Origin of the sequence: Deinococcus murrayi DSM 11303 (assembly GCF_000482805.1) — a bacterium.
Classification (GTDB): domain Bacteria; phylum Deinococcota; class Deinococci; order Deinococcales; family Deinococcaceae; genus Deinococcus; species Deinococcus murrayi.
Map to the genome: position 1 here is coordinate 181,111 of NZ_KI519501.1, position 41,150 is coordinate 222,260.

Sequence of the window (41,150 nt, forward strand, 5' to 3'; positions counted from 1 at the left end):
ATGCGCCGCGACCCCTTGCGCTCGGCGACCCGCCGCCACAGCAGGTTGGAGAGGGGCGCGGCCCCGGTCAGGGCCATCACGAAGGTGCCCAGGGTGGCCGCCGGGTAGTGCAGGTCGCGCAGGGCGTACACTGCGTAAAATGGCTCAGCCATGCTCGCCGCCGCCAGCAGCAACCGCACCTGCAAAAAGGCCCGGAAGTGCCCGTCACGCAAGGTCTGTGGAATCGCCCGCAGCTCGTCCCGCAGGTTGCCGGGCGGGAGCGGCTCGTCGGGCGGCTCCTGCACCTGCCCGAAGACGCCGTAGCCCACCGTAAAGGCGACCGTCCCCAGCAAGAAGAGCAGCGCGTAGTTATAGGGGAAGGCGAGGTCCGACCCCAGAATCCCTCGCACGGCCAGCCCTGCCCCGAACGCGAGCAGCCCGCCCCACAGGTTGCGGGCCGCGAAAAAGCGGGGGCGGCGCTCGGAAGGCACCGTCTTGCTGACGACCTCCAGGAAGGGCAAGCCCGCCACCCCCGACGCAAGCGCATTCACCAGCATCGCGCCGATGAAGAGGGTGAGGCACAGGGCCGGGCGGTCCGCGAGGGTGGCCGCCACAACCACCATCGCCAGGTAGGTCAGCAGCCGCACGAGCGCCGCTGAGCGGTACACCGGCAGCTTGTAGGGCAGCGAGCGCACCCGCGCCGCGACAAGCAGTTGCGGGAGCATCCACCCGCCCCCCGCGATGGCGGGCAGCAGGCCAATCACGAAGTTGGGTGCTCCCAGCCGCGCTGCAAACCCCGCCACGACCACCGACACGCTCAAAAAGCCGTCCCCTACCGACACCAGCCAGCCGTTCAGAAGGCCGAGGCGTTCGTTGGGAGTCCAGGGCGTGCGGGCGGGGGGCGGGGCAGGCGTCACCGGGGCATTATGGGGGAGGAAAGAAGCCGTCAGCCGTCAGCTATCAGCCGTCAGCCGCTCCGCCCGGTCCCTCCTTCTGCTGACTGCTGGTCGCTAGTCGCTGGCAGCTTGTTGCTGAAAGCTGACCGCTGAAAGCTCCCCTCACACCCCCGGCAGCCGCAGCACCCCCTCCAGAGCGGCGTAGGCGTCGGGGCGGGCCAGGAAGACCAGCTCGTCTTCGGCAGTCAGGCGCATCTGCGGGCGCGGAACCCGCACCGTGCCGCCGCGCACCACCCCCACGACCTCCACGCCGGGGGGCAGCGAGAGGACCGAAAGGCGAGCACCCGCCCAACTGCGCGGCACCGGGCGGCGGTAGAGTTCTTGCTCGGATTCCAGCGGGGGCAGGCCCCCCCCCACCGCTGCTTCCTCCGGGGCGGCGTGCAGAGGCCGCAGGGGAGCCGGAGGCGCGGGAGCGCGGCGAATGGTGACCGCCCCTGCCCCCGGCAGCAGCACGGGCAGCGGCGCGGAACTCTGTGCCCGCGAGCGCACCTGCGCGGGCAGCAGGCCCGTTTCGCCGCTGAGGGCGTGCGCGAGGCCAGCGGTGAGGAGGGCAGCGGGCAGCAGGGCGTCGCCGCCCCAAGCCACCGCCAGTAGCGCAGCAGCGAGGGGCGCGTTCAGCGTGACGGTCACGAAGGCGACGATGCCCACGAGCGCGGCCAGGGTGGGGTCCGCCCCCAGCAGCGACCCCAGCCCCACCCCCAGCAGCCCGCCCACCCCTACCGAGGGCAGCACCCCTCCGCCAAAGGCCAGCCGCGCCCCCAGCGCGAGCAGCAGCCAGCGCCACGCGCCCTCGCCCAGCGCCCCCTGCCCCAGAAAGCCCGACAGCCCGACCTGCACCCAGCCGGAGCCGTCCCCCAGCACGCCGGGGGTGCCCCACCACGCGATGGCCGCCGTGAGCCACCCGAAGGCCCCGCCCAGCGCCAGCCGCGCCCAGCCCCGCGTCCAGTCGTCGGGGACGGTACGGCAGACCAAGAGGGCCGCCCACCCCGCGAGGGTGACCCCCAGCGCCACCCCCGCCAGGGGTCCCACGCCCGCCAGGGTGGGCACGCCAACTTCCGGCACACTCAGCAGGGGCAGAAACCCAAAGGCCAGCCCGTACACCGCATAGGCCGCAACCGAGGCGAGCACGCAGGGCATCAGCACCTCGAACTCGAACTCGAAGCGGCGGTAGAGCACCTCAGCCACGAGGACCGCCGCCGCGAGGGGCGCGTGCAGCACGGCCCCCAGGCCCGCCGCCGCCCCCGCCAGGGTGAGGCTGCGCGTCTCCACCGCGTCGAGCCGGGTGGCCCGGCCCAGCAGCCGCGCTCCCAGCCCGCCCAGCACGGTGTAGGGGGCGTCCCGCCCCACCAGCAGCCCCGCCCCGTGGCCCAGCAGGGTGGCAACCAGCGTCCGCAGTTGGGTGGGCAGGCTGGGCGTATCGCCCCGCGTGTGGGCACCCCGCACGAGCTGGTTGAGGGGGTCGCCGTCCTCACGCCCCACCAGCCAGACGTAGGCGACCCCCACGAGCGGCAGCGCGAGCAGGCCCCAGGGCAGCGCCTCCCCAAAGGCCATCAGCAGCCCGCCCTCGCCGGGGGTGCCGGGGGGCGAAAAGCCCGTGAGCCACGCCCCAGCCTCCAACACCTGCTCGAGCACAAGCCGCAGCCCCACGCACAGCGCCCCCACCAGCCCGCCCAGCAGCGCGCTGAGGACCACCAGCCGCCCGGTTTCCAGCCGAGTCAGGACAGCGCGGGGCAGAGGAGAGCGCATCGCGCTGCATGGTAGTGCAAGGGAGCGGTCAGTCGTCAGCAGTCAGCTATCAGCCGCTCCGCCCAGTCCCTCCTTCTGCTGGCTGCTGGTCGCTGGCAGCTTGTTGCCGAAAGCTGACGGCTGACCGCTCACGGCTCACAGCTCACCTCAGCGTAAAGGCCGCCGCGTCTCTCCCCGGCAGGCTGAGGTGCAGCCAGCCCCCGCTCACGCTGAGTTTGGCGTCTTGTCCGGCGTAAAGGCTGCGGGTCAGGGTCTGGGTGCCGTTCCCCAGCCCCAGGGTGCTCAGGCGAATGGAGTACGTCCTGCGCTCGCGGCCCCCGTGCCAGGCGGCGAGCACACGCTCTGGGCCGCTCTGCCGCACGAGGAGGAGCAGGTCGTCTTCCAGGCGGGCGGGCACGGGCAGCAGCCTTTGCGTGCCCACGCTCAGCGCCCGGCTGGCCTTGCGGGCCGCGATGGCCCCCTGCGCGGCCCGGAAGACCTCGCGCTCGGCGGGGGTCCACTCGTTTTCAAAGCGCATCGAGCGGCGATTGTCGGGGTCGCCGCCCCCACGCATGGCGATTTCGGTGCCCTGCCAAATCACCGGGACCCCCTTCAAGGTCATCAGCGCCCGCAGGCCGTAGCGGGTGCGGGCCTGCCCCTCGTCCTCGAAGAGGGACCCCTGGGCAAAGCGCGGCACGTCGTGGTTGTCGAGGAAGAGGGCCACCTCGCCGGGGCGCGGCAGCTCGTCTTGGCGGGCGAGTACACTGGCCACGTTCGTCAGGCTGCCGCCCCCCATCACGCTCTGGCGCATCGCGCCCTGCAAGCTGAAGAGAAAGAGGCTGTCAAAGCCCGCCTTCTGCCACTCGGCCACCGTGCCCGTATCCGCGTCGTACCACTCGCCCAGCGTCCAGGTCCCGGCGGCGCGGTCACGCCTCAGCAGCTCGCGCAGGAATGGCCCTTCCACGTGCTTGATGGCGTCGTAGCGGAAGCCGTCCACCCCCTGCCGCCGCCAGAAGTCGGCGTTCTCCAGCAGGAACTGCCGCACCTCCGGGTTGCTCTGGCGCAGGTCGGGCAGCCCGGCCAGCGGGCAATCCACGTCGCGGTTCTGGGTCGCCGCGCATTGGGCCTCGCCGTTAAACCAAGCGGGGTTTTGCCGCACCGCCGGGGCCGCGTACCCGTAGTGGTTGATGACCTGGTCGAGGACCACGCGCATCCCCGCCGCCTTGGCCGCCGCCGTGAACCGCCCGAAGTCGGCGAGGGTGCCGAAGTGGGGGTCCACGTCGCGGAAGTCGGCGGGCCAGTAGCCGTGGTAGGGGGCGGTGTCAAAGGAGTTCACCGCCTGCTGGCGGTAAATCGGCGTGAGCCAAATCGCCGTCGCGCCGAGTTGCTGAATGTAAGGCAGCTTGGCGGTCAGACCGGGCAGGTCGCCCCCGTGCCAGGCCCGCAGATTGCTGCGGTCCACCCCCGCGTTGTTGGTCTTGTCGCCGTCAAAGAAGCGGTCGGGCATGACCTGGTAGATGATTTGCCCTTCCCACGTTGGCAGGGGGGGCGCGGTCTGGGCGGGGGCGGCGGAGGCCAGCAGCAGAGCGGTGAGGGGCAAGAGGGGGCGCATGGGGAGAGGGTAGCGCGTGGGGCTTGGTTGGGTTGCTGTGGCGGTGTCTGGCCGGGCATCTTGATTGCGGCCCTGCCCCCACCCCCAGCCCCTCCCCCCAGACTCGTAGAGCGGCGAAGCAGAGGCGGCAGGGGAGCGGCGCTGCGCTAGGCAAAGGTCGTCCCTCCATCTCCCAGCCTCGCTCAGCCCGTCCCTGTTTTCCCCTCCACGCCATCCTCCCGCCCAACGCAATGCCTCGGCGCTCCCCAAGCCGAACGGCCCGTCTGTCTGGAACGTGGGCTTGCAAAGTAGGAACGTTGAGGACGGCTGACACAGGAGAGAGACGGCTCTAGCAAGAGCAGGGCAGTGTCTCCCCCGCCGCTCCTCACCCTGTATTCCGCACCCCCGCCGCGATGCCCTGGAGGCTGAGCAGCAGCGGGCGCTCGAAGGCTTCCTCGCCCCCCGGCTCGGCGCGGGCGCGGCGCAGCAGCTCGGCCTGGATGCGGTGGATGGGGTCGATGTAGGGGTTGCGCAAGCGGATGCTCTCGCGCAGCCGCGGCTCGCCCGCCAGCAGCTCGGCCCCGACTGCCTCCTCGACGAGGCGCACGGTGTCCGCATAGGCGTCTTTCAGGCGCGCGGCGAGCGGGCTGGCGGGGGTCAGGCGCAGGTATTCCTCAAAAATCAGGAGGTCGGTCTTGGCGAGGCTCATCTGCGCGTTGTCGAGGACCGAGCGGAAAAAGGGCCACTCGCGGTACATCGTTCCGGCCAGCTCCGGGCCAATCTCGCGCAGGCCCTCGGCCAACCCGTACCAGCCGGGAAGGTTGGCGCGGTTTTGCGTCCAGCTCATCACCCAGGGGATGGCGCGGAGGTTCGACAAGGTGGGTGCTCCGGGCCGCCGCACCGGGCGCGAGGCGATGTTCAGGCGCGAAATCTCGTGGATGGGGGTGACGGCCTCAAAAAAGGGCAGGAAATCGGGGTCGTCGACGAGCGCCCGGTAGGCAGCGGCGCTTGCCTCGGCCGCCCGGCCCAGGGCCTGGGTCCACTCGGCGGGCGGGGCGGCGGCGGGACGGGCGGCAGCCAGGAGCATTCCGTAGAGGGCCTGTTCGAGGTTGCGCCGGGCGAGGACCGGATGGCTGTACTTGTCCGCCAGCGCTTCGCCCTGCTCGGTGAGGCGCAACCCCGCGTCAATCGTCCCGGCGGGCTGGCCCAGGATGGCCCGCGCCGCTGGGCCGCCCCCCCGCCCGATGGAGGTGCCGCGCCCGTGGAAAAAGCGCCAGCGCACCCCCGCCCGGCGGCAGACCTCGCTCAGCTGGCGCTGCGCCTCGTGCAAGGCCCAGTTGGCGGCCAGGAAGCCCGCGTCCTTGTTGGAGTCGGAGTAGCCCAGCATGATTTCCTGCACATCGCTGCCCAACACCGCCCGGTATTCCGGCAGGGCGAGCAACTCCCAGACGACGCCCGGAGCGCGGCGCAGGTCGGCGAGCGTCTCGAAGAGGGGCACCGGCAGCACCCGCACGCCCACCTCACGCGCGAGCAGCAGCGGTTCGAGCACGTCGCTCACGCTTTCGGCCATGCTGATGACGTAGCGGCCAAAGGCGCGGGGACCGCTCGCCCGCATCGCCGCTTGCACCTCACGCAGGGGGCCAATCGCCGTTTCCAGTTCGGGCGGAAGCGGCTCTCCGGCGGGCCACAGCGGGCGGCGAGAGCGCAGCTCGCGGGTGAGCACCTCCTGCCGGGCGTGTTCGGGCAAGGCGAGGTAGTCGCCTTCCACCCCCGCCGCCGCGAGCAGCCGGGCCACCGCCACTTCGGTCTGGCCGCTGTGCTCGCGGATGTCCAGGCTGACGAGGTGGGTGCCGAAGACGCGGGCCACCGTCAGGAGCGGCGCGAGCAGCCGCTCAGCGCTGCGGCGCTGGCCCTCCGCGAGCAGCCGTTCATGCAGGGCCTCCAAGCGGGGCACCAGGTCGGGGGCGTTCCCCGACCGCACCGCCTCGTAGAGGGCCTGAAGCTCGGCCCGGAAGGTCTCGCCTCCGCCTTCTAGCTCCTCCTGGCTGAGGTCAGCGTAGGCGCGGCGCAGCAGGGGCAGCAGCAGCTCGCGTGCCCGCTCGCGGTGCAGGGCCAGCGCCTCGCGGGTGGCTTCCGGCGTCACGAAGGGGTTGCCGTCGCGGTCGCCGCCCATCCACGAGGAAAAGGAGAGCGGGAGGGTCGCTGTCGTCTCTCGCCCGTACACCCGCCGAAAGGCCCCCGCGAGGTCGCGCTGCAACAGAGGCAGCGCCCGCGCGATGGACGACAGGTAGGTCAGCCCTCCCTTAACCTCGTCCTGCACGGTGGGCCGCAGCCGCCGCAGTTCGGGGGTGCCCCACAGCGCCTCGACGTGGGCGGCAATCTCTTCCGGCGCGTCCTCGCCCTCCAGGTCCGGCAGGGCGCGGGCGATTTCGACGAGGTGATGCCGGACCGTGCGCCGCCGCATCTCGGTGGGGTGGGCGGTAAAGGTCAGGCCGAGACTCAGCCGCGCCAGCAGCGCTTCGGCCTCGTCCGCCGTGACCCCCTGCGCCCGCAGCTCGGTGAGGGCCTCTTCCAGGCTCTGGGGCCGCACCCCCCGCTTGCCCGACAGCACCCGCACCCGCTCGTATTCCTCGGCGAGGTTGACCAGCTGAAAGTACCAGCCAAAAGCCCGCACGAGGTTGGCCGCCGTGCTTGCGTCGAGGCTCCCCAGCAGCGCATGCAACTCCGCGTCGTCGCCCCCGGCCCGCACCTCCCGCACCAGCGCCCGCACCCGCTCGACGAGGTCAAAAAAGGCCTCGCCCTCCTGCTCCTTTAAGACCTGCCCCAGGGTCCGGCCCAGCAGGTTCACGTCGTGATTCAGCGCCATCTCAGTCCTCCTCCACGTAACGGTAGCGCTCGGCGGCATGGGCGCGGTTCTCTGCCAGCGTCAGCCGCACCGCGTTGAACTCTGCCGGACCACTTGCCACGGTAAAGCGCCAGGGCCGCTCGGTCAGGAACTTCTGCACCGGGCCTTCGGGGTCAGCCCCGATGACGCTGCGGTGCGGCCCAGTAAAGCCCACATCGGTCTGAAAGGCGGTGCCCCCCGGCAGGATGCGCGTGTCGGCGGTGGGCACGTGGGTGTGCGTGCCGATGACCGCCGCGACCCGCCCGTCGAGGTGCCACGCGAGGGCCGCTTTCTCGCTCGTCGCCTCAGCGTGCAAGTCCACGAAGACGGTGCCGAGGTCGTCCCGCGTGAGCAGCTCGTCCATCGCCCGAAAGGGGTTGGCGACCGCCTCCATAAAGACGCGTCCCAGCAGGTTCACGACCGTCAGCCGCTCGGTGCCCCCCGCCGCCGTCTTCACGTCAAAGGAACGCCAGCCCACCCCCGGCGTGCCGGGGTCGGCATAGTTGAGGGGCCGCACGATGGGGAACTTTTCCTCGTCAAGCATCAGGGCAAAGACGTCCTTGTGATGCCAGGCATGGTTGCCCAGGGTGATGCAGTCTGCTCCTGCCGCCCGCATCGCCGCCGCTGCCTCGCGGTGCAGGCCAAAGCCTCCAGCGGCGTTTTCCCCGTTCACAATGATGAAATCGAACTCTGGCCGCAGCCCCGGCAAATGCTGCCCCAGCAGCCTTCGCCCCGGCTGACCGTACACGTCCCCCACAAAGAGCACACGCAACATGGCCCAACCTTAGTGGACGGAACCCGCAGGGGCGGGGCGGACCTCCCCCAGCGCCGCGACTCATCACCCCTTCCTCACACCCCGGCGTTTACCTTACCTTCATGTTCATGCTTGCCCGGCGCTGGCCTCTCTCTCCAGTGGTCTGGCCTGGCTATCCCCGCAAGAACCAGGCCAGGGCGATACAGCGGGGTATGGGGGAGGTGCTGTTGCGCCTCGCCGAGTGGGGAGTGGGCACCGGGCAGAGGGGGGCCATGCTCCGCCTCCCCGACGAGCCAGACCTCGCGCTCGACGCGGCGGTTTCGCTGCTGGCTTCCGTGCAAGCCGGGGGGGGCCAGGGCCACGAGGAACGGGTGGTCACCCTCGCCATCGCTCTGGCCCAGGCCGCTGGCCTCTCGGCCCCGCAGGTCCGGGCGGTGCGCTGGGGGGCCGCCCTGCACGACCTCGGCAAACTGCGGGTGCCCGGCGAGCTGCTGGAAAAGGCCGGGCCACTCAGCGCCGGGGAACGGGCGCTCTTGCAGCAGCACCCGGCATGGGGGGCCGAGCTGCTCTCTCCCCTGCCGTTGCCCGCCGCTGCGGTTGCCGCCGTGCGCCACCACCACGAACGGTGGGACGGCGGCGGCTATCCCGCAGGCTTGCGCCGGGGCCGCATTCCCCTCGCGGCCCGCATCGTCGCGGTCGCGGACGTGTTTGACGCGCTGGTCAGCTCGCGGCCCTACAAGCCCGCCTGGTGCGAACGCGAGGCCGCCCGCGTGATTCTGCGGGGCGCGGGCAGCCAGTTTGACCCGCACCTCGCCCGGCTCTTTGTGAGCGAGGTGCTGGGCTTTCGCGACTTGCAGCCCTGAGGCCCCTGGAGGCAGGGGCTTACTTCAGGTAGGGCGCGAAGCGCTTCAGGGTGCCCGCGTCGGGTTGGGCGGTGGCCCGCAGCAGGCGCTGGGCGCTGAAGGTCAGCAGCAGGTGGCCGCCCGTTCCCGCGCTGAGGGTCCGGCCATTGACGCTGAGCTGGGCCGGACCCGCAAGCACGGTCTGCGCGGTGCGGCCATCGAAGGCGAGGGCGGCGGCGCTGAGGGGGGGCGTCTGCGCCCGCACCCCGCCGGACGCGCTTACGAAGCCCGTCTTCACGTTCAGGACCATCCGCTCGGCGCTCAGGCCCTTCATGCGGGCGTCGCTGTAGGTGGGGGTACCCGTCGCGGTGACCACACCGCCGCGGAGGTCATAGGTCAGGCTCGCGGCCCGCAGGGTGCCGCCCTGCTGGGTGGTCAGGGTGACTCCCTGGGCGCTGAGGCGCTCGCCGGGAAAGAGTTGCAGCCGCTCGGCGCTCAGGCGCACGCCGCCCTTGCTGTCGGTGACGGTGCCGCCCGACGGAAACTCGGTTGCGCCGGTGTCGAGGTTGAGGTGCTGCGCCCCGCGGGGGGTTACGTTCAGACCGCCAAAGGTGACGGCCCCCCCCGTGCCCAGCGTCAGGGCGGCGAGAAAAGGCAAGAGGATACGCTTCATGGCCCCACCCTAGCGGCCCCCCCCTGAGCACGGTGAGCGCCCGCGTCAGACGCCCTTCAGCCTGCCGGATTCTTCATCTTTCCTCCCGGAACTGGGGGGTACACTCGGCGGCAGTGAAGCCCCTCTTTCCCCTCGTGCCGCTGCTGCTGCTCGCGCCCGCTGCCTCGGCGGCGCCCCGCGTGTGGGCGCACGACGGCTACACCCGCGCTGTCTTCGACCTGCCCCGCGTGACGACCGCAACCACCTCTGTCAAGGGCCAGACGGTCACCGTCAAACTCGGCCTCAGCCTGCCCGCCGCCGCAGGCAAACTCACGGTGAGAGGCCTGAGCGCCTACAGCGTCAGCGGCGATACGGTCACCCTGACCCTCACCGCGGGCTTCGCGGGGGCGCGGGTGGAGGTGCTCCCCGCCGGAGGAGGGCAACCCGCGCGGCTCGTCATCGACGCGCTGCGGGCCGGAACTCCGCCCGCGCCCGCGGCGGCCCCCAAGCCCGCCGCCGCCGTGACCCGCCCCGCGAGCACGGCCAAGGTCATGCGGCCCCGCGTGGTCCTGGACCCCGGCCACGGGGGCAACGACCCCGGCATGCAAAGCCGCTGGGTGCAGGAAGCGGCGGTCAATCTGGATGTGGCCCTGCGGGTGCGCCGCGAGCTGCAAGCGCACGGGGTGGACGTGGTCATGACCCGCGAAACGGACCGTCACCTCCACCCCAACAAGGCCCTCGACCTTGACGCCCGGTCGCGGCTCGCCAAGACCGATGAGGCCGCCGCCTTCATCAGCATCCATGTCAACGCCTCGACCAATCCGGCGGCGCACGGGGTCGAGACGTACTACTTCGGCCAGCCCATGCCGGGCCGCAGCCGCAGCCTCGCCATCCAGGAAAACGGCGGCGGCTCGATTGGTCAGCAGCTCACCCGCCAGGCCACCAACAGCGCCCAGAACCTCTTGGGTGACCTCCTCGCCCAGGCCAAGCTCTCCTTTTCGCGCCAGCTCGCCGAAAAAGTCCAGGCCAACCTCGTGCAGGCGACCGGTGCTCTCAACCGCGGCGTTCTCACCGATGCCTTTTATGTCATCCGCAACCCCACCACCCCCGCCATCCTGATTGAGATTGGCTTCGGCTCCAACCCGGTCGAGGGAGCCAAGCTCTCGCAGGAGGCCTACCGCGAGCGCATCGCGGTGGCGATTGCGCGGGCGATTCTGGACTTCCTCAACACGAGGTAGGGGGGGTCAGGCGCCCGCAAGCGGTGCGTAGGCGACCGCGCCCTCGCTGAGGGGGCTGGGGGGCCGCCCCGCCCGCAAGGCCGCCGCCCCCGCGAGCGCAATCATCGCGCCGTTGTCGGTGTTCAGGCCCTGGCCGGGAAACACCGCCCGCACCGGGCTGGCCGCGAACGCCTCCCGCAGGGCGCGGTTGGCCGCCACCCCACCCGACACGACGACCGTGTCCCGGCCATAGGCCTGCGCCGCTCGCAGCGTCGTTTTCAGCAGGAAGTTCACTGCCGCCCGCTCGAAACCCGCCGCGAGGTCTTCGGGCTTGGCCCCGGCGCGGTGGGCGAGGAGGGCCGCCGTCTTCAGACCGCTGAAGGAGAAGTCAAAGCCTTTTTGCCCTGCCAGCGGTTCCTTGAAGGGGACGGCCTCCGGGTCGCCCCGGCGGGCCGCCTCGCTGATGGCGGGACCGCCGGGGTAGCCCAGCCCCGCAAGCCGGGCAATCTTGTCAAAGGCCTCGCCCGCCGCGTCGTCGCGGGTGGCTCCCACGAGGACGTATTCGCCCTCACGGGGCACGTCAAAGAGGTGGGTGTGCCCGCCCGACACCACGAGCGCGAGGTAGGGGGGGGCGAGTTCCGCCTCCGACGCCGCCGCAAAGATGTGGCCCTCCAGGTGATGGGCGGCGTAAAAGGGCACGCCGAGCGCTTGCGCGAGGCCCTTGCCATACATCAGCCCGACGAGGAGCGCCCCCACCAGGCCGGGGCCAGAGGTCGCCGCGACCACGTCCACCTCCGCTCCTGTCAGCCCGGCCTCGGCGAGCGCGTCCCCGGTGACCGCATCGATGCGCTCGACGTGCTCGCGGCTGGCGAGTTCGGGCAGGACGCCGCCGTACCGCGCATGGACCGTCTGTGACCAGACCCGGTTGGCCAGCACCCGCACGCGGCCATCGGGCGTGAGTTCGGCGACGCCCACGCCCGTGTCGTCGCAGGAAGTGTCAATACCGAGGATGCGGGTGGGGCGGGCGTTCATCGGGAGGGAGGATAGCAGGGCGGGGTCACCAGGCGCGGGGGTCCGACGTCGGTTCCTCCGCGAGCAGCCACAGCGAGCGCCCCTGCCGGGCGGCCTCGGCCTGCGCGTCGAGCAGCACCGCTTCGAGTGGCGCTCCCAGCTGGCGCTGCCGAGCACGGAAATGGGCATAGTCGGTGAGCAGCAGAGCCAAGCGCTCTGGCCACACCTGCGGGTCCGTGAGCACGTCGTAAAGGGCGTCCCAGTTGCGGCCAAAGGTCTCGGAGAGGGCCAGCCCACGCAAGAAGGCCAGCATCAAGCTCTCCTTGTCGCGCACGTCACTGAAGTCGATTTCGCGCAGGGTCACCTGATGCCCGGCGGCGAGGATGCGCGGGTCGTGGGGGGCGGTCTGGATGCCCTGGGGCGGAGCCTGAAAGACGTTCACCACGGGGCAATCCGCCGGAAGGACGAGTAATGGTCGGCAGTGTAGTAACACTCGGCGGTCGGCGGCTGACGGTCCGCGCACACGATGCGCCGCGCCCCCCGGTCAGACTCACCGGGGGTGGGCACGGTGTACTCGCGGTAGGTGCCCGGTGGCTGGCGCGGCAGCAAGCGCTCGCGGTTGCCGAACACGCTGCCGTCCTTGCGGTATGGAAAGGGACCGCCGGAGGCGATGCGCCGCAGGGTCTGGCGGCCCTCCGGGGGCAGCTCGCGGACCTCTATCCAGGACAGGCCGCTCAGGGGGTCGCGGGCAGACCGGGCGGGGGCGGGGGCGCGGGTCTGGGTGAGGCCCGGCTCTGCCGCCCCCACCTGCGGCGCGGCGGCGGGCACGTCGCACCCCCCCAGCAGGGCGGCGGCCCACAGGACTCCCCAAGGCAGCAAACGGGATAGGCTCACGCCCCGGAGTGTAGGGCAGGGCTGACCTCCGACTCCTTGAGGCTTTGCTGGGCGTTCAGCCATTCCAGCAGGCCAGGGAGGAGGTGAGCCAGGCCCTTGTAGGCGACCTGGGAGGGCGTCATCGAGCGCAGGGCGGCGGCCAGCGCCCCCGCCTGCCCCGGCGTGGCGACCGCCTCCCGCAGCGGATACAGATAGGGCCGGATGGTAAACAGCGCTCCGCGCGCTGCCGGAAAGCCGGTCAGCGTCTGCCGCTCGACCCGCACAAAGGTCCGCTCTGGGTCAAAGCGGGCCGTGGCTGCCCGGTCCTCGTCGGGGGGCGCGGCGGGATGCTGGTCGAGGCGGTCACTCACGGCGACCCCCCAGGCGAAGCGCACGAAGGGACCACGCGAGATGACGGCCTCCAGCAGCCGCGGCGCGGTCGCGTTCATCGGCCCGCTGCCCGCGACCGGGGCATGGACCGCCACAAAGTCTCGACCCAGCTTGTCCCGCGGGTCCCAGTGCCCCGGCGAGAGGACGTGCGCGGCGGCGAGCCAGTCGCGCCCGCCTCGCGGGTCGCGGGCCAGAACCGCGAGGTCTTCCGGGGTGTTCAGGGCGAGGAAATCCAGGGCCTGAAGGGGTGTCACCCCGGCGACGAGAGGAGCGAGCGGTGCGTCAAAACGGGTCAGCGCCTCCACACTGCCCCAGCGCAGGCCGAGGTCCGCCGACCAGCCCAGCGCCCGGTTGGTGAAGCGCTGGCCGTCCCAGGTCATCGCGCCCCCGCTCTCGGCAGCGAGGGTGCGGGCGACGAACGTGAGGGCCGCCTCCCGCAGCTCTGGCGTCAGGCCCGCCTCGCCCGCGTACGCGTGCAGGGCGCGGCGGTGCACGGTCACCTTGCTCGCGATGAAACGGGCGTACTCACGGTCGAGGGCGAAGGTGTGCTCCTCTGCTCGCCCGTCCTCCCGCCAGGGAATGGGCTGCGTCCCCAGGCGAAACAGCCCTGCCGACACGCGGTAGACGCCCTCTAAAAAGGGGCGATACGTGACCTGCGGGCCGGGGAACACGCTCTCCATTGTGCTACAGCCGCCCGGCCCCCACGAGCAGCAGGATGACCACGCCCACCACCACCCGGTACACCGCAAAGCCCTTGAAGTTGTTCGTCGAGACGAACTTCAGCAGCCAGCCGATGGCGAGGTAAGCCACGACAAAGGAGGTCGCCGCGCCCAGCAAGACGTTCAGGAGGCCGATTTCGCCGAAAATCACCTCGCGGTCTTGAACCAGGTTGAGCAGGGCCGCCCCGCCCAGGGTGGGCACGCCGAGGTAGAAGCTGAACTTGGTCGCGGTGGGGCGGTCGAGGCCCAGCACCATCCCGCCCAGAATCGAGCTGGCCGAGCGCGAGAAGCCCGGCCACAGCAGCGCGAGGCATTGCAGCACGCCGATAAAAAAGGAGCGCCGCACGCCGATGTGCTCAGTGCTCGACACCTGGGGCGGGGTGTGGCGGCTCTCGATAAGCCACATCAGCACGCCGCCCACAATCAGTGCCCACGCCACCACGGTCGGGTTGAAGAGGTTTGCCTGAATCAGGTCTCCGAAGAGCAGCCCCAGCACCACCGCCGGGATGGTCGCGACGAGCACGCCCGTCCAGAGCGTTTGCTGTTCGCGGTCGCGCCCGATGTGGCGAATCTTGAGGAAATCGCGCCAGTAGTACATCAGCACGCTCAGAATCGCGCCGCCCTGAATGACGACCTCGAAGGCATCCTTGACCTCCTTGCTCCAGGGGACCCCCATCAGGTTCCCGGTGAGGATGAGGTGCCCGGTCGAGCTGACCGGCAGGAACTCGGTGATGCCCTCGACGATGCCGTAGATGATGGCGTAAAACCAGTCCATGTCGGGGCGGAGCCTAACACCTGCGGCGGGGGCGGGCGCGTCCGCCGAAAGTCGCCCGCCCCCGCTCAGCACTCTCAGCACTTGAGCGAACCGAGCGGCCCCACGCGCTTTCCACTTCTGCTACACTTCCCGTTTGGGTGCCCCCGTGACCCTTGCCCGCACGCGCTGGAACGTCGCGTCCGGGTCTGGCCGCAAGACCGTCACTCAGGAAGGCTGGCACGAGGAAGGCAAACTGTTCCCACCAACGTTCAGGAGTCCCCATGTCGTACATCTCCATGAAGCAGTTGCTCGAAGCGGGCGTGCACTTCGGGCACGAAACCAAGCGCTGGAACCCCAAGTTCAAGCGCTTCATCTTCGCCGAGCGCAACGGCATCTTCATCATCGACCTGCAAAAGACCCTCAAGCAGATTGACCGCTCCTTTGACTACATCAAGGACCTCTCCGAGCGCGGCGGCGTCATCCTGTTTGTGGGCACCAAGAAGCAGGCGCAGGAAATCGTGGAGCTGGAAGCCCGCCGCACCGGGATGCCTTATGTCACCAGCCGCTGGCTGGGCGGGATGCTGACCAACTTCAAGACGATTCGCACCCGCATTGACCGCCTGAATGAACTTGATGACCTCTTCGAGTCTGAGCGCATCAATGACCGCCCCAAGGCTGAGCGCATCGCCCTGGCGAGCGAGCGCGAGCGCCTGCTGCGCTTTGTGGGCGGCATTCGCAAGATGACCCGCCTGCCCGACGCGATTTTTGTGGTAGACCCCACCAAGGAAGTTATCGCCGTGCAGGAAGCCAACAAGCTCGGCATTCCGGTGATTGCGCTGGCCGACACGGACTCCGACCCCGATGTCATCGACTACATCGTGCCCGGCAACGACGACGCGATTCGCAGCATCCAGCTCATCACCCACCGCATCGGCGACCTGATTGTGGAGGCGCGGGGCGGCGGTGAGGACGTCAGCGGCGAGCGTGTCGAAGAAGGCAACGCCGACCTGGACGCGGCGGAGCAGGGTGACGAGGGCGACACCGCCCAACTCACCTCCACCCAGGGCCGCGCGGGCTGAGCCAGCAGGGCCACTCGGCACATTCGGGGGCGTCCGGCACAGGTTCGGTGCGCCCCCACTGTTCAGCAATCATCCACTCTCAGGAGGGACCCACCATGATGGAATCGATCAAGAAGCTGCGCGAACTCACCGGCGCGGGCATGATGGACGTGAAAAAGGCTCTGGCCGATGCGGGCAATGACGAAGAAAAGGCGATTGCCCTGCTGCGCGAGCGCGGCATCGTCAAGGCCGCCAAGAAGGCCGACCGCGAAGCCAAGGAAGGGCTGGTGCGCTTTGTGGTGGATGGCCACCGCGCCGCCATGGTCGAGGTGAACAGCGAGACGGACTTCGTGGCGCGCAACTCTGACTTCCAGGCGCTGGTTGAGCAGGTCGCGCGTGCGGCGCTGGACGCGAAGACCAACGACGTGGAGGAGTTCAAGAACTTCCCCCTGAATTACGGCGAAACGGTGGGAACGGCTGTTGCTGCCGCCGCGGGCAAGATCGGCGAGAACCTGGTGCTGAACCGCGTAGCCTACATCGAGGCGGGCGAGGGCGAGCAGGTGGCTGGATACGTTCACTCCAACGGCAAGATCGGCGTGCTGGTTCAGCTTGCGGGCGGCACCGAGGCGCAGGCCAAGGACGTGGCCCTGCACGTGGCTGCCGAGCGGCCCCAGTACCTCACCCGTGACGAGGTGAACGCCGAGGACATCGAAAAGGAGCGCGAGATTCTCACCAACAAGGCCCTCAACGAGGGTAAGCCCCAGCAAATCGTGGAGAAAATCGTCGCCGGGCAGATTGGCAAGTTTTACGAGGAGAAGGTGCTGCCGGAGCAGAAGTTCGTCAAGGACCAGAGCCTCACGGTGGCGAAGTACCTGGACGGTGCCCAAATCAAGCGCTTCGTGCGCTTCGAAATCGGCGCATAAAGGAAAAGGGGGGCGGCGAACACAGCCGCCCTTCTTCTGCACCCTCCCCTCCCCCCTTTCTGGCCGCCCCTGCTTGTTTTTTCTCCCGACGCCCAGCGGCCCTCCCCCGGCCCGGCTGGGCGTTTTGCTGGATTCCCCTTCTGAGGTTCATCTATGTTCAAACGCGTTTTGCTCAAGCTTTCCGGTGAGTTTTTGGCCGGAGAGTCCGGCTTCGGCATCCACCCTGAGGCGGCCTCGGCGCTGGCCGAACGCATCGCGGAGGCCCGCGCCGGAACCGACGTGGAACTCGCCATCGTGATTGGGGGCGGCAACCTGTGGCGCGGCGCTCGCAACGGGAAGGGCATGGACGCTGCGACCGCCGACTACATCGGGATGCTGGGCACCGTGATGAATGCGATGGCCCTGCAAGACGCGATGGAGCGGGCCGGGCAGCCCACCCGCGTGATGTCCGCCATCCAGATGCAGGCGGTGGCCGAGCCGTACATCCGCCGCCGGGCGATGCGCCACCTCGAAAAGGGCCGGGTGGTGATTTTCGGGGGCGGCAACGGAGCGCCCTTTTTCACGACCGACACGACCTCCACCCTGCGGGCGCTGGAAATCGGGGCCGAGGTCGTCCTGATGGCGAAAAACCAGGTGGACGGCGTCTACGACAAAGACCCCCGCAAGCACGCGGACGCCCGGCGCTTCGACCAACTCACCCATCAGGAGGTCGTCGAGCAGCGACTGGAAGTCATGGACGCCACCGCCATCACCCTGTGCATGGATAAGGGGCTGCCCATCGTGGTGTTCGACCTGTTCGGAGAGGGCAACCTCGCCCGGCTGTTCCGGGGCGAGCGGGTCGGCACGCTGATTCGGAGTTAGTGACGTGTGGCCTGTGGCATGGAGAAGGCCAGGGGCATTGGCTCAGGCTTTTGGCAAGCCACACGCCACACGCCGCGCACCCGCCCGGTACAATCCCCCGCAAAGGAGACTTCCTCATGGCAGATATGAAAGCTATCCAGGCCGACGCCCGCGAGCGCATGGGCAAGGCCATCGAGGCGCTGGAAAACAACCTCTCGGTGCTGCGCACGGGCCGCGCCAATCCTGGCATCCTCAAAAAGGTCATGGTGGACTACTACGGCTCGACCATGCCCATCGACCAGGTGGCGAGCATCACCGCCCCCGACGCCCGCACGCTGGTGATTACCCCCTGGGACCGGGGGGCCTTGAACCCCATCGAAAAGGCGATTCGCGATAGTGACCTGGGTCTGAACCCCAACAACAAAGGAGACGCCATCTTTATCAGTCTGCCCATGCTGACCGAAGAGCGGCGCAAGGAACTGGTCAAGAACGCCCGCAGCTACGCCGAAGAAGCCCGCGTCGCGGTGCGCAATGTTCGCAAACACGCGCTCGACGAAGTCAAGAAGCTGGAGGGTATCGGTGACGACGACATCAAGCGCGGCGAGGCCGAGATTCAAAAGATTACCGACGAGTTCATCGCGCGGGTGGACAGCACCTTCCAGAAGAAGGAGCAGGAAATCCTAGGGTGAGCGGCGTGTGGCATGTGGCGTGTGGCGCGTGGAAGCGCACTGAAGACCTTCCGCAAGCCACAAGCCACGGGCAGCGGGCCAGTCAGGGATACCCGTGGAATCGCTGAGCACCCGCGTCCTCACGTCGGTGGTGGGGTTTGCGGTGGTCAGCGTGGTCGTGTGGATAGGGTGGGTCGCGCTGCTGCCCGCGCTCGTCTTCGTGGCGGTGATGGGCCTGTTCGAGTACATCCGGATGCTCGACCGCAACGACATCGACGTGCGGCGCGTGTCCCTGGGGGTGTTCGGGGCGGCCCTCATCGTGGCGAGCCTGCCGATGATTCCGGCCCCCCCGTGGGAGGGCGGGTCGTGGCGTGAGGTCGTGCTGACGGTCGCGCTGGGGTATCTCCTCGTCGTGGAGGTCATGCGCCCCGGCGAGCGACCGCTGGAGCGGGTGGTGTACTCCATGTTCGGGCTGCTGTATATCCCCTGGCTGCTGGGGTATTTCCTGCTGCTGCGCTACACGCCGGACGCCGAGACGGGCCTGCTGTACTTCGCCCTGCCGCTGCTGGCGACCTTTGCGGCGGACATCGGGGGGTACTTTGGCGGCCACTTTTTCGGGCGGCGCAAGCTGGCCCCGGAGGTCAGCCCCGGCAAGACGGTGGAGGGGGCCATCGGCGGTCTGGCCTTTAGCTTCGTGGTCGTGCTGGCCATGACCCAGCTCACCCAGCTCGGCTCGCCCCTCGACGCCCTGCTGCTCTCCATCCTGGTCGCGAGCGCCTCGCAGCTCGGCGACCTGTCCGAGAGCCTGCTCAAGCGGGCACTCCGGACCAAGGATTCGGGCAGCAGCCTGCCGGGCCACGGGGGCTTTCTGGACCGCCTCGACTCGCTCTTGTTTGCGGTTCCGGCGACCTATTTGTTTTTGACCATCAGTCTGTTTCCTCGGTAAGTGGGGAGTGGGAAGGAGGGAGTGGGAGCTGGGGCAGAGGCCCACGCTCCCACTTCCTCTTCCTGCCACGGGCCACTTCCCACTATCCACCTCCCGGCGTTGCGCCATCCTGTTCGGGTGAAGCTCACGGTTCTGGGCAGTACGGGAAGTATCGGCACGCAGACGCTGGACGTGGCGCGGGAGCGCGGCTGGCGGGTGGGAGCGCTGGCAGCAGGACGCAATCTGGACGCGCTCGAAGCGCAGGTGCGCGAGTTTCGCCCGGAGGTGGTGGGCGTGGCCCCCGAAGCGTATGCCGACGCCCGCGCCCGTTTCGGAACGGTGCGGGTGGTCGCGGACCCGGCGGAGGTAGCGGCCCTGCCCGCCGACGTGGTCGTCAATGCCATCGGGGGGCTGCCCGGCCTCGCGCCCACCCGCGCGGCGCTGGAGGCGGGGCGGGCGTTGGCGCTGGCGACCAAGGAAGCGATGGTCACGGCCCCAGGGCTGATTTGGGCGGCGGCGCGGCGCGGGGGCGGGCGGCTGGTGCCGGTCGATTCCGAGCATACGGGGGTCTTTCAGTGCCTGACCGGCGAGCACTTGGAGGACGTGGCCGAGCTGATTCTCACGGCGTCGGGCGGCCCCTTCCGCGACGGCCCGGCGGACCTGAGCGCGGTGACGCCGGGGCAGGCGCTGAAGCATCCCTCCTGGAACATGGGCCAGAAAATCACGATTGACTCGGCCACCCTAATGAACAAGGGGCTGGAGGTGATGGAATGCGCCGCCCTGTACGGGCTGCCGCTCTCGCAGGTGGGCGTGGTCGTTCATCCGCAGAGCGTGCTGCACGCGGCGGTGCGCTTCCGGGACGGCAGCCTCAAGGGGCAGTTCGGGCCGACCGACATGCGGCTTGCCATCGCCTACGCCATCGACGCCGCCCCCACCGGCATGACCCGCCCCGGCGACGTGCAGGGGGCGCGGCGGGGGCCGGAGGTGGCGGGGCACCGGGGGTGGCCGCTGACCGGGCAGTGGGACTTCCGCGAGCCGGACCACGCCCGCTTTCCCTGCCTGGGCCTGGCGTACCGGGCCGGGGAAGCTGGGGGGCTGCTCCCTGCCGCCCTGAACGCTGCCGACGAGGTGGCCGTGCCCGCGTTCCTGGCCGGGGACATCGGCTTTACCGATATTCCCCGGCTGATCGAGCGGGTGCTGGACGAGACACCCCAGGGCGAGCTGAGCTGGGACGCGCTGGAGGAGACGACCCGCTGGGCGACGGCGCGGGCGCGGGAGCTGGCCGCGGGCCTGGGCCGGGGAGTGCGGGCGTGAACGTCCTTCAGAGCATCGCGGCGGCCCTCACGCCGTTGGGGCTGCTGTGGACGCTGCTCCTCATCGGGGTGGCGACCTTTCTGCACGAGCTGGCGCACTACGCGCTGGCGCGGTGGCAGGGGGTGGCGGTCAAGTCCTTTAGCGTGGGGATGGGGCCGGTCCTCATTCAGCGAGCCTGGCGCGGCACCGAGTGGCGGCTGAGCCTGCTGCCCATCGGGGGCTACGTGGAGATTGACGGCATGGCCCCGGAGGAAGACGGGCGGGGCGGCTACCGAGCGGCCACGCGGGGTTTTGCGGCGCTGCCTGCCTGGGGCAAGGTCGCGGTGCTGCTCGCGGGGCCGCTGACCAATCTGGTGCTGGCGCTGGGGCTGATGACGGCCACCTTCGCCGCGCAGGGGGTGCCCGCCCCCGACCGCGCCCGCATCGAGTCGGTGCGGCCCGGCTCGCCCGCCGAGGCGCTGGGCCTGCGGCCCGGAGACGTCATCGTGGCGCTAGGCGGGCAGGACATCCCCGACACGCGCACGGTAGGCGGCCAGACCCGCCCCGGCTGGGAGAGCCTGCGCGACTTTCTGGCGACGAGCGGCCCCAAGACGCTGACCGTGCAGCGGGGGGAGGAGGTGCGCGAGGTCGCCTTTGACTGGCAGGCCCGCGTGAGGGGCGAGCGGCAACTGCTGGGCATCAGCTACGGCCCCGACGTGCGGCCCGCGTCCGTGCCCGTCGCCTTTGCCACTGCCGTCACGACCACCGCCGAGGCCGTGCCGCAGATTCTGCGGGCCTTTGGGGGCCTGTTCGCTCGCTTCTTCACGCTGGACCTCTCGCGCGACGAGAACGTCAGCGGCCCCATCGGCACCGCCGAGATTGTGAGCCGAGCGGCCACCCTGGGGTTCTGGGCGCTCGTGCAAATCGCCACACTGCTCAACCTGTCGCTCGCCTTTTTTAACCTGCTGCCCATTCCGGGGCTGGACGGCGGGCGCATCCTGCTGGTGCTCGTGGGGTCGCTGCGGGGCCGCCCCCTGACCTTCTCGCAAGAGCAGGCCATCAACCTCGCGGGCTTCGCGCTGGTGATGCTCTTGATGGTGTTCGTGGTGGTGCGGGACGTGAGCCGCTTTTTCTGAGGGGCGGAAGGGGCCGCCTCTTGTTTGCGCGGCCCGATGGCGAGCGCCGGAGCGTTTGGTCGGGTCGCCCTCTGCCATACTCCCCGGCGTGAACGGTGAGGGGGAGACGCGGACAGACGTGCTCGTGGTGGGGGGCGGTCCGGCGGGGCTGTACGCCGCCTTTTACGTAGGCTGGCGCGGATTGACCGTGCGGCTGCTGGAAGCGCGGGGCGAGCTGGGCGGGCAACTGTCGGCCCTCTACCCCGACAAGGTGGTCTATGACGCGCCGGGAAATCCCCGGACGCGGGCGGGCGACCTGGTGCGGAAACTGGAGGCGCAGCTCGCCCCGCTGGGGGTGGCCGTGCATCCCGGCGAGGTGGCCCGGACGCTGACACCGGACCTGGCGGGGGGCTGGCGGGTCGGCACCGACCGGGCCACCTACCCAGCGGGCGCGGTCATCCTGGCGGCGGGGCTGGGGGCGCTGTTGCCGCGTGAGGTGCGCCTCGCCGGGGCCGACACCCATCCCGACGTGCGGGCCGACCTCCCCGACCCGGCCAGCCTCGCGGGGCGGCAGGTGCTCGTGGTGGGCGGCGTGCCGCAGGCGACCCGTGCGGCGACCGAACTCGCGGCGGCGGGGGCGCGGGTGACGCTGACCCACCGCCGGGCCGGATTCCGGGGCGAGCCGGAGACACTCGCGGCGTTGGAGGAGGCGCGGGCGGCGGGCACGCTGGAGGTCCTCGCCCCCGCCGTGCTGGAGCGCCTGACCCCTGCGGGCGCGGTGCTGACCCTGGGGGGCGAGGCGCGGGAGGTGCCCGCCGACACCGTGCTCGTCCTGAACGGCTACCTCCCCGACCTCTCGCCTCTTGCGGGCTGGCCGCTGGACTGGCAGGGCGAGTATGTCCCCGACGGTCCCGGCGGCGAGACCGTACTGCCCGGCGTGTACGTGGTGGGCGACCTCGCGCGGTCGGGGGGCGACTTCAAGTTGCTGGCGGTGGCCTTTGCGCAGGCGGCCGTCGCCGCGAACCACGCCGCGCACCACGTCCGCCCAGAGCTGAAGGTGCGGCCAGGGCACAGCAGCGAGAAGGGCGGGTATCCGGCCCGGCCTGTTCTCCCCCACCAACCCGGCTAGAATGCCCCGCATGGCGTTTTTGTCGGCCCTGCTCCTCGTGCTCGCGTTTCTGGTGGGGAGCCTGCCGCTGGGCCACTGGCTGCTGCGGCGAATGGGAATAGACCCCCGCGTGAACAGCGCCTACAACCTCGGCGTGGAGAACGTGCTGCGGCGGGTCGGCCCCGGCCCGGCGGCGGCGAGTGCGGGGCTGGACGCGGCCAAGGGCTTTCTCGCGGTGCTGATGGCCTCGGCGCTGGGGTCGCCGGAGGTGTGCGTGCTCGCGGGGCTGGCGGCGTACCTGGGGCACCTCAACCCCCCCCGCTTCCTGTACGGCGAGACGCCGCCGCGGGGGCGGGGCAACCTCGTGCTGCTGGGGGTGCTCGCGGGGCTGGCGGTGTCGGGCCTGAGCCTGTGGCTGACGGTGCTGCCCGTGGTCGTGTACGCCGCCGCGCTGGGCTACTGGGGCTACGCGAGCGGGGCTACGCTGCTGGGGCTGCTCGCCTTTGCCGTGCTGGTGGCCGTGTCGCCGCTGGGCATTCCGGCCAAGCTGGGGGCGCTGGGGCTGCTGGTGGCGGCGGGATGGCGCTTCAAGGAGAACCTGGGACGCATCCTCGACGGCACTGAGCCGAGGGCCTTTGCGGACGTGCCCGTCGCAGGCAAGCGGGCCGACCAGGTCGTCACGGCCTTCATGATTCACCCCATGACGCTGGAGAACTTCTGGCAGTCGCGCCGCTTTGCCTGGATGAAACCCCTCGTCGACCGGGGGGTCATCAGCGAGGCCAGCGTGCGCCGGATGGCCGAAAACCTGCGGCCCATGAAGGTGGGCGAGCTGCACGGCATCAAGACGCTGGAGGGCAAGGAAATCCGCTGCTACCTCCTGAGCAGCCCCCTCCTCCCCGACGTGTTCCGCGACCAACCCGACCTCGCGACCCGGCGGGCCATCGAGGGGGCACGGCTGGCGCAGGAGCTGGGGGCGGAGGTCTTCGGGCTGGGGGCCTTTTGGAGCGTGGTGGGCAACAAGGGGGTGGACGTGCAGGCGGCGGTGCCGGGCATCACCGTCACGAACGGCGGCGCGTACACCAGCGGCACCATCAAAGCGGCGATTCCGGGCATCCTGCGGCATTTCGAGGAGACGGGCCGCGACCTGGGGCAGGCCACGGCGGGCATCGTGGGGGCTAACGGCGTGGTCGCCTTTGGCATCGCGCGGACCATCGCCCCGCAGGTCGGCAAGGTCATCATGGTGGGCCGCGACCCGGAGCGGCTGGAGCGCAGCGCGAACACCCTGCGCCGAGCGGCAAAGGACACCGAAATCGTCACGACGACGAGCTACGACACGTTGAAGGAAGCCGACCTCATCTTCAGCGCGACCTCGGACCCCAACCCGGTGATTTTCCCCGAACACGTCAAGCCTGGGGCCTGGATTTTCGACGAGGGCCGCCCCGCCGACGTGCACGAGAGCGTGCTGAACGTGCCCGGCGTGCGGGTGATTCCCGGCGGCGTGGTGCGGCCCCCCGGCGGCATGACGAGCAACATCGACCTCCAGTTTGGCGAGGGCGCGGTGCCCGCCTGCCTCGCCGAGACCCTCATCATCGCCGCGACGGGCGAGCACCACCGCCAGAGCCTGGGGCCGCAGACCCTGACCGAGAACATCAACTTCTTCGTGGAGCAGGCCGAGCGGCTGGGGTTCGAGGTGGTGGATTGAAGTGCTCAGCCGTCAGCCATCAGCAGGGGGCAAGCTGAGGGTGGACGGCCCATTTGCCCTCCCCTTTGCCCCCTACACTGGACCCATGACCGGGAGGCTGCCCCAATGATTGAACGCATTCACCTCGCCAAGCCGCGCGGCTTTTGCGCGGGGGTCGTCATGGCGATTGGGGCGGTGGAAAAGGCCGCCCGGCAGGAGGCGGGGCCGGTCACGGTCTACCACTCCATCGTTCACAACCACACCGTCGTGGAGCGGCTGGAGCGGCAGGGCGGCGTGCAGTTCGTGGAAAGCCTCGACGACATCTCGGCCCTCCCGCAGGGCAGCGAGACGGTGGTCTTCAGCGCCCACGGGGTCAGTCCGGCGGTGCGCGAGCGGGCGCGGGCGCTGGGGTTGGCCACCATCGACGCGACCTGTCCCCTCGTCACCAAGGTCCACACCGAGGCCAAGAAGTACGCCCGCGAGGGCTACACCATCCTCCTCATCGGCGATAGCGCCCGGCATCAGGAGGTCATCGGCACGCGGGGCGAGGCACCCGAACAGACCATCGTGGTGGGGGTTCTCGGCAAGACGGGCGAAGGGCTGCACGACCCCCACACGGTGGAAGTCCCCGACCCGGACCGGGTGGTCGTGCTCACCCAGACCACCCTCAGCGTGGACGACACCCGGCGGACGGTGGACATCCTCAAGGGGCGCTTCCCAGCACTGGTGGTGCCGCCCAGCGAGGACCTCTGCTACGCCACCAAAAACCGCCAGGACGCGGTGAAGGCCATCGCGCCGGGGGTGGACGCCTTCCTGGTGCTCACCAGCCCGCACTCCAGCAACGGCATGCGCCTGCTGGAACTCGCCCGCGACCTGTGTGGCCGCGCCGAGCGGCTGGAGACGGCGGCGGACCTCGCGGGGGTAGACCTCACGGGCGTGCGGGCGCTGGGCATCACCAGCGCGGCGAGCACCCCCGACGACCTCGTGCAGGAGGTGGTCGCGCACTTCCGGACGCTGAACCCGGCCCTCACGGTGATCGAGGAAGGCGAGTGGGAGAACATCGAGTTCCGCGAGCCGAAAAAGATTCTGCCGACCCAGGAGCTGCCCCGCACGATGCGCTAGGCGAGGGAAAGTCCCAAACAGACGGCTGAGAGCGGACCGCCCCCCTACCCCCCACCCGGCAAGGCGGGCAACCACCACGGCGTGCGAATCGCCGTGCCCCGCGCCCACTCAAAGTCGAACAGTCCCTGCGCTTCTCTCAGCGCCCCCGCGTCGCTCGTCGCCAGCGAGTACTCGACCAGGCCCGCCCGCCCGAACGAGGAAAAGTGCAGGTTCTGGCTGCCGACGACCAGCATCGCGCCGTCGACCACGATCATCTTGGTGTGGGTGCCGCCCGCGGTGCCGTACCAGCGGGTCTGGAGGTGGTCATCCAGCCCCAACCCGCGCAGTTCGAGGCGCAGCGCCCGCAGCAGGCCCAGCGTCTCAGCTTGCAAGGCAGTGTCGTAATCGAGCAGCAGCCGCACGTAGACGCCGTGGTCGCGGATGGCCGAGACGACCGCCCGCCACACCGGAAGCTGACGCAACGGGGAGCAGCCCGCCACCTCGGACAGCTCGCCCAGACAGCCCGCAGTCCCGCCGATTTGCGACTGCACGATGTCCAGCCGGGTGCGGGCCGCCCCCACCAGCTCGGTGAGGGCTTCGTCCGCACCCGTAAACCCGGCCCGGCGGTAGAGGGGGTAGACGTGGGCGGTGCCTGCCGGTGTCGCCGGGGCAGGCCAGACCAGCGGCCAGGGGGACGGCCCCGCCGCCAACGAGCAGTCGCGCCGCAGCAGGCCGGGGCGCGGAGGCCGGGAGCAGGTGAGCAGGCGGCTGTGTTCCCAGGTGTCGCGCACGGCGGCGAGCGCATTCCGCGCGACCGGGCCGCGCACCCACATCCCCACGTCCGCAAGGTCGAGGCCCCGGCCCCCCGGCGCGTCCCCTGGGAGGTGGTTGATGCTGATGTTGAAACCCCCCGCCAGCACCCGCTCGCCGTCTTGCACGATGACTTTCATGTGGCTGTGGGGGTAGGTGTAGGCGTAGCTGGCAATCTCCAGCCGCCAGCCGGGCACCGTGTCTCCGGTCAGCGGCACGCCCGCCGCGAGCAGATGTTCAGCCGCCGCGTAGATGTTGGCGCGGGGGTCAAAGGGGGCGCTGGCCCGCACCGTGTTGCCGAAGAGCAGCCGCACCGTCAGCCCCGCCGGATACCGCTGTGGGTGCGCGGCGAGGTCCTCGCGCAGCCGAGCGATGGCAAGGGCCACCGACGCTCCCGGCGCGTCCGGCCCCTCGTCCCAAATCATGTTGGCAATGACCAGTTCGCGCTGGGTCCGCCCCAGCTCGGCCACCAGTTCGTCGTACCCCCCCTGCGGGGTGCGCGGCTGGGCGCTGTAGGCGGGGTCCGCCTGCGGAAGGTGCAGCAGCCCCTCCACCCGGTTGCCGCAGCTCAGGGCCGCGCCCTCGCCCCAGGTGCGCTCGTAGAGCAGGCGATCGAGGCGGGCGGTCGGCGGGGGGCAGGCGTTCAGGCCCAGACCGTCGAGGGCCGCGCGGTCGGGGGGCGGCAGATTCAGCCCTAGCGGGCCGGGGGCGCGGGGGGCCGCAGGTGCCGTGGTCTGCGTCTGCGCTGCTGCCGCACCGGGAAGCGTCATCAGGAGGGCAATCAGGCCACCCAGCAGGGGCCGGGGCAGACGGGGGCGCATAGGACCGCAGCCTAGCGCGGGGGCGGGAGCAGGCATCGGGGGGCGGCGCACCATGCCCCCACGGCCCCCCGCTGGGGCGCTAGCCTGCCTTGCATGAAGCTTCGGAGCGTTCACGTGGGCCAGCCCACCGCCCTCCAGGTCGGCTCGCGGCAGACCGTCAGCGGCATCCGCAAGCACGCGGTTCCCGGTCGGGTGCGGGTCACGGCGGCGGGGCTGGACGGCGACCACATCCTCAACCGCAAGCACCACGGCGGCCCCGACCAAGCCGTCTACGTCTACACCCGCGAGGATTACGCCTGGTGGGAGGAGGCGCTGGGCCAGCCACTGGAGCCGGGCACCTTCGGGGAAAACCTGCTGCTGGAAGGGCTGGAATCCGCCGGGGTCGCGGTCGGAGAGCGCTTCCGGGTGGGCGAGGTACGGTTGGAGGTGACCGCCCCCCGCATTCCCTGCGCGACGCTGGGGGCGCGAATGGGAGACGCGAGCTTTGTCAAGCGCTTCGCCACAGCGCGGCGGCCCGGCTTCTATGCCCGCGTGCTGTCGGGCGGCGACGTGGGCGCGGGCGACCCGGTGACTCGCGAGGGCAGCCCCGCCGGAGCGCCCACCATCGCCCAGACCTTCGACCTGCACTTTGCGCCCCCGCCCCCCCGCGAGGAGCTGGAGCGCTGGCTCGCCTACCCGCTGGCGCGGCGGCTGCGGCGCGACATCGAGAGGCGGCTGGGGCGGTAGAGCAGCTCCGCCCCAAGCCCGCCCACCGTCAGACCCGCAGCCGCTCGCCGTACTCCTGGCGCAGCTTGGCCACCTTGGGCGCAATCACCGCCCGGCAGTAGGGCTGATTGGGGTTGTTGGCGTAGTAGTCCTGGTGGTAGTCCTCGGCGACATAGAAGGTGGTCGCGGGTTCAATCGTGGTCACGATGGGGCGGTCAAAGACCCCCTGCGCGGTGAGTTCGGCGATGACCTCGCGGGTCACCCGCTCCTGCTCGCCGCTGAGCGGAAAGACCGCCGAGCGGTACTGGGTGCCCACGTCGGCCCCCTGGCGGTTGAGGGAGGTGGGGTCGTGGGTGGCAAAAAAGAGCGTCAGCAGGTCGCGGAAGCTCACCTGCGTGGGGTCAAAGGTCACCCGCACCGCCTCGGCGTGCCCAGTCGTGCCGCTGCACACGCTGCGGTAGTCGGGGTTGGGGGTGTGGCCGCCGATGTAGCCGCTTTCCACCTCCTGCACCCCGCGCACGTCCTTGAGGACGGCCTCGGTGCACCAGAAGCACCCGCCCGCCAAAATCGCCTGTTCGGTCTGCCCGCCAGTCGGTGAAGTCATGCCCGGATTCTGCCGCGTGCGGGCCGGGGGGAGGGGGCGCGGGGGCACGGTTGGGGGGCGTGTGGCTCGTGGCTTGTAGCTGGTGGAAGGTCCAAGCTTGGGCTGAAGCTTCTGCCATCTACAAGCCACCAACCACACGCCACACGCCCTACCCGAACAGCAGTCGCCCCGCCACGAGCACCACGATAAGCCCGTACATCACCTTCACAAAGCCGCTGCCGCGCAGCATCGCCATTCGCGCGCCCAGGGTGGCTCCCAGCGCGTTCGCCACGCCCATCGGCAGCCCAATCCACCACACCATCTGCCCGCCCAGCAGAAAAAACAGGAACGCGCCGAGGTTGGTTGCGAAGTTGATCGTGCGGGCGTTGCCGCTGGCCCGGACCAGATTGAAACCCGCCAGCGCAAACAGGAACATCAGGAACGTACCCGTCCCCGGCCCCAGGAAGCCGTCATACATCCCGACCACAAAGGCCCCCGGCAGCGTCAGCGCCAGCGTGCGGGCGGTCAGGCCGGGGTAGCGGTCTTCCAGGCCAAAGCGCTTGTTCGCGAGCACCAGCGCCCCCACCCCCAGAATCACGACGCCGACGAGGGTACGAAAGGCGGCGGGGTCCACGAACTGCACCAGAAAGGCCCCCAGTGCACTCCCCACGAGCGCGAGCGGAATCAGCCGCCCCACCAGCCCGCGCTCCACATGGCCCTTGCGCCAGTACTGCACGGTCGCGCTGCCCGACCCGAAGATGGCGAGCAGCTTGTTGGTAGCGACCGTCTGCGCGGGCGTCAGGCCCATGAAAAAGAGCGTGGGCAGCGTAATCGTGCCGCCGCCCCCCGCCACCGCGTCGATAAAACCCGCCAGAAACGCGAGCGGGAGGCCGTAGAGCAGAACTTCGGGGCCGGGCACGGGGGGCAGTATAGGGGTGGGGGGGAGCACTTAGCGGTCAGCCGTCAGCTCTCAGCGGTCAGGGGGAGGCTCCCCTACTCCAGCCGCCGCAGCGCGGGCACCAGCAGCCCCAACCCGGCAACGGTCATCAGGAGGAATCCGGCCCCCAGTAGGGCAGGCGGTGGTCCCAGCGTGCCTGCCGCCGCCCCCGCCACGGCAAAGCCCACGGGGACCAGGCTGTACCCCACCAGCGAGGTCAGCCCGAAGACCCGTCCCCGGTACCCGTCGGGAACGTGGGTGCCCACCCAGGCCGGATACAGCACGTTGGACACCATCGCCAGACCGTCAATGAGCAGCACGGCGACGAGGCCCACCCCCACCTCCCGCGAGAGCGCGAGGGGCAAGTAGCCCAGCAGCCCTGCCGCGAAGAGGCTGCCCAGAATCGCCAACCCGCGCCGCCGGACCCGGACCGCGCCCATCAGCGCTCCACCCCCCAGAATGCCCACATTCATCGCCGTCAGGTAGAGGCCGTAGGTGGCGGCGGGCTGGCCCAGCGTCTCCGTGACGAGCAGCGGCAGCGCCACCGCCAAGGTCGCGCCGCTCAGATTGATGACCGCGAAGAGGGTGAGCAGGGAAAGCAGGGCAGGCTGGGTGCGGGCGTAGCGCAGGCCGGAGCCGATATCGGCCCACACGGACGGTCGGGGGCCTGGGGGAACCGGAGTTGCCCCCACCCTGAGGCTCAGCAGCCCGGCGACGAGCACGCCGAACGACAGCGCGTTCACCGCCGCCGCGCCCCCGGCCCCCGCGAGGGCCAGCAGCAGCCCGCCCAGGGCCGGGCCGAGGATGGCCGCCACGTTGTCCCCCAGCAGGAAGAGGGCCTGCGCCTCCTGCAAACGCTCGCGGGGCACCAGCGCGGGCAGCAGGGCGTCGAAAGCCGGATTCGCCAGCGCACTCACCCCGCCGTAGAGCAGCGCCAGTGCGTAGAGGTGCCAGAGCTGCACGGCGTCCGCCAGGGCCAGCCCCGCGAAGGCGGCCATCAGCAGCCCCCGAACCGTATTCGCCCCGACCAGCAGGCGGCGGCGGTCCACCCGGTCGGCCAGCGCACCCCCCAGCAGCGCCAGGGCGATGCCCGGCAGCACCGCGGTCAGCAGCAGCCCGCTCAGCGCCGCCGCTGACCCGGTCAGCCTCAGTAGCAGGGCGACCTGCGCCACCCGGAAGATGCCGTCTCCCAGCCCCGAAAAGGTCTGTGCGCCCCACAGCACGGCAAAGGGGCGGTGCCGCAGGACGGCGAGCGCGTGGGGCAGCGGCTTCAGGGCCTACCCTCCCCTACTCCTGGTCCTTGCCCAGGTCTGCCCCGCGGCGCGTTGCTGCCACGACCGCCCGCATCATGGCCCCGCGCACGCCCGCCGCCTCCAGCACCTCCAACCCGGCGATGGTGGTGCCGCCGGGACTGGCGACCTCGTCCTTGAGCAGGCCGGGGTGCGCCCGCTCGCGCAGCAGCTCGCCGCTGGCGACAAGCACCTTGGCCGCGAGTTCGTGGGCGAGCGCACGGGGCAGACCCATGCGGACCCCGCCGTCGGCGAGCGCCTCGGCCACCAGCGCAGCGTAGGCAGGGCCAGAAGCGCTCATGCCCGTAAAGGCGTTGAAGAGGTGCTCTGGGAGGTCGTACACGTCGCCCACCGCGCCGAAGAGCGAGCGGGCAAACTCCAGGTCGCCCGACGCGGCGGCTTCTGGCGGGGCCGTCATCGCCGTCTGGCTGCGGCCAATCGTGGCGGCGAGGTTGGGCATCACCCGCACCACCCGCTTGGTGCCCAAGCGGCGGGAGAGGGTGGTCGTACTGACCCCGGCCATCGTGCTGATGTACCCGACATTTTCCTGAGCGAGCTGCTCGCTGATTTCGGGAAAGACCCGCGGCTGCACGCTGACCAGCACCCGCTCGGCAAAGCGCAGGTCGGACGCCCCGATGAGCACCGCGCCCGTGCGCGAGGCGAGGTCCGAAGCCCGGCCCGCGTTCGCGTCCAGCAGGCCGATGTCTCCAGGCCTCAGCACCCCACGCGACAAGACCCCTTCCAGCAGGGCCAGGCCCAGCTTCCCGACGCCGACGATGGCGAGTTTCATGGGGGAGAGTGTAGAGGCTCATGGCCTGTGGCGTGTGGCTTGTAGAGCGCTGGCTCCGGCCCTGGCCCTCCACAAGCCACAAGCTACAAGCTACAAGCCCCCCCGCCCGCTACACTCTGCCCCATGCTCGTGTACCACCTCCCCGGCACCTTCCAGACCCGCGAACCCGACCTCGACCTTCTGTGGGAGGCGGGCGCGACCGGGCTGGAGGAGCGGGCCGGAGCCATCCGCGTCTATTTCAGCGAGCGGGTGCTGCTCCCCCCCGCCGTCGCGGACGGCGAGTGGCACGAGGAACCCGACCAGGACTGGCAAGCCGAGTTTCGCCGCACCCTGCGCCCGGTGCGGGCGGGCCGGGTCACCATCGTGGCCCCCTGGCAGCGGGAGGAGGTGGAGGCGGGCCAACTCCCCCTCGTCATCGAACCCGGCATGGCCTTTGGCACCGGGCACCACGTGACCACCCGGCTGGCGGTGGAGGCCCTGGACGACCTGGGGCTGGAGACGCGGGGGCCAGGCGCGGCGGGGGCACGGGTCCTCGACGTGGGCACCGGGAGCGGCGTCCTCGCGCTCGCGGCGGCGCGGCTGGGGGCACGCTTTGCCTACGGGGTGGACATTGACCCCCTGACCGTGCCCATCGCGCGGGAGAACGCCGAGGTCAACGGCCTCCTCCCCTCGCAGGTGCGCTTTGAGGAGGGCACGCTGGGCCTCAGCCCCCTGACCTTTCCGGAAGAGGGCGTAGACGCCTACGACGTGGTGGTCGCCAACCTCTACGCTGAGCTGCATGACCTGCTCGCCGCCGAGTACGCGGAGCACCTCGCGCCGGGGGGCGTGGCCGTGCTCACGGGCATCCTGGCGGACAAGCTGGGGCTGGTGCGGGCGGCGCTGGCACGGGAGGGCTTCGCGGAGCTGCGCGAAACCGTGGAGGGGGACTGGGCGCTCCTGACCGCCCGGCGGCGGGGCTGAAGGTGGCTCGGCACCGCGTCCGCGTTCCGGCGCTCGCCCCCCAGATGACCCTGGGGCCGCGGGAAGCCCGGCACCTGCACGTGCTGCGGCTGCGGCCCGGCGACCGGGTGCGCGTCTTCGACGGTCAGGGGGCCGAGGCGGAGGCCACCGTGGAGGCGCTGGAAGAGGGCCGCGCGGTCCTCGCCCTGGGGGAGCGGGTGGAGGGCGCTGCCGAAACCCCGCAACCCGTCACGCTGGCCGTGGCGCTGCTCAAGGGAGACAAGCTCGCGGACGTGGTGCGGGCCGCGACCGAACTGGGGGTGGCCCGCGTCCAGCTCCTGGTCACCCGCCACGCCGACGCCCGCGAGATGGGCGGGCAAAAGCTCGCGCGGTTGCGCCGGGTCGCCGAGGAAGCCAGCAAGCAATCGCGCCGGGCGGTGACGCCCGAAGTGCTCGCCCCCACCGAGCTGGCGGGCCTGAGCTGGGAGGGCCAACTCTTCGTCGCCCAACCCGGCAGCCAGGAGCGCCTGACCGACCACCTCCGTTGGGAGGCTCCGGTCACCGTGCTGACCGGGCCGGAGGGCGGCCTGTCGGAAGCGGAGGTCGCGGCCCTGACGGCTCGGGGGGCGGTCGCGGTGACCCTCGGCCCGCGCATCCTGCGGGCGGAGACGGCCCCGGTCGCGCTGCTGGGGGCCATCGTGGCGACCGGGGTGTAGGGCGGGGCCTGCCCTCACGGCCCCTCCCTACAATGTCCCCATGTCCCCCCGCCTCCTGCTGACCGTGCTGCTGCTCGCCCCCGCCCTGGCGAGCTGCCGCTACAACTTTGTGCCGCTGATTCCGCCCGTGGCCGAGGTCACGCTACCTGCCCGCATCACCGGGGCCAGCCTGCGCCGCGCCGGGCAGGAGCTGGAGCTGCGGGCGCGGCTGGAGGGCCGCTTCGAGCCGGGCTATCTGGAGGTCGTGTGGTTTGACGGCGGGCGCGAGCTGGGCCGCGACAGCGTGTACCTCGACGCCGCGCAGCGGGAGGCCCGCTTTACCCTGAGTGCTCCCACACCGGGGGCCTACCGCGCCGCGCTGAGTTTCGGCGGCACCGTGCTGCGGCAGGTCGAGCTGTACGAGGTGCGGCCATGAGCGCCCCCCGCGAGTGGGCGGGGGTGGTGGAGTGGACGCGGGGCACCGTCGACCGCTGGGTCTGGCGCGGCGGCGAGGTCGTGCCCTACCGCCGGGAACCCTGGGCTGCCCCGGTGAACTACGGCTGCTTGCCCGGCCTCCCCAACCCCGCCGACGGCAGCGACGTGGACGCCGTGTGGCTGGGCGAGGCCCTGCCCGTGGGCACCCGCCTCACCCTCCCCGCCGCCGGGCTGCTGCACCTCGCGGACGGCGACCACAAGGTCATCTTCGGGAGCTTGGAGGAACACCACGGCGGCGACCTCCTCGCGCTGCTGGCGTGGTTCGGCCCGGAGCGGGGGGCGCGGCTGCTGGGGCCGGGGGAGGCCGGGGCGTGGCTGGCCGGGCTGGAGGGGCAGCAAACAGCCCCAGGCGCATGACCTGGGGCTGCCGGAGGAAGGGGCTTACTGTCCCTTCGCCTCAGCGTAGCGGCGGGCAACCTCGTCCCAGTTGACGACGTTCCAGAAGGCCGCGAGGTAGTCGGGGCGGCGGTTTTGGTAGTTGAGATAATAGGCGTGCTCCCAGACATCGACGCCCAGGATGGGAGTGCCGCTCACGCCCGCGACACCCTCGCCCATCAGCGGGTTGTCCTGGTTGGCCGTCGAGACGACCGCCAGCTTGCCATCCTGCACGACGAGCCACGCCCAGCCAGAGCCAAAGCGGGCCTTGGCCGAGTCCTCGAACTTCTGCTTGAAGGCTTCAAAGGACCCAAAGGCTTCGTCGATGGCCCGCGCCAGCTCGCCCGTGGGCTGGCCCTGGCCCTGCGGGGTCATGACCTGCCAAAAGAGGCTGTGGTTGGCGTGGCCGCCCGCATTGTTGCGCAGCACGGTCTTCTTGTCCTGGGGCACCTGGTCGAGCTTCTGGATGAGTTCCTCGACGGGCATGTCGGCAAACTCCGTACCTTCCAGCGCCTTGTTCGCGTTGTCAATGTAGGCCTGGTGGTGCTTGGTGCGGTGAATGTTCATCGTCCGCGCGTCGATGTGCGGCTCCAGGGCATCTTCAGGGTAGGGCAGGTCAGGAAGTTGGTAGGGCATGCTGAACTCCTTTCGGGCCGCGCCCCCCGGCCACGGCGACCGGAAAGCGCGGCAAGCGGTCCTCATCTTAGCCGCGCTCCCGCCCTCGCTGGGCTTAAGGGAAAGTTCAGACGAGCTGTGGCCCCCTGTTCACGGGAAGACAGGGGGCCACAGCCGGGGCGGCAGTTAGCGGAGGCGGGCCAGGCCCTCGCGAGCCAGAGCGTAGTCGGGACTGAGTTTGAGCGCCCGTTCGTAGTTTTCGCGGGCCTTGATGCGGTCGGGGGCGATGGCCCCAGCCCCCCGCTCGTAGCTCAGGCCCAGGTAATAAATCCACTCGGCGGTCGTGCTGCCAAGGGCTACGGCGCGGGTGAGGTTCTCGCGGGCCGACTTGAGGTCCCCGGCGTCGAGGTCAAGGCGTCCGAGGTAGTAATAGAACTCCGGGTAGCGCAGCGGGTCGAGCTTGACGGCCTGCGTGAGCTGCGCCCGCGCCGTCACGGGGTCGCGGCTGAGGTAGCTCACAACCCCGTACTGCCCGACCGCGTAGGGGTTGTTCGGCGCGAGGCGCGCGGCCTGGGCCGCTTCGGGCTTGGCCGCCGTGAGATTGCCGCTCAGGGCGAGCAGCTTGGCGTAGTAGGCGCGGTTGTAGGCGTCGGCGGGGTCGGTGATGACCGCCCGCTGAAGGCTGTCGAGCGCCGCCACGAGGTTCCCGGTGGCGTAGTACATGTCGCCGAGGTTAAAAAGAATCAAGCCGTTGTCAGGGTTCAGGGCACTCGCCTGCTTAAAGGCTTCGATGGCCTGCGTCGCCGCCCCCTGGAGCCGCAGCACATTGCCGCGCTCGTTCCAGACCTTGCTGAGGTTGAGGTTGCGTTCGGCTTCGGGGCTGGCCTGCGCGAGGGCCTCCGCCTGAGCCAGGACCGCAAGGGCCTGGGCGAGGTTGCCCGACACGCTGGCGCGGTCCCCTGCCCCAATAAACTGCTGCTGGTAAGCCTGCGCGAGCGCAAGGTGCCCGCTGAGGTTGCGCGGGTCCTGCGTAGTCAGGCGGCGCAGCGTCTCGATGGCGGGCGCGTACAGCCGCAGCTTGACCTGCGAGCGCCCCAGGCCCAAGAGGGCGTCACTGCTGCGCGGATCGATCTCGGCGGCAGCCCGAAACGCCACGTACGCCTGGTCAAAGTTGCCCCGGCCATAGTAGAAGTTCCCCAACGCCACGTAGTTCGCGGCGGGGAGAGGGGTCGTGCGGGGCGCGGCGGGCTGCGCAGTCGCCGGAGCTGCCGGAGGCGTCTGCACCGGAGAACTGGGCGGCGTCTGGGTCTGGGCCAGCGCCGCAGACAGAGTGGCCGCCGCGAGCAGCGGGCCGAGGGTACGTCGTTTCACTCAGAAACCTCCAGGGGTGAGGCTAACACCGGCGTCATGGGGGTGCAAGCTGCCGTCAGCAGTCAAGGCGGGCGGGCGGCGCTCAGCATAGGGTGGCTCGCCCGACACGGGGTGAAGCGCGTGTGAGAGGGCAAAAGGGGGGACAGTGAGAAAGAGCAGCATTGTGCTTCCGGCAGCCTAGGAGGGCGGGGTGACGGGTACCTGACGGCCCTACACTGCCCGCATGTCTGTGTCGTCCCCTCTCCACCACCCCCACCCGCGCCGCCTGGGGCTGACGGGCAGCATCGGTGCGGGCAAAAGCACGGTGGCCCGGCTGCTGCAAGAACGCGGCCTGACGGTGCTCGACGCCGACGAGGTGGCCCGCGAGGTGACCCGCGACCCGGCGGTCCTCGCCGAGCTGGAGGCCGCGTTTCCCGGCGTGGTGCGGGGGGGCGACCTCGACCGGGGAGCGCTCGCGGCGCGAGTCTTCGGCGACCCCGCGCAGCTCGCGGCGCTCAATGGCCTCCTTCATCCCCGCGTGCGGGCGCGGATGCTCGCGCTGGAACAGGAAGCCGCCGCCCGTGGGGAAGCGTGGGTCGTGCAGGACGTCCCCCTGCTGTTCGAGGGGGGCCTGGAGGGGCAGATGGACGCCGTCCTCGTGGTGGACGCCCCGCTGGAGGTGCGCGTCGCCCGCGTCATGGCCCGCTCTGGCCTGAGCCGCGAGGAAGTCCTGGCCCGCGACGCCCGCCAGATGCCCGCCGAGGAAAAGCGCCGGCGGGCCACCTTCGTGCTGGACAACAGTGGGGAGCTGGAGGCGCTGGCGGGACAGGTGGCGGCAGCGCTGGACGCGCTGGGCCTCCAGCCTCCAGCGGCCAGCGGCCAGCAAGAAAAAAGCCCCAGCATTCGCTGAGGCTTCTTCCTCTCTGTCTCTCTGTTCTGTCTCTCTGTCAGCTTAGGCTTCCGCCTTTTCCGGCTGGCTGCTGGCGGCTGGTCGCTGGTCGCCTCCCAACGCTGCCGCCACAAAGCCCACAAAGGGCGGGCTGGGCCGCATCGGGCGGCTCTTGAACTCCGGGTGAGCTTGCAGCGCCACGAAAAAGGGATGGTCCGCAATCTCGATGCTCTCGACAAGTCCGGCTCCGCGCCCCGCTACGCCAGGGGTTACGCCGCTAATCGTCAGCCCAGCAGCCTGAAGCGGCTCGACGTAGGCGGGGTTGACCTCATAGCGGTGGCGGTGGCGTTCCTTGACAGTGCCGCCCCCCGGCACCCCGTACAACTCGGCAATCTTCGTCCCGGCGCGGAGGTCCATCGGCCAGTCGCCCAAGCGCATGGTGCCGCCCATTCCCTCCACCTCCAGTTGTTCGGGCATCAGGTCCACGACCTTGTGGGGGGCGTAGGGGTCGAACTCGGCGGAGTTAGCCCCCGCGAGGCCCGCGACGTGCCGGGCGTACTCGATGACTGCGACCTGCATCCCCAGGCAGATGCCCAAGTAGGGTACCCCCCGCGTGCGGGCGTACTCGGCGGCCCGAATCTTGCCCTCGATGCCGCGAATGCCAAAGCCGCCGGGCACCAGGATGCCGTCCGCGTCGCCGAGCTGCGTTTCCAGGTCGCCCCCGGTCAGTTCCTCGGCGTTGACCCACTTCACCCGCACGCGGGCGTCGTTGGCAATGCCCGCGTGGGTGAGGGACTCCAGCAGGCTGAGGTAGGCGTCGGGCATCTCGGTGTACTTGCCCGCAATGGCGACCGTGACCTCGCGGGAGGGGTGCTTGATCGTCCGCACCGCGTTTTGCCACACGCCGAGGTTGGGATGGGTGCGCTCTAGGCCCAGCAGGTCCTCGACCGCCTTGCCCAGGCCCTGTTCTTCCAGCGCGAGCGGCACCTCGTAGACATGCGAGACGTCGTAGGACGAAAAGACCCGGTTTTCGCGCACCGAGGTAAAGAGTGCGATTTTGCGGGTGATGTCCGGCGGGAGCTTCTCCTTGGAGCGCACCATCACGATGTCGGGGCTGATGCCCACCGAGCGCAGGGTCGCCACCGAGTGCTGGGTGGGCTTAGTCTTGAACTCGTTCGACGTGCCCAGGTACGGCACCAGTGTCAGGTGCAGGTACAGGACATTCTCGTCACCCTCGTCAAAGCGGAACTGCCGAATGGCTTCCAGGAAGGGGAGCGATTCGATGTCGCCCACCGTGCCGCCCACCTCGATGAGGACAATCTCGGCCCCCGCCGTCTCGCCCGCCGCCCGGATGCGGCGCTTAATCTCGTCGGTGACGTGCGGGATAACCTGTACCGTCTGCGAGAGGTAGTCCCCGGCCCGCTCGCGGCGAATGACTTCGAGGTACACCTGCCCGGTCGTGATGTTGCTGCCCGGCGGAATGTCGAGGTCGAGGAAGCGCTCGTAGTTGCCGATATCGAGGTCGGTTTCGGCTCCAGAAGCCGTCACAAAAACCTCGCCGTGCTCGTAGGGCCGCATCGTGCCCGCGTCGATGTTGATGTAGGGGTCAATCTTGACCGCCGTGACCTTGTAACCCCGCGCGCGCAGGAGTGCCCCCAGAGACGCACTCGCCACGCCCTTGCCAAGGCTGCTGACCACGCCGCCCGTCACGAAGATGTATTTCATGCCTGACCACGAGCGCCCGCCCCCACCGAGGAGCCAAAACAAAAAACCGGGGCGCTCGGCCTCCGGGATTACAGGGTAGCACGGGAGGGGGGACCGCAGGGCAGCTTCAGGCCAGAAGCAGCAGCGCCCCCAGCTTCCCGCCCACCTCCTCTAACACGGCTTCCGGCGCTAATGCGGCGAACTCGGCCTGCCTCGCCCGCCAGTCCAGGCTGCGGGCATGGTCGCTGAGGATGACCCCACGCACCGCTCCATCTTCCGGCAAAGACACCTCAAACGGATAACCCTTGACTCGGCTCGTGACAGGCGCGGCGATCATCAGCCCGGTCAGGCCGTTGTAGCTCGCAGGCGTCAGGACCAGGGCCGGGCGACGCCCCCCCTGCTCGTGTCCGGCGTGGGGGGTGAAGTTCAGCCAGACGAGATGCCCACGCTCAGGAACGTACGGGGCCTCGTTCACCACTCTTCCTGGCCCTGCGGTTTGCCCCAGTCGGTCTCCCCGTGAAGCTGCCCCGGCCCGATGCCTGCCAGCAACTCGTCAAGCTGATAACGGGCGGGGCGCAAAGGGGTGATGACGATTTGGCCTCCCTCTACCCTCAGCTCCACGGCCATACTCTGCCCCAGTCCGGCTTCCTGGGCCAGCCGTTTGGGAATCCGCAGCGCCAGGCTGTTTCCCCACTTCTGAATCTGTCCCCTCATGACGCCTCCTTGTAGATACAAAGAGTATACGCCCTTCCCTACTGCCCCCGCACCCGCTCCAGCAGGGCCGTATGGCGTTCCTCGCGCTGCCTGCCCGCGGCCTTTTCCCAGGCCGAGGCCGACCCCACCGCGCAGAAGCGCTCGCGGGCGCGGGTGAGGGCCGTGTACGCCAGGTTGCGCGAAAGCATGGGCATGTGGGCCTCATGCAGCACGCCGAGGACGGTGGGCCACTCGCTGCCCTGCGCCCGGTGCACCGTGAGGGCGTAGCCGAGTTGCAGGTTAAACAGCTCGGCCCCGCCGAGGTCCACGATGTTGCCGTCAAAATCCACGGTGAGGCGACTCCCCTCGGCCTTGAGGACGGTGCCCAGGGTGCCATTAAAAACTTCGTTTTGATAGTCGTTTTTGGTTTGGACCACCACGTCGCCGGGCCGCGCTTCGCCCTCCGCGATGCGGACGCCGCCCCCGCCGGGGTTAAAAAGGCTCTGAAGCTGCGCATTGAGCATATCCACCCCCAGCGGCCCCTTGCGCATGGGGGTGAGCACCTGCACCTGCGCTGGGCCGCCGAGGTCACGGACCATCAGGCCCACCCGGCGAGCACCCGCGTCGGGTTCGGTTTCGGTGAGGGCCAATCTGGGGTCGCCCCACGCCGGGGCCTCGCCGTGCAGCAGGCCGTGCGCCGCCCGGATGATGGGGTTTTCGGCGGCCTGGCGGTAGACCGTGCTGAGGCGCACGGTGGGAGCTACCTGTGCGAGCGCCAGGAGAGGTATCCCGGCATCCACGGGCGGAAGCTGGTCGGTATCCCCGACGAGCAGCACCCGCGCCCCCGGCGGTACGGCGGCGAGCAGCGAGAGCATGAGCGCGTCGCCGCACATGCTGACCTCGTCCACGATAAAGAGGTCGTAGGGGGCGGGTTCGAGGTGGTTGTGCCGGAACCCCGCCGGGCCGTACCCCAGCAGGCGGTGGATGGTAGAGGCGGGCCGCCCGGTCACCTCGCCCAGACGCCGGGCCGCCTTGCCCGTGGGGGCACAGAGGGCCACTTCGAGCCCCAGCCGCTCGGCGAGGTCGGCCACCGCCCGCGTGGTCGTGCTTTTGCCCGTGCCGGGGCCGCCCGTCAGCACGACCAGGCGATGCTCGGCGAGCAGGTCCAGCACCTCCGCCTGCTGTGCCGAAAGGCCCCTCGCGGCCCCCGGCGGCACCGTCCACTCTTCCCCAGCGGGCGGGGTGGCCAGCAGGGTCCGAATGAGCCGGGCGAGCTTTTTCTCGGCCCGCAGGACCTGGGGCAAGTAGATGCGGCTGTCGCCCTCCCCCGTGGGGTCATCGCACAGGCGGCCCAGCTCGGTCGCCGTGTCCACCGCAAGCCGCGCCTGCTCTGCGGACACGCGGGTGTAGTGCATCACGCCGCGCTCGGCCCGCGCACGGGGCAGGAAGGAATGCCCGCCCTGCTGCCCGGCCTGCTGGAGGGCGTACACGGCGGCGGCGGTCAGGCGGCGGGGGTCGTCGCTTGCCCCGCCCCCCGCTTGCCACAGCTTGTCGGCGGTCAAAAACCCGATGCCCTCCACCTCGGTCAGCGCAAAGAGGTCAGCCTGGAGGCGTTCGAGCGCCGCTTCGCCAAAGTGCTTGACTGCCCGCTGCGCCTGGGAGATGGAGAGGCCCAGGCCCTGGAGTCCGGCGAGGAGGCGGCGCTCCAGCCCCTGCTGGCTCCAACTGGAGACCATCTTATGCAGGGTGGACTGGGTGACGCCGGGCACTTGAAGGAGCTTTTCCGGCTCCTGTTCGAGCACGTCGAAGGTGGCTGGCCCAAACGCCCTGGCGATGCGCCCCGCGAGCACCTTGCCCACCCCGCCCACCCGCGCTTCGAGGTAGGCCGCCACCCCCGCTTCGGTGAGGTCGGCGGGCTGGGCTTCGAGCACCATGTTCAGCACCCGGTATTGGTGGCCGTACTCGCGGTGTTCTTCCATCAGCACCTCGGCGCTGAAGGCGTCCCCGGCATCTAGGGGAGGCATCACCCCAATCACGGTCGCGTCGGGGTCCTCGCCCTCCGCGTTGCGCAGGACCGCCGTCAGCACCGTAAAGCCCGTTTCCGCACGAAAGCGCACCCGCCCCACACGGCCTGTCACGCGAAAAGATTGGGTTGGCAGGCCAGCGCTCACGCCCGCCAGAATAGCGCCCCCATCCGGACACCTCCCCTAACACCCCGTCAGCGCGAACCCCCCGTGACCATAAAAACCTGGGGGGGTTCGCGCAAAGCTGGAAGTGCCTCCCCATCGCTGTTTTTCGGAACACCCCCACCGAGCACGGGTCCAAAACTGGACAGCGCGGGGGAGGTTCGCGCAAACTGGTTCCGGGAAGCCGTCCTGGACGCATCCGGGAGGTGACCCGT

General features: G+C 70.2%; 40 protein-coding genes (1 of these 40 running past the window's edge). 18 read left to right on the plus strand and 22 right to left on the minus strand.

What is annotated here, in order from left to right; genetic code table 11:
* The 5 genes from H565_RS0109995 to H565_RS0110015 all read right to left on the minus strand — a co-directional run.
* Window positions 1-896, minus strand: the 5' portion of a protein-coding gene (locus H565_RS0109995) for an MFS transporter (protein ID WP_027460900.1). The gene continues 346 nt to the left of window position 1, outside the view; only the first 896 of its 1,242 coding nucleotides appear in the window; the start codon lies at window positions 894-896; its stop codon lies beyond the left edge, outside the window.
* A gap of 141 nt (window positions 897-1,037) precedes the next feature.
* Complete coding sequence (locus H565_RS0110000) at window positions 1,038-2,681, minus strand: chloride channel protein (RefSeq protein WP_027460901.1); 1,644 nt, start codon at window positions 2,679-2,681, stop codon at window positions 1,038-1,040.
* Window positions 2,682-2,823: 142 nt separating this feature from the next.
* Window positions 2,824-4,272: an alpha-amylase family glycosyl hydrolase gene (locus H565_RS0110005; protein ID WP_027460902.1), complete on the minus strand. Its 1,449-nt coding sequence runs from the start codon at window positions 4,270-4,272 to the stop codon at window positions 2,824-2,826.
* 364 nt (window positions 4,273-4,636) lie between these two features.
* On the minus strand, window positions 4,637-7,117 hold the full coding sequence (locus H565_RS0110010; RefSeq protein WP_027460903.1) for a phosphoenolpyruvate carboxylase: 2,481 nt from the start codon (window positions 7,115-7,117) through the stop codon (window positions 4,637-4,639).
* A 1-nt stretch (window position 7,118) separates the two neighbouring features.
* Complete coding sequence (locus tag H565_RS0110015) at window positions 7,119-7,910, minus strand: TIGR00282 family metallophosphoesterase (RefSeq protein ID WP_027460904.1); 792 nt, start codon at window positions 7,908-7,910, stop codon at window positions 7,119-7,121.
* 101 nt (window positions 7,911-8,011) lie between these two features.
* Between H565_RS0110015 and H565_RS15075 the strand changes: the two genes are divergently transcribed.
* The gene (locus H565_RS15075; protein ID WP_157468984.1) at window positions 8,012-8,752 is read left to right on the plus strand and encodes an HD-GYP domain-containing protein; all 741 of its coding nucleotides are present in this window, start codon (window positions 8,012-8,014) and stop codon (window positions 8,750-8,752) included.
* Window positions 8,753-8,771: 19 nt separating this feature from the next.
* Here the strand turns inward: H565_RS15075 and H565_RS0110025 are convergent, their stop codons facing one another.
* Window positions 8,772-9,404 carry a hypothetical protein gene (locus H565_RS0110025; RefSeq protein ID WP_027460905.1) on the minus strand — a complete coding sequence of 211 codons (633 nt, stop codon included), beginning with the start codon at window positions 9,402-9,404 and terminating at the stop codon, window positions 8,772-8,774.
* Window positions 9,405-9,517: 113 nt separating this feature from the next.
* Here H565_RS0110025 and H565_RS0110030 point away from each other — a divergent pair, with 113 nt between their 5' ends.
* Window positions 9,518-10,621 (plus strand): N-acetylmuramoyl-L-alanine amidase family protein, encoded by a 1,104-nt coding sequence (locus H565_RS0110030; RefSeq protein ID WP_245576202.1) that lies wholly within the window; start codon window positions 9,518-9,520, stop codon window positions 10,619-10,621.
* Window positions 10,622-10,627: 6 nt separating this feature from the next.
* Here the strand turns inward: H565_RS0110030 and tsaD are convergent, their stop codons facing one another.
* The 5 genes from tsaD to H565_RS0110055 are packed head-to-tail and all read right to left on the minus strand — an operon-like array spanning window position 10,628 to window position 14,368.
* On the minus strand, window positions 10,628-11,632 hold the full coding sequence (gene tsaD / locus H565_RS0110035; protein ID WP_027460907.1) for a tRNA (adenosine(37)-N6)-threonylcarbamoyltransferase complex transferase subunit TsaD: 1,005 nt from the start codon (window positions 11,630-11,632) through the stop codon (window positions 10,628-10,630).
* A 25-nt stretch (window positions 11,633-11,657) separates the two neighbouring features.
* Entirely contained in the window at window positions 11,658-12,056 is a 399-nt protein-coding gene (locus tag H565_RS15795; RefSeq protein ID WP_027460908.1) for a barstar family protein, read from the minus strand.
* Window positions 12,050-12,505 carry a ribonuclease domain-containing protein gene (locus tag H565_RS0110045; RefSeq protein WP_027460909.1) on the minus strand — a complete coding sequence of 152 codons (456 nt, stop codon included), beginning with the start codon at window positions 12,503-12,505 and terminating at the stop codon, window positions 12,050-12,052. The genes H565_RS15795 and H565_RS0110045 overlap by 7 nt, the downstream gene beginning before the upstream one ends.
* Window positions 12,502-13,545, minus strand: coding sequence for a heme-dependent oxidative N-demethylase family protein (locus tag H565_RS15800; protein ID WP_245576203.1), 1,044 nt, complete (start codon window positions 13,543-13,545; stop codon window positions 12,502-12,504). The genes H565_RS0110045 and H565_RS15800 overlap by 4 nt, the downstream gene beginning before the upstream one ends.
* A gap of 13 nt (window positions 13,546-13,558) precedes the next feature.
* On the minus strand, window positions 13,559-14,368 hold the full coding sequence (locus tag H565_RS0110055) for an undecaprenyl-diphosphate phosphatase (RefSeq protein ID WP_027460910.1): 810 nt from the start codon (window positions 14,366-14,368) through the stop codon (window positions 13,559-13,561).
* 260 nt (window positions 14,369-14,628) lie between these two features.
* Between H565_RS0110055 and rpsB the strand changes: the two genes are divergently transcribed.
* The 10 genes from rpsB (at window position 14,629) to ispH (ending at window position 25,080) form a co-directional block, all read left to right on the plus strand.
* Window positions 14,629-15,426: a 30S ribosomal protein S2 gene (rpsB, locus tag H565_RS0110060; RefSeq protein ID WP_027460911.1), complete on the plus strand. Its 798-nt coding sequence runs from the start codon at window positions 14,629-14,631 to the stop codon at window positions 15,424-15,426.
* 95 nt (window positions 15,427-15,521) lie between these two features.
* Window positions 15,522-16,328: a translation elongation factor Ts gene (gene tsf, locus H565_RS0110065; RefSeq protein WP_027460912.1), complete on the plus strand. Its 807-nt coding sequence runs from the start codon at window positions 15,522-15,524 to the stop codon at window positions 16,326-16,328.
* A gap of 153 nt (window positions 16,329-16,481) precedes the next feature.
* The gene (pyrH, locus tag H565_RS0110070; protein ID WP_027460913.1) at window positions 16,482-17,189 is read left to right on the plus strand and encodes a UMP kinase; all 708 of its coding nucleotides are present in this window, start codon (window positions 16,482-16,484) and stop codon (window positions 17,187-17,189) included.
* Between the two features lie 116 nt (window positions 17,190-17,305).
* Window positions 17,306-17,857, plus strand: a complete 552-nt coding sequence (frr, locus tag H565_RS0110075; RefSeq protein WP_027460914.1) for a ribosome recycling factor — start codon at window positions 17,306-17,308, stop codon at window positions 17,855-17,857.
* Window positions 17,858-17,951: 94 nt separating this feature from the next.
* Window positions 17,952-18,782 carry a phosphatidate cytidylyltransferase gene (locus H565_RS0110080; RefSeq protein ID WP_027460915.1) on the plus strand — a complete coding sequence of 277 codons (831 nt, stop codon included), beginning with the start codon at window positions 17,952-17,954 and terminating at the stop codon, window positions 18,780-18,782.
* A gap of 117 nt (window positions 18,783-18,899) precedes the next feature.
* On the plus strand, window positions 18,900-20,075 hold the full coding sequence (gene dxr / locus H565_RS0110085) for a 1-deoxy-D-xylulose-5-phosphate reductoisomerase (protein ID WP_027460916.1): 1,176 nt from the start codon (window positions 18,900-18,902) through the stop codon (window positions 20,073-20,075).
* A complete protein-coding gene (locus tag H565_RS0110090; RefSeq protein ID WP_027460917.1) occupies window positions 20,072-21,190 on the plus strand; it encodes a M50 family metallopeptidase in 1,119 nt (372 codons plus the stop codon). Before dxr ends, H565_RS0110090 begins: the two co-directional genes overlap by 4 nt.
* Window positions 21,191-21,278: 88 nt before the next feature.
* Entirely contained in the window at window positions 21,279-22,298 is a 1,020-nt protein-coding gene (locus H565_RS0110095) for an NAD(P)/FAD-dependent oxidoreductase (RefSeq protein WP_034403173.1), read from the plus strand.
* 10 nt (window positions 22,299-22,308) lie between these two features.
* Window positions 22,309-23,979: a glycerol-3-phosphate acyltransferase gene (locus H565_RS0110100; protein ID WP_027460919.1), complete on the plus strand. Its 1,671-nt coding sequence runs from the start codon at window positions 22,309-22,311 to the stop codon at window positions 23,977-23,979.
* A 105-nt stretch (window positions 23,980-24,084) separates the two neighbouring features.
* Window positions 24,085-25,080, plus strand: coding sequence for a 4-hydroxy-3-methylbut-2-enyl diphosphate reductase (gene ispH, locus H565_RS0110105; RefSeq protein WP_027460920.1), 996 nt, complete (start codon window positions 24,085-24,087; stop codon window positions 25,078-25,080).
* Window positions 25,081-25,124: 44 nt separating this feature from the next.
* Here ispH and H565_RS15090 read toward each other — a convergent pair whose 3' ends face one another.
* Window positions 25,125-26,690 carry a phospholipase D-like domain-containing protein gene (locus tag H565_RS15090; RefSeq protein ID WP_245576204.1) on the minus strand — a complete coding sequence of 522 codons (1,566 nt, stop codon included), beginning with the start codon at window positions 26,688-26,690 and terminating at the stop codon, window positions 25,125-25,127.
* Between the two features lie 93 nt (window positions 26,691-26,783).
* Between H565_RS15090 and H565_RS0110115 the strand changes: the two genes are divergently transcribed.
* Complete coding sequence (locus H565_RS0110115) at window positions 26,784-27,416, plus strand: MOSC domain-containing protein (RefSeq protein WP_027460921.1); 633 nt, start codon at window positions 26,784-26,786, stop codon at window positions 27,414-27,416.
* Between the two features lie 28 nt (window positions 27,417-27,444).
* Here H565_RS0110115 and msrA read toward each other — a convergent pair whose 3' ends face one another.
* The 4 genes from msrA to proC all read right to left on the minus strand — a co-directional run bounded on the left by msrA (window position 27,445) and on the right by proC (window position 30,994).
* Entirely contained in the window at window positions 27,445-27,999 is a 555-nt protein-coding gene (msrA, locus tag H565_RS0110120; protein WP_027460922.1) for a peptide-methionine (S)-S-oxide reductase MsrA, read from the minus strand.
* A 148-nt stretch (window positions 28,000-28,147) separates the two neighbouring features.
* Complete coding sequence (locus H565_RS0110125) at window positions 28,148-28,897, minus strand: TSUP family transporter (protein WP_027460923.1); 750 nt, start codon at window positions 28,895-28,897, stop codon at window positions 28,148-28,150.
* A gap of 74 nt (window positions 28,898-28,971) precedes the next feature.
* The gene (locus H565_RS15095; RefSeq protein WP_081851634.1) at window positions 28,972-30,189 is read right to left on the minus strand and encodes an MFS transporter; all 1,218 of its coding nucleotides are present in this window, start codon (window positions 30,187-30,189) and stop codon (window positions 28,972-28,974) included.
* Between the two features lie 13 nt (window positions 30,190-30,202).
* The gene (proC, locus tag H565_RS0110135) at window positions 30,203-30,994 is read right to left on the minus strand and encodes a pyrroline-5-carboxylate reductase (RefSeq protein ID WP_027460924.1); all 792 of its coding nucleotides are present in this window, start codon (window positions 30,992-30,994) and stop codon (window positions 30,203-30,205) included.
* 123 nt (window positions 30,995-31,117) lie between these two features.
* Here proC and H565_RS0110140 point away from each other — a divergent pair, with 123 nt between their 5' ends.
* From H565_RS0110140 to H565_RS0110155, 4 genes are read left to right on the plus strand one after another with little or no spacing between them, the layout of a single operon-like run.
* A complete protein-coding gene (locus tag H565_RS0110140) occupies window positions 31,118-31,954 on the plus strand; it encodes a 50S ribosomal protein L11 methyltransferase (RefSeq protein ID WP_027460925.1) in 837 nt (278 codons plus the stop codon).
* 2 nt (window positions 31,955-31,956) lie between these two features.
* Complete coding sequence (locus H565_RS0110145) at window positions 31,957-32,649, plus strand: 16S rRNA (uracil(1498)-N(3))-methyltransferase (protein ID WP_051363543.1); 693 nt, start codon at window positions 31,957-31,959, stop codon at window positions 32,647-32,649.
* Between the two features lie 40 nt (window positions 32,650-32,689).
* Complete coding sequence (locus H565_RS0110150; protein WP_027460927.1) at window positions 32,690-33,064, plus strand: hypothetical protein; 375 nt, start codon at window positions 32,690-32,692, stop codon at window positions 33,062-33,064.
* The gene (locus tag H565_RS0110155) at window positions 33,061-33,480 is read left to right on the plus strand and encodes an inorganic pyrophosphatase (protein ID WP_027460928.1); all 420 of its coding nucleotides are present in this window, start codon (window positions 33,061-33,063) and stop codon (window positions 33,478-33,480) included. Before H565_RS0110150 ends, H565_RS0110155 begins: the two co-directional genes overlap by 4 nt.
* A gap of 24 nt (window positions 33,481-33,504) precedes the next feature.
* On the opposite strand, the gene sodA is transcribed toward H565_RS0110155, so the two are convergent.
* Together sodA and H565_RS0110165 are read right to left on the minus strand one after the other, a co-directional pair.
* The gene (sodA, locus tag H565_RS0110160) at window positions 33,505-34,134 is read right to left on the minus strand and encodes a superoxide dismutase [Mn] (protein ID WP_027460929.1); all 630 of its coding nucleotides are present in this window, start codon (window positions 34,132-34,134) and stop codon (window positions 33,505-33,507) included.
* Between the two features lie 165 nt (window positions 34,135-34,299).
* A complete protein-coding gene (locus tag H565_RS0110165; protein WP_027460930.1) occupies window positions 34,300-35,484 on the minus strand; it encodes a tetratricopeptide repeat protein in 1,185 nt (394 codons plus the stop codon).
* A 223-nt stretch (window positions 35,485-35,707) separates the two neighbouring features.
* Between H565_RS0110165 and coaE the strand changes: the two genes are divergently transcribed.
* A complete protein-coding gene (gene coaE, locus H565_RS0110170; RefSeq protein ID WP_027460931.1) occupies window positions 35,708-36,373 on the plus strand; it encodes a dephospho-CoA kinase in 666 nt (221 codons plus the stop codon).
* A 42-nt stretch (window positions 36,374-36,415) separates the two neighbouring features.
* Here coaE and H565_RS0110175 read toward each other — a convergent pair whose 3' ends face one another.
* From H565_RS0110175 to recD2, 4 genes are all read right to left on the minus strand, one after another.
* The gene (locus tag H565_RS0110175; protein WP_027460932.1) at window positions 36,416-38,077 is read right to left on the minus strand and encodes a CTP synthase; all 1,662 of its coding nucleotides are present in this window, start codon (window positions 38,075-38,077) and stop codon (window positions 36,416-36,418) included.
* A 106-nt stretch (window positions 38,078-38,183) separates the two neighbouring features.
* Window positions 38,184-38,531, minus strand: coding sequence for a type II toxin-antitoxin system PemK/MazF family toxin (locus tag H565_RS0110180; RefSeq protein WP_200870662.1), 348 nt, complete (start codon window positions 38,529-38,531; stop codon window positions 38,184-38,186).
* Window positions 38,528-38,770 (minus strand): AbrB/MazE/SpoVT family DNA-binding domain-containing protein, encoded by a 243-nt coding sequence (locus H565_RS0110185; protein ID WP_027460934.1) that lies wholly within the window; start codon window positions 38,768-38,770, stop codon window positions 38,528-38,530. Before H565_RS0110185 ends, H565_RS0110180 begins: the two co-directional genes overlap by 4 nt.
* 38 nt (window positions 38,771-38,808) lie before the next feature.
* Window positions 38,809-40,920 carry an SF1B family DNA helicase RecD2 gene (recD2, locus tag H565_RS0110190; RefSeq protein ID WP_027460935.1) on the minus strand — a complete coding sequence of 704 codons (2,112 nt, stop codon included), beginning with the start codon at window positions 40,918-40,920 and terminating at the stop codon, window positions 38,809-38,811.
* Window positions 40,921-41,150 lie beyond the last annotated feature (230 nt).

Excerpts from the sequence above, each read along its gene's own strand:
- proC (WP_027460924.1), bottom strand. The coding sequence starts at position 30,994 with ATGAAACTCGCCATCGTCGGCGTCGGGAAGCTGGGCCTGGCCCTGCTG.
- H565_RS0110055 (WP_027460910.1), bottom strand. The coding sequence starts at position 14,368 with ATGGACTGGTTTTACGCCATCATCTACGGCATCGTCGAGGGCATCACC.
- tsf (WP_027460912.1), top strand. The coding sequence starts at position 15,522 with ATGATGGAATCGATCAAGAAGCTGCGCGAACTCACCGGCGCGGGCATG.
- H565_RS0110175 (WP_027460932.1), bottom strand. The coding sequence starts at position 38,077 with ATGAAATACATCTTCGTGACGGGCGGCGTGGTCAGCAGCCTTGGCAAG.
- H565_RS0110010 (WP_027460903.1), bottom strand. The coding sequence starts at position 7,117 with ATGGCGCTGAATCACGACGTGAACCTGCTGGGCCGGACCCTGGGGCAG.
- rpsB (WP_027460911.1), top strand. The coding sequence starts at position 14,629 with ATGTCGTACATCTCCATGAAGCAGTTGCTCGAAGCGGGCGTGCACTTC.
- coaE (WP_027460931.1), top strand. The coding sequence starts at position 35,708 with ATGTCTGTGTCGTCCCCTCTCCACCACCCCCACCCGCGCCGCCTGGGG.
- H565_RS0110100 (WP_027460919.1), top strand. The coding sequence starts at position 22,309 with ATGGCGTTTTTGTCGGCCCTGCTCCTCGTGCTCGCGTTTCTGGTGGGG.
- ispH (WP_027460920.1), top strand. The coding sequence starts at position 24,085 with ATGATTGAACGCATTCACCTCGCCAAGCCGCGCGGCTTTTGCGCGGGG.
- H565_RS0110185 (WP_027460934.1), bottom strand. The coding sequence starts at position 38,770 with ATGAGGGGACAGATTCAGAAGTGGGGAAACAGCCTGGCGCTGCGGATT.
- tsaD (WP_027460907.1), bottom strand. The coding sequence starts at position 11,632 with ATGAACGCCCGCCCCACCCGCATCCTCGGTATTGACACTTCCTGCGAC.
- H565_RS0110000 (WP_027460901.1), bottom strand. The coding sequence starts at position 2,681 with ATGCGCTCTCCTCTGCCCCGCGCTGTCCTGACTCGGCTGGAAACCGGG.
- H565_RS0110005 (WP_027460902.1), bottom strand. The coding sequence starts at position 4,272 with ATGCGCCCCCTCTTGCCCCTCACCGCTCTGCTGCTGGCCTCCGCCGCC.
- pyrH (WP_027460913.1), top strand. The coding sequence starts at position 16,482 with ATGTTCAAACGCGTTTTGCTCAAGCTTTCCGGTGAGTTTTTGGCCGGA.
- msrA (WP_027460922.1), bottom strand. The coding sequence starts at position 27,999 with ATGACTTCACCGACTGGCGGGCAGACCGAACAGGCGATTTTGGCGGGC.
- H565_RS15075 (WP_157468984.1), top strand. The coding sequence starts at position 8,012 with ATGTTCATGCTTGCCCGGCGCTGGCCTCTCTCTCCAGTGGTCTGGCCT.
- H565_RS15090 (WP_245576204.1), bottom strand. The coding sequence starts at position 26,690 with ATGCGCCCCCGTCTGCCCCGGCCCCTGCTGGGTGGCCTGATTGCCCTC.
- H565_RS0110155 (WP_027460928.1), top strand. The coding sequence starts at position 33,061 with ATGAGCGCCCCCCGCGAGTGGGCGGGGGTGGTGGAGTGGACGCGGGGC.
- H565_RS0110015 (WP_027460904.1), bottom strand. The coding sequence starts at position 7,910 with ATGTTGCGTGTGCTCTTTGTGGGGGACGTGTACGGTCAGCCGGGGCGA.
- frr (WP_027460914.1), top strand. The coding sequence starts at position 17,306 with ATGGCAGATATGAAAGCTATCCAGGCCGACGCCCGCGAGCGCATGGGC.
- sodA (WP_027460929.1), bottom strand. The coding sequence starts at position 34,134 with ATGCCCTACCAACTTCCTGACCTGCCCTACCCTGAAGATGCCCTGGAG.
- H565_RS0110025 (WP_027460905.1), bottom strand. The coding sequence starts at position 9,404 with ATGAAGCGTATCCTCTTGCCTTTTCTCGCCGCCCTGACGCTGGGCACG.
- H565_RS0110140 (WP_027460925.1), top strand. The coding sequence starts at position 31,118 with ATGCTCGTGTACCACCTCCCCGGCACCTTCCAGACCCGCGAACCCGAC.
- H565_RS0110115 (WP_027460921.1), top strand. The coding sequence starts at position 26,784 with ATGAAGCTTCGGAGCGTTCACGTGGGCCAGCCCACCGCCCTCCAGGTC.
- H565_RS0110150 (WP_027460927.1), top strand. The coding sequence starts at position 32,690 with ATGTCCCCCCGCCTCCTGCTGACCGTGCTGCTGCTCGCCCCCGCCCTG.